Source organism: Bacillus sp. AFS037270 (assembly GCF_002585305.1).
Map to the genome: position 1 here is coordinate 57672 of NZ_NUNF01000058.1, position 57158 is coordinate 114829.

65 protein-coding genes and 1 pseudogene (2 of these 66 cut by a window edge) are annotated in these 57158 nt (G+C 37.7%); 20 read left to right on the forward strand and 46 right to left on the reverse strand.

Features of this window, described 5'->3' with window-relative positions; translation table 11 throughout:
• Nucleotides 1-233: the 5' end (the start) of a PhoH family protein gene (locus COD92_RS24755; protein ID WP_098526982.1), read on the reverse strand. Its footprint begins 1096 nt before the window's first position; only the first 233 of its 1329 coding nucleotides appear in the window; it begins with the start codon at nucleotides 231-233; its stop codon lies off the left edge, out of view.
• A gap of 210 nt (nucleotides 234-443) precedes the next feature.
• Here COD92_RS24755 and COD92_RS24760 point away from each other — a divergent pair, with 210 nt between their 5' ends.
• Entirely contained in the window at nucleotides 444-1031 is a 588-nt protein-coding gene (locus tag COD92_RS24760) for a YhcN/YlaJ family sporulation lipoprotein (RefSeq protein WP_098526981.1), read from the forward strand.
• A gap of 30 nt (nucleotides 1032-1061) precedes the next feature.
• Here the strand turns inward: COD92_RS24760 and COD92_RS24765 are convergent, their stop codons facing one another.
• Nucleotides 1062-1517, reverse strand: a complete 456-nt coding sequence (locus COD92_RS24765) for a pyridoxamine 5'-phosphate oxidase family protein (protein WP_098996600.1) — start codon at nucleotides 1515-1517, stop codon at nucleotides 1062-1064.
• A gap of 169 nt (nucleotides 1518-1686) precedes the next feature.
• On the opposite strand from COD92_RS24765, the gene COD92_RS24770 reads away from it, so the two are divergent.
• Nucleotides 1687-1887, forward strand: a complete 201-nt coding sequence (locus COD92_RS24770; RefSeq protein WP_098526979.1) for a YlaI family protein — start codon at nucleotides 1687-1689, stop codon at nucleotides 1885-1887.
• A gap of 106 nt (nucleotides 1888-1993) precedes the next feature.
• Here COD92_RS24770 and COD92_RS24775 read toward each other — a convergent pair whose 3' ends face one another.
• The 3 genes from COD92_RS24775 to typA are packed head-to-tail and all read right to left on the reverse strand — an operon-like array spanning nucleotide 1994 to nucleotide 4474.
• Complete coding sequence (locus tag COD92_RS24775) at nucleotides 1994-2284, reverse strand: hypothetical protein (RefSeq protein ID WP_098526978.1); 291 nt, start codon at nucleotides 2282-2284, stop codon at nucleotides 1994-1996.
• 1 nt (nucleotide 2285) lies between these two features.
• Nucleotides 2286-2615, reverse strand: a complete 330-nt coding sequence (locus COD92_RS24780; RefSeq protein WP_176541004.1) for a YlaH-like family protein — start codon at nucleotides 2613-2615, stop codon at nucleotides 2286-2288.
• Nucleotides 2616-2635: 20 nt separating this feature from the next.
• Nucleotides 2636-4474, reverse strand: coding sequence for a translational GTPase TypA (gene typA, locus COD92_RS24785; RefSeq protein WP_098526977.1), 1839 nt, complete (start codon nucleotides 4472-4474; stop codon nucleotides 2636-2638).
• A gap of 167 nt (nucleotides 4475-4641) precedes the next feature.
• On the opposite strand from typA, the gene COD92_RS24790 reads away from it, so the two are divergent.
• A complete protein-coding gene (locus tag COD92_RS24790) occupies nucleotides 4642-4827 on the forward strand; it encodes a YlaF family protein (protein WP_098526976.1) in 186 nt (61 codons plus the stop codon).
• Between the two features lie 230 nt (nucleotides 4828-5057).
• On the opposite strand, the gene COD92_RS24795 is transcribed toward COD92_RS24790, so the two are convergent.
• Both COD92_RS24795 and COD92_RS24800 read right to left on the reverse strand, forming a co-directional pair.
• The gene (locus COD92_RS24795; RefSeq protein ID WP_098526975.1) at nucleotides 5058-5855 is read right to left on the reverse strand and encodes an inositol monophosphatase family protein; all 798 of its coding nucleotides are present in this window, start codon (nucleotides 5853-5855) and stop codon (nucleotides 5058-5060) included.
• Between the two features lie 249 nt (nucleotides 5856-6104).
• Nucleotides 6105-6299: a hypothetical protein gene (locus tag COD92_RS24800; protein WP_098526974.1), complete on the reverse strand. Its 195-nt coding sequence runs from the start codon at nucleotides 6297-6299 to the stop codon at nucleotides 6105-6107.
• A gap of 178 nt (nucleotides 6300-6477) precedes the next feature.
• Here COD92_RS24800 and COD92_RS24805 point away from each other — a divergent pair, with 178 nt between their 5' ends.
• Nucleotides 6478-7110: a YktB family protein gene (locus COD92_RS24805; protein WP_098996601.1), complete on the forward strand. Its 633-nt coding sequence runs from the start codon at nucleotides 6478-6480 to the stop codon at nucleotides 7108-7110.
• A gap of 41 nt (nucleotides 7111-7151) precedes the next feature.
• Here COD92_RS24805 and COD92_RS24810 read toward each other — a convergent pair whose 3' ends face one another.
• Together COD92_RS24810 and COD92_RS24815 are read right to left on the reverse strand one after the other, a co-directional pair.
• Nucleotides 7152-7424 (reverse strand): UPF0223 family protein, encoded by a 273-nt coding sequence (locus tag COD92_RS24810; protein WP_098526972.1) that lies wholly within the window; start codon nucleotides 7422-7424, stop codon nucleotides 7152-7154.
• Between the two features lie 39 nt (nucleotides 7425-7463).
• Nucleotides 7464-8423, reverse strand: coding sequence for an NAD(P)H-dependent flavin oxidoreductase (locus COD92_RS24815; RefSeq protein ID WP_098996602.1), 960 nt, complete (start codon nucleotides 8421-8423; stop codon nucleotides 7464-7466).
• A 207-nt stretch (nucleotides 8424-8630) separates the two neighbouring features.
• Between COD92_RS24815 and COD92_RS24820 the strand changes: the two genes are divergently transcribed.
• A complete protein-coding gene (locus COD92_RS24820) occupies nucleotides 8631-10103 on the forward strand; it encodes an aminotransferase class I/II-fold pyridoxal phosphate-dependent enzyme (RefSeq protein ID WP_098526970.1) in 1473 nt (490 codons plus the stop codon).
• Between the two features lie 51 nt (nucleotides 10104-10154).
• On the opposite strand, the gene COD92_RS24825 is transcribed toward COD92_RS24820, so the two are convergent.
• Nucleotides 10155-10277 (reverse strand): GapA-binding peptide SR1P, encoded by a 123-nt coding sequence (locus COD92_RS24825; protein WP_098526969.1) that lies wholly within the window; start codon nucleotides 10275-10277, stop codon nucleotides 10155-10157.
• 276 nt (nucleotides 10278-10553) lie between these two features.
• On the opposite strand from COD92_RS24825, the gene COD92_RS24830 reads away from it, so the two are divergent.
• Nucleotides 10554-10988: a DUF1885 family protein gene (locus COD92_RS24830; protein ID WP_176541003.1), complete on the forward strand. Its 435-nt coding sequence runs from the start codon at nucleotides 10554-10556 to the stop codon at nucleotides 10986-10988.
• A gap of 560 nt (nucleotides 10989-11548) precedes the next feature.
• Here the strand turns inward: COD92_RS24830 and lpdA are convergent.
• The 5 genes from lpdA to COD92_RS24860 form a co-directional block, all read right to left on the reverse strand.
• Nucleotides 11549-12964, reverse strand: a complete 1416-nt coding sequence (gene lpdA, locus COD92_RS24840) for a dihydrolipoyl dehydrogenase (protein WP_098526966.1) — start codon at nucleotides 12962-12964, stop codon at nucleotides 11549-11551.
• A 4-nt stretch (nucleotides 12965-12968) separates the two neighbouring features.
• Nucleotides 12969-14267: a dihydrolipoamide acetyltransferase family protein gene (locus COD92_RS24845; protein ID WP_098996603.1), complete on the reverse strand. Its 1299-nt coding sequence runs from the start codon at nucleotides 14265-14267 to the stop codon at nucleotides 12969-12971.
• Nucleotides 14268-14381: 114 nt separating this feature from the next.
• A complete protein-coding gene (locus COD92_RS24850) occupies nucleotides 14382-15359 on the reverse strand; it encodes an alpha-ketoacid dehydrogenase subunit beta (protein ID WP_098996604.1) in 978 nt (325 codons plus the stop codon).
• A 3-nt stretch (nucleotides 15360-15362) separates the two neighbouring features.
• Nucleotides 15363-16478 carry a pyruvate dehydrogenase (acetyl-transferring) E1 component subunit alpha gene (gene pdhA / locus COD92_RS24855; protein WP_098526963.1) on the reverse strand — a complete coding sequence of 372 codons (1116 nt, stop codon included), beginning with the start codon at nucleotides 16476-16478 and terminating at the stop codon, nucleotides 15363-15365.
• Between the two features lie 483 nt (nucleotides 16479-16961).
• Nucleotides 16962-17621 carry a YkyA family protein gene (locus tag COD92_RS24860; RefSeq protein ID WP_098996605.1) on the reverse strand — a complete coding sequence of 220 codons (660 nt, stop codon included), beginning with the start codon at nucleotides 17619-17621 and terminating at the stop codon, nucleotides 16962-16964.
• 176 nt (nucleotides 17622-17797) lie between these two features.
• On the opposite strand from COD92_RS24860, the gene def reads away from it, so the two are divergent.
• From def to rnjA, 3 genes are all read left to right on the forward strand, one after another.
• On the forward strand, nucleotides 17798-18352 hold the full coding sequence (gene def / locus COD92_RS24865; protein ID WP_098526961.1) for a peptide deformylase: 555 nt from the start codon (nucleotides 17798-17800) through the stop codon (nucleotides 18350-18352).
• Nucleotides 18353-18797: 445 nt separating this feature from the next.
• Nucleotides 18798-19010, forward strand: a complete 213-nt coding sequence (locus COD92_RS24870; protein ID WP_098526960.1) for a DNA-dependent RNA polymerase subunit epsilon — start codon at nucleotides 18798-18800, stop codon at nucleotides 19008-19010.
• 3 nt (nucleotides 19011-19013) lie between these two features.
• Nucleotides 19014-20681 (forward strand): ribonuclease J1, encoded by a 1668-nt coding sequence (gene rnjA, locus COD92_RS24875; protein ID WP_098526959.1) that lies wholly within the window; start codon nucleotides 19014-19016, stop codon nucleotides 20679-20681.
• An 80-nt stretch (nucleotides 20682-20761) separates the two neighbouring features.
• Here rnjA and COD92_RS24880 read toward each other — a convergent pair whose 3' ends face one another.
• The 12 genes from COD92_RS24880 to COD92_RS24935 form a co-directional block, all read right to left on the reverse strand.
• A complete protein-coding gene (locus COD92_RS24880) occupies nucleotides 20762-21421 on the reverse strand; it encodes a potassium channel family protein (RefSeq protein ID WP_098526958.1) in 660 nt (219 codons plus the stop codon).
• A 59-nt stretch (nucleotides 21422-21480) separates the two neighbouring features.
• A complete protein-coding gene (locus COD92_RS24885; protein WP_098996606.1) occupies nucleotides 21481-22389 on the reverse strand; it encodes a DUF4349 domain-containing protein in 909 nt (302 codons plus the stop codon).
• Between the two features lie 118 nt (nucleotides 22390-22507).
• Nucleotides 22508-22963, reverse strand: coding sequence for a TlpA disulfide reductase family protein (locus tag COD92_RS24890; protein ID WP_098526956.1), 456 nt, complete (start codon nucleotides 22961-22963; stop codon nucleotides 22508-22510).
• A gap of 59 nt (nucleotides 22964-23022) precedes the next feature.
• Nucleotides 23023-23571: a peroxiredoxin gene (locus COD92_RS24895; protein WP_098526955.1), complete on the reverse strand. Its 549-nt coding sequence runs from the start codon at nucleotides 23569-23571 to the stop codon at nucleotides 23023-23025.
• A gap of 280 nt (nucleotides 23572-23851) precedes the next feature.
• Complete coding sequence (locus tag COD92_RS24900; RefSeq protein ID WP_098526954.1) at nucleotides 23852-24970, reverse strand: N-acetyldiaminopimelate deacetylase; 1119 nt, start codon at nucleotides 24968-24970, stop codon at nucleotides 23852-23854.
• An 88-nt stretch (nucleotides 24971-25058) separates the two neighbouring features.
• Nucleotides 25059-25784 (reverse strand): 2,3,4,5-tetrahydropyridine-2,6-dicarboxylate N-acetyltransferase, encoded by a 726-nt coding sequence (gene dapD / locus COD92_RS24905; protein WP_098526953.1) that lies wholly within the window; start codon nucleotides 25782-25784, stop codon nucleotides 25059-25061.
• A 53-nt stretch (nucleotides 25785-25837) separates the two neighbouring features.
• Complete coding sequence (locus COD92_RS24910; protein ID WP_098526952.1) at nucleotides 25838-26725, reverse strand: transcriptional regulator CcpC; 888 nt, start codon at nucleotides 26723-26725, stop codon at nucleotides 25838-25840.
• A 55-nt stretch (nucleotides 26726-26780) separates the two neighbouring features.
• Nucleotides 26781-28283, reverse strand: coding sequence for an MDR family MFS transporter (locus COD92_RS24915; protein ID WP_098526951.1), 1503 nt, complete (start codon nucleotides 28281-28283; stop codon nucleotides 26781-26783).
• A gap of 57 nt (nucleotides 28284-28340) precedes the next feature.
• Complete coding sequence (gene cbpB, locus COD92_RS24920) at nucleotides 28341-28784, reverse strand: cyclic-di-AMP-binding protein CbpB (RefSeq protein ID WP_098526950.1); 444 nt, start codon at nucleotides 28782-28784, stop codon at nucleotides 28341-28343.
• A 115-nt stretch (nucleotides 28785-28899) separates the two neighbouring features.
• On the reverse strand, nucleotides 28900-29136 hold the full coding sequence (locus COD92_RS24925) for a YkuJ family protein (protein ID WP_098526949.1): 237 nt from the start codon (nucleotides 29134-29136) through the stop codon (nucleotides 28900-28902).
• A 219-nt stretch (nucleotides 29137-29355) separates the two neighbouring features.
• Nucleotides 29356-29598 carry a hypothetical protein gene (locus COD92_RS24930; protein WP_098526948.1) on the reverse strand — a complete coding sequence of 81 codons (243 nt, stop codon included), beginning with the start codon at nucleotides 29596-29598 and terminating at the stop codon, nucleotides 29356-29358.
• Between the two features lie 73 nt (nucleotides 29599-29671).
• Nucleotides 29672-30883 (reverse strand): EAL domain-containing protein, encoded by a 1212-nt coding sequence (locus COD92_RS24935; RefSeq protein WP_098526947.1) that lies wholly within the window; start codon nucleotides 30881-30883, stop codon nucleotides 29672-29674.
• Nucleotides 30884-31022: 139 nt separating this feature from the next.
• Between COD92_RS24935 and COD92_RS24940 the strand changes: the two genes are divergently transcribed.
• From COD92_RS24940 to COD92_RS24960, 5 genes are all read left to right on the forward strand, one after another.
• Nucleotides 31023-31874: a C39 family peptidase gene (locus COD92_RS24940; RefSeq protein ID WP_255295297.1), complete on the forward strand. Its 852-nt coding sequence runs from the start codon at nucleotides 31023-31025 to the stop codon at nucleotides 31872-31874.
• Between the two features lie 127 nt (nucleotides 31875-32001).
• Nucleotides 32002-32880 (forward strand): metallophosphoesterase, encoded by an 879-nt coding sequence (locus tag COD92_RS24945; protein ID WP_098996607.1) that lies wholly within the window; start codon nucleotides 32002-32004, stop codon nucleotides 32878-32880.
• 123 nt (nucleotides 32881-33003) lie between these two features.
• Complete coding sequence (locus COD92_RS24950; protein WP_098526945.1) at nucleotides 33004-33483, forward strand: YkyB family protein; 480 nt, start codon at nucleotides 33004-33006, stop codon at nucleotides 33481-33483.
• 221 nt (nucleotides 33484-33704) lie between these two features.
• Nucleotides 33705-33905 carry a hypothetical protein gene (locus COD92_RS24955; RefSeq protein ID WP_098526944.1) on the forward strand — a complete coding sequence of 67 codons (201 nt, stop codon included), beginning with the start codon at nucleotides 33705-33707 and terminating at the stop codon, nucleotides 33903-33905.
• A gap of 154 nt (nucleotides 33906-34059) precedes the next feature.
• Nucleotides 34060-35214, forward strand: a complete 1155-nt coding sequence (locus tag COD92_RS24960) for an aminotransferase A (RefSeq protein ID WP_098996608.1) — start codon at nucleotides 34060-34062, stop codon at nucleotides 35212-35214.
• Between the two features lie 47 nt (nucleotides 35215-35261).
• Here the strand turns inward: COD92_RS24960 and COD92_RS32260 are convergent, their stop codons facing one another.
• From COD92_RS32260 to COD92_RS25000, 10 genes and pseudogenes are all read right to left on the reverse strand, one after another.
• Nucleotides 35262-35438: a hypothetical protein gene (locus COD92_RS32260; protein ID WP_176541002.1), complete on the reverse strand. Its 177-nt coding sequence runs from the start codon at nucleotides 35436-35438 to the stop codon at nucleotides 35262-35264.
• 79 nt (nucleotides 35439-35517) lie between these two features.
• Nucleotides 35518-36396, reverse strand: coding sequence for an NAD(P)-dependent oxidoreductase (locus COD92_RS24965; protein WP_098526942.1), 879 nt, complete (start codon nucleotides 36394-36396; stop codon nucleotides 35518-35520).
• A gap of 168 nt (nucleotides 36397-36564) precedes the next feature.
• Nucleotides 36565-37038, reverse strand: coding sequence for a hypothetical protein (locus COD92_RS24970; protein ID WP_098526941.1), 474 nt, complete (start codon nucleotides 37036-37038; stop codon nucleotides 36565-36567).
• Between the two features lie 266 nt (nucleotides 37039-37304).
• The gene (locus tag COD92_RS24975; RefSeq protein WP_098526940.1) at nucleotides 37305-37940 is read right to left on the reverse strand and encodes an FMN-dependent NADH-azoreductase; all 636 of its coding nucleotides are present in this window, start codon (nucleotides 37938-37940) and stop codon (nucleotides 37305-37307) included.
• A 113-nt stretch (nucleotides 37941-38053) separates the two neighbouring features.
• Complete coding sequence (locus tag COD92_RS32265; protein ID WP_176550469.1) at nucleotides 38054-38206, reverse strand: hypothetical protein; 153 nt, start codon at nucleotides 38204-38206, stop codon at nucleotides 38054-38056.
• A gap of 223 nt (nucleotides 38207-38429) precedes the next feature.
• Nucleotides 38430-40142, reverse strand: coding sequence for a phosphoenolpyruvate--protein phosphotransferase (gene ptsP, locus COD92_RS24980; protein WP_098526939.1), 1713 nt, complete (start codon nucleotides 40140-40142; stop codon nucleotides 38430-38432).
• Nucleotides 40142-40408 carry a phosphocarrier protein HPr gene (locus COD92_RS24985; protein WP_098526938.1) on the reverse strand — a complete coding sequence of 89 codons (267 nt, stop codon included), beginning with the start codon at nucleotides 40406-40408 and terminating at the stop codon, nucleotides 40142-40144. The genes ptsP and COD92_RS24985 overlap by 1 nt, the downstream gene beginning before the upstream one ends.
• A 368-nt stretch (nucleotides 40409-40776) precedes the next feature.
• Nucleotides 40777-42444, reverse strand: coding sequence for a glycerol-3-phosphate dehydrogenase/oxidase (locus COD92_RS24990; protein WP_098996609.1), 1668 nt, complete (start codon nucleotides 42442-42444; stop codon nucleotides 40777-40779).
• Nucleotides 42445-42614: 170 nt separating this feature from the next.
• A pseudogene (locus tag COD92_RS24995) lies at nucleotides 42615-43294 on the reverse strand (FGGY family carbohydrate kinase); the annotation flags it as partial.
• 47 nt (nucleotides 43295-43341) lie between these two features.
• A complete protein-coding gene (locus tag COD92_RS25000) occupies nucleotides 43342-43536 on the reverse strand; it encodes a hypothetical protein (protein WP_098526936.1) in 195 nt (64 codons plus the stop codon).
• 228 nt (nucleotides 43537-43764) lie between these two features.
• On the opposite strand from COD92_RS25000, the gene COD92_RS25005 reads away from it, so the two are divergent.
• Nucleotides 43765-43953 (forward strand): YkvS family protein, encoded by a 189-nt coding sequence (locus COD92_RS25005; protein WP_098526935.1) that lies wholly within the window; start codon nucleotides 43765-43767, stop codon nucleotides 43951-43953.
• Between the two features lie 87 nt (nucleotides 43954-44040).
• Here the strand turns inward: COD92_RS25005 and COD92_RS33020 are convergent, their stop codons facing one another.
• Nucleotides 44041-44160: a DUF6254 family protein gene (locus COD92_RS33020; protein WP_222429627.1), complete on the reverse strand. Its 120-nt coding sequence runs from the start codon at nucleotides 44158-44160 to the stop codon at nucleotides 44041-44043.
• 145 nt (nucleotides 44161-44305) lie between these two features.
• Between COD92_RS33020 and COD92_RS25010 the strand changes: the two genes are divergently transcribed.
• Entirely contained in the window at nucleotides 44306-44917 is a 612-nt protein-coding gene (locus tag COD92_RS25010) for a CPBP family intramembrane glutamic endopeptidase (RefSeq protein ID WP_098526934.1), read from the forward strand.
• 24 nt (nucleotides 44918-44941) lie between these two features.
• Here the strand turns inward: COD92_RS25010 and COD92_RS25015 are convergent, their stop codons facing one another.
• Nucleotides 44942-45991 carry a YkvI family membrane protein gene (locus tag COD92_RS25015; RefSeq protein WP_098996610.1) on the reverse strand — a complete coding sequence of 350 codons (1050 nt, stop codon included), beginning with the start codon at nucleotides 45989-45991 and terminating at the stop codon, nucleotides 44942-44944.
• Between the two features lie 194 nt (nucleotides 45992-46185).
• Between COD92_RS25015 and COD92_RS25020 the strand changes: the two genes are divergently transcribed.
• Nucleotides 46186-48342 (forward strand): ATP-dependent Clp protease ATP-binding subunit, encoded by a 2157-nt coding sequence (locus COD92_RS25020; protein WP_098996611.1) that lies wholly within the window; start codon nucleotides 46186-46188, stop codon nucleotides 48340-48342.
• Between the two features lie 38 nt (nucleotides 48343-48380).
• Here the strand turns inward: COD92_RS25020 and COD92_RS25025 are convergent, their stop codons facing one another.
• On the reverse strand, nucleotides 48381-50075 hold the full coding sequence (locus COD92_RS25025; protein ID WP_098996612.1) for a M3 family oligoendopeptidase: 1695 nt from the start codon (nucleotides 50073-50075) through the stop codon (nucleotides 48381-48383).
• 91 nt (nucleotides 50076-50166) lie between these two features.
• Complete coding sequence (locus COD92_RS25030; protein WP_098996613.1) at nucleotides 50167-50607, reverse strand: MarR family winged helix-turn-helix transcriptional regulator; 441 nt, start codon at nucleotides 50605-50607, stop codon at nucleotides 50167-50169.
• 231 nt (nucleotides 50608-50838) lie between these two features.
• Between COD92_RS25030 and COD92_RS25035 the strand changes: the two genes are divergently transcribed.
• Nucleotides 50839-52074 (forward strand): MFS transporter, encoded by a 1236-nt coding sequence (locus COD92_RS25035; RefSeq protein ID WP_098526929.1) that lies wholly within the window; start codon nucleotides 50839-50841, stop codon nucleotides 52072-52074.
• A gap of 57 nt (nucleotides 52075-52131) precedes the next feature.
• On the opposite strand, the gene COD92_RS25040 is transcribed toward COD92_RS25035, so the two are convergent.
• Entirely contained in the window at nucleotides 52132-52653 is a 522-nt protein-coding gene (locus COD92_RS25040) for a hemerythrin domain-containing protein (protein ID WP_255286468.1), read from the reverse strand.
• 223 nt (nucleotides 52654-52876) lie between these two features.
• Here COD92_RS25040 and COD92_RS25045 point away from each other — a divergent pair, with 223 nt between their 5' ends.
• Both COD92_RS25045 and COD92_RS25050 read left to right on the forward strand, forming a co-directional pair.
• Nucleotides 52877-53224: a hypothetical protein gene (locus COD92_RS25045; RefSeq protein WP_098526928.1), complete on the forward strand. Its 348-nt coding sequence runs from the start codon at nucleotides 52877-52879 to the stop codon at nucleotides 53222-53224.
• Between the two features lie 407 nt (nucleotides 53225-53631).
• On the forward strand, nucleotides 53632-53937 hold the full coding sequence (locus tag COD92_RS25050) for a hypothetical protein (protein WP_098526927.1): 306 nt from the start codon (nucleotides 53632-53634) through the stop codon (nucleotides 53935-53937).
• Nucleotides 53938-54243: 306 nt separating this feature from the next.
• Here the strand turns inward: COD92_RS25050 and COD92_RS25055 are convergent, their stop codons facing one another.
• The 4 genes in view from COD92_RS25055 to COD92_RS25070 are tightly spaced (at most 35 nt apart) and all read right to left on the reverse strand, a layout consistent with a single transcriptional unit that may run on beyond the window.
• Nucleotides 54244-54528 carry a ferredoxin family protein gene (locus COD92_RS25055; protein WP_098526926.1) on the reverse strand — a complete coding sequence of 95 codons (285 nt, stop codon included), beginning with the start codon at nucleotides 54526-54528 and terminating at the stop codon, nucleotides 54244-54246.
• Nucleotides 54528-55823 carry an FAD-dependent oxidoreductase gene (locus COD92_RS25060; RefSeq protein ID WP_098996614.1) on the reverse strand — a complete coding sequence of 432 codons (1296 nt, stop codon included), beginning with the start codon at nucleotides 55821-55823 and terminating at the stop codon, nucleotides 54528-54530. The genes COD92_RS25055 and COD92_RS25060 overlap by 1 nt, the downstream gene beginning before the upstream one ends.
• The gene (locus COD92_RS25065; protein WP_098526924.1) at nucleotides 55816-56847 is read right to left on the reverse strand and encodes an electron transfer flavoprotein subunit alpha/FixB family protein; all 1032 of its coding nucleotides are present in this window, start codon (nucleotides 56845-56847) and stop codon (nucleotides 55816-55818) included. Before COD92_RS25065 ends, COD92_RS25060 begins: the two co-directional genes overlap by 8 nt.
• A gap of 35 nt (nucleotides 56848-56882) precedes the next feature.
• Nucleotides 56883-57158 carry the end of an electron transfer flavoprotein subunit beta/FixA family protein gene (locus tag COD92_RS25070; protein ID WP_098526923.1) on the reverse strand. The gene runs 549 nt beyond the window's last position, so the window shows 276 of its 825 coding nt (coding positions 550-825); its start codon lies beyond the right edge, outside the window; the stop codon is at nucleotides 56883-56885.

Below are 57158 nucleotides of genomic sequence, written 5' to 3' on the forward strand. Positions count from 1 at the left end.
GTTCCCCCATTCTCAAGAGGAATTTTTTCATGAAGTTTCCCTGCTGCCCTTAGTCCATCGATTAAACGTGATACCTGTCTTGCATTCCTTCCAACTTCATCCATATATCTTTTCTTTGAGTCCACTTCTTCAAGGACCACTGCCGGAATCACGACTTCATTATCTTCAAACGAATAAATGGAATACGGGTCTTGGAGCAAGACATTTGTATCTAACACGTATATTTTACTCAAAGCAACGCCTCCTGGTTCACTGGTGTATGGCTTGTTAAATTAGTTTCAACAACCCTTTGCTAGATTGGACTTTGGTAAAATATATGTTTATTGGAATAAAGATAGAAGACGTTCCGCACAATAATTGTTATCAAGACAATAAAACTTCTATGAGAGTCTACTGTTCAAGCCCATTTAACCATTAATTTATTATCTTGGAGGTGGATTATAATGAAAATGATTCTTTTAACAACAGTCATTAGTTTACTATTAACAGGCTGTAATACCGCTGATCATAATGAGAATGCAAAAAACAGCAACCAGCTAGTAAACGTGAAAAACAGTTATATTAACAATGTAGACCAGAAGTCTGGGCAGGAAATTTCCAAACGTCTTGTTGAGCTCGCCACTAGTATTCCAAATGTGTCAGATGCAACTGCAGTAGTTTTGGGAAACTATGCCATTGTCGGAATTGATGTCAATGCGAAAATTGATCGGTCACAGGTTGGGTCCATTAAGTATTCTGTTGCAGAAAGTTTAAGAAAAGATCCATATGGGGCTAAAGCTATTGTTGTCGCAGATGCAGACACCAATCAGCGTTTACGGGAAATACAGGCGGATATTAAAAAAGGCAGGCCTATACAAGGAATTATGGAGGAACTCGCAGATGTCGCAGGACGGTTGATTCCGGAAGTACCGGGTGATTTAATTACTCCAAGCCCTAAAAATGCAACCGAAAAACCAGATCAAAAACTCAAGGGTAATGAAGAAAAGAAACTAAACAAAGAGCAGGAAGACCAGTCCAATCACTATAAGTAAGGAAAGAACAGAAAAAAAGCTTAGTTTTCACTAAGCTTTTTTCATTGCATCCATAACTTGATTATCGAGCCTCTCTGCCGCTTTCTTATCATATGTTTTATCATATTGGACTTCTGTAACGATTTTCGAACCGTAAAACATAACGTCTCTCACTTCATTAATTGTTACTTCTACCAAAGCTAGTTTTAGTGGAACTCCAGATAATCGTTCTTCTTTAACACTTGCTTCCCCTTGAATCGAGTATGTAGATTCATTTGCAATTAAATTAATCACAACGTTTTTATTGTTATTGATATTTTCTAAAATCCGGGAACGATTATCAACAGCAAAATAGATAATCCCTTCGTTTTTAGCCAACACCCAGGAAATCGCACTAACATTTGGTCCCCCTGTTTCATAATCAACAGTTGCCAAAGTTACGAATCGTTCTTTTTGCAGTTCATCAAATAATGGCTTGATAAGTTTTGGTTCTACTTGATTTGCCATTTATACACAACCCCTTTATTCATTCCTTTAAAAAACAGATAATCTCATATTACTACTATCCCTATTTTTCATCAACTCTAACCAATTGATTTACCAGTTGTTGTTTTATCATGGTATACTATATTACAAACATTCCGTTATTCGAAAGAAGAATTAAAGAGGTGCTTGAATGAGAGTAAAATGTGTGATTTGCGATAAGATTGAACCAATAGACGATGAATCCTTAATTGCAAAACGACTTCGGAATCGTCCCATTCATACATATATGTGTCATGACTGCAGTACTAGAATTACCGAAAAAACCAATGCGCGAATGGATTCAGGCAATTTCCACCTATACCGTCCAAAATCGGATAAGGATGAATGGTGATAGGAATAGTGAATCAAATGCAAAAACGCTTGTATACTTATCGTATACAAGCGTTTTTTCTGTTTGAAAAATGTATAGCTGCAGTGCATAGGGCTTCCGTTTTCTTTTAATCAATCGGGTAGTCCTTATACTTTTCAGGTTCCTGATTAATTTGATTGATCATGATTTCAATTAATTCGCGGGGATAACGTCTCTTTTTTATTTCTTCTCCCTGTTGGTATGAAATATAATACATCAAATCATCTTTTGTCGTTTCGATATTCGAGACAGAATGTTGTGCAGTGAGTATCTCTTCAAAGAAGTCCCGTGTCTCAACCGCTGCTTTGTCATCAGGACGGACATCACAAACCACTTTTATGGTCAGCCAATTATAAAGTGCATCCTGTAATGATTGCATTTTACTCTCCCCCTGTGACTCCGCTATTTGACTGTTTTTTAGTTTGGTGGAGGCGGATTTTATAAATAATCAATAATAACGCCGCGACACCTAACCCTTCTGCAATTGGTAATGCGTATGAGAAAAACAACATTAATACGCAGCCAACACAAAGGCTGAAATAAATCACAATATTTTTACCAAGGGGCAGCTTTTTTGCAAAACCTAGGCGATATACAATAACTGATAATACAACAATAAAAATATATTGTAAGAGGACACCAGTTTTTATATCGTTCGTAAGTTCAATAAAGAATCTTAAACTTGGGGAGAAAGATCTTAATTCTTCCACGGGTTTGCACCTCTCAATACTTAACTCAATTCAGCATATTTTTTCTTTTTAGCCATTCTTTCCCGTTCATTTTTATCAAGAATTTTCTTTCTTAAACGAATGGATTCAGGTGTGACTTCACAATATTCGTCGTCATTTAAGTACTCAAGAGATTCTTCTAACGTCATAATCCTAGGTTTTTTAATAACAGACGTCTGATCTTTGTTTGCAGAACGAACATTGGTCGCTTGTTTTACCTTCGTGATATTAACAGTAATGTCGTTTTCACGAGTATGCTCCCCAACGATCATTCCTTCATATATTTCTGTACCAGGTTCAACGAAGATAGTACCACGATCTTCAACCTGCATAATTCCATAAGTGGAGGCTTTTCCAGATTCCATTGAAACAAGAACCCCTTGACGTCTTCCGCCCACCTGTCCTTGAAGCATTGGCTGATAGCTGTCAAATGTATGATTAATAATTCCATAACCACGTGTCATCGTTAAAAATTCCGTAGTATAACCGATTAAACCGCGTGCTGGAACATTAAAGATTAAACGCACTTGACCTGAACCATTATTAATCATATCAATCATTTCGCCTTTGCGTGCTCCAATTGATTCCATTACTGACCCGGTATGTTCTTCTGGAACATCGATTTGAACACGTTCTACTGGCTCACAACGAACTCCATCAATTTCTTTTACAATTACTTCTGGTTTTGAAACTTGAAGCTCGTAGCCTTCGCGACGCATATTTTCGATTAAAATAGATAAATGGAGCTCACCACGGCCGGAAACAATCCATGCATCCGGTGAATCTGTATTTTCTACCCGTAAGCTTACATCTGTCTGCAATTGAGCACGTAGTCTTTCTTCAATCTTTCTTGAAGTCAAGTACTTACCTTCTCTACCTGCAAATGGGCTGTTGTTAACAACAAAGGTCATTTGTAATGTAGGTTCATCAATTCTTAAGATCGGTAATGCTTCTTGGTGCTCAACCGGACAAACGGTTTCACCAACATTAATGTCCTCCATACCAGAAACTGCAATTAGGTCACCTGCTTTTGCTTCTTCCACTTCTTGACGTTTTAATCCAAAGAAGCCGAAGATTTTGGTAACACGGAATTGCTTAACAGAACCATCCACCTTCATAAGTGCAACCTGCTGTCCAACTTTCATTGTTCCACGGAATACACGTCCGATTCCAATACGACCTACATAATCATTATAATCAAGCAATGCTACTTGGAACTGAAGCGGTTCATCACTATTATCGACTGGTGCCGGGATATGTTCCACAATCGCATCATATAATGACTTCATATTTTCATCTTGTTTCTCAGGATCAGCACTTGCCGTACCATTGATCGCAGAGGCATAAACAACTGGGAACTCAAGCTGGTCTTCATTCGCACCAAGCTCAATAAATAAATCTAGTACTTCATCAATTACTTCTAATGGACGGGCAAAATCACGGTCAATTTTATTGACAACAACAATTGGGGTTAAGTTTTGTTCTAAAGCCTTCTTTAAGACAAAACGTGTTTGCGGCATACAGCCTTCATAGGCATCAACAACAAGCAGTACCCCATCAACCATCTTCATGATCCGTTCTACTTCGCCGCCGAAGTCAGCATGTCCTGGTGTATCCAAGATGTTGATTCGGGTATCTTTATATTGGATCGCTGTATTTTTTGCAAGGATCGTGATTCCGCGTTCTCTTTCTAAATCATTAGAATCCATTGCACGTTCTTCCACATGCTCATTGGAACGAAATGTTCCCGATTGTTTTAGCAGTTGGTCTACCAACGTTGTTTTACCATGGTCAACGTGGGCAATAATCGCTATATTACGTATATCATTTCTTATATTCAAAAAATTCCACTCCTACCTTTATTCAAGAAATTGTTTTTATTTATAGTTTTTCATATACAACTAAAACATTATACCACAAATAAAGTGGAAACCTGAAATGATTTTATGTAAAATAAAAATAACATAGCAATTCTAATGTGTTTGAAAAGAAAAAGGGGTATGTACAGATGAACAATATAAAATGGCCTTTACTCATTTATGCGATCCTTGCAGCAGCCAGTATTGTGGGAATCGGAATTGCAATTAGTGAACAAAGCATAATCGGGGGCCTCGGCAGTATTGTGGCTGTGATTGTTATTATGGGAATGGGTTTTAAAACAAAAAGAAAAATGCGTGAAAACGGAGAATTGTAAGAAAAGCGGAAGTCCCCGTTTAGCGACGTATGGACTGGAGCACATCGACTGAGATAAAGGAAACACGAAGAGCGAAAGCGATTCGATGTTGACTTATCGTAGGGAGATGGGCGAAGTCCACTAGTCGCTGGGGACTGGAGCTGGACAATTCTCATAGTCAATTTTTATATTTTAGTATCAGCAATAAAAGCCTGGGCTGCCCCAGGCTTCTATTTTTATAAGATGTAGTGCTACCACTCGCCGCCTTTTAAATAATCATTTAAAATTGTCTGGTGAAGCCCTGGTTTGGCAGCGAATAATGAATTTTTCGAAAGAAAATCAAGTTTTTCCCCTCGTAAATTCGTTACTACTCCTCCAAGTTCTTCTAAAATAACTGCACCAGCTGCTACATCCCAAGGTGCAAGACGCATAGAGAAATAAGCATCTACCCTTCCAGTTGCTAAAAATACCAGTTCAAGGGCTGCAGTTCCATAAGACCGCGTCCCCCTGGCTTCTTTTACTAATGGAATCAACAGATTATGGTCAATTCTTTTATTTTCAACAACCCATGTAGCATTAAGGGCAAGAATGGATTCTTTAACTGTAGTTTCTTTAAGCACGGGTATTGGTTTTCCATTTATGTATGCACCTTTTCCACGTATTGCGTGGTATAACTCATCATGGACAACATCATAAATGAGCCCTATTTTACCTATGCCATTCTCATAAACCCCGATCGATATGGCAAAATTCCTTTGCTGGTGAATAAAATTCATCGTACCGTCAATCGGATCGATTAACCAAACGACTCCTTCAAGGCTGTGAAGTTCATCCCCAAAACCCTCTTCGCCAATAATTTTATGCTCCGGATAAACCTCTTTAATATGTTGGATAAAAAATTGCTCAATTTCTCTATCAATATTTGTCACTAAATCATTAGGATTTGATTTCGTTTCAATATTTAATTTTGTCTTAAAGGATAAACGGATTTTCTCTCCTGCTTCTTTAACCCACTGCTTTGCATGGGTATCAATAATTTCCCAATTCATATTCTTCCTCCATTCTTTCTATTATTCAATGTATGTAGTATGAAGCTTGATTATTAATTTGATGTACTTATAGCTTAATCAAATTAACCTGACACAGCAACTTTTTACCAAATGATCGTTCAACTAATCACACATCTGCACAATAATAAACGAACTCCCCTTATTCTCATTTGGAGTTCGTTCAAATCAAGCGATAAATTATTTCTCCATGGTTCATTCCAACTTTGTACTCCTTAGATTATAAATCGATCAAAAAGCCTTTAACCGTAATAATTCCAAGCGGATTTTTTCTAATTTTTGCTTGCACTCTTTCATTTTCTTTTCATTTTTATCTTCAATTGCCTCAAATAATGTAGCCAATTCATAATCCATTTCTAATCTTAATACAGCTGTTCTTTCTTTTTCAGTCGCTTTTTTTAGGGATGTATTCATTAATTGCTTCACCTAGCAGCGCCCCCTTTCCTTATTTTTACTAATTTTTCTGATTTTTTGTTTTACTGTATAATATGAACCACCTAGATATGTTGCAACAAATATGTGCACTAACCCAGTCGAGCAACAAACTTCTTCGATTTTCTGTCTTATGCTACAATAATTGACAAACAGTTGTGGAGGTAACTAAATGGATTTCGGCGGATTTACAAATGAGGATTTTAATGTTTTTTTAATAGATGGATTAGAAGCACGAATGGAAGCTTTAATAAATACGGTTCGACCGAAACTTGAACAACTTGGGGAATACTTTGCACCTACATTATCTGCCCTGACAGGAGATGAAATGTTCGTCCATGTTGCCAAACATGCTAGACGGACGATAAACCCTCCTAAGGATACATGGGTAGCTTTTGCTAGTAATCCCCGTGGCTATAAAATGCTCCCCCATTTCCAAATTGGATTATGGAATACACATTTATTTGTTTGGTTTGCAGTCATTTATGAAGCACCAGTAAAAGAAATTATCGGTGAACGCTATATCAAAAAAGCAGCAAAAATATACAAGGAAATTCCAAAAGAGTTTTCATGGTCTTTAGATCATACCAAGCCTGATACCATTAAACATCAACAGATAACAAAGGCTGATTTATTAGCTCAATTCGAACGATTAAAGACCGTTAAAAAGGCTGAATTATTATGCGGTTATACGATAGATAGAGATCAAGTAATCGGATTAAGTGCTGATGAATTATTAACGCAAATTGAGGATGTATTTAATAAAGTTGCACCTCTTTATAAAATTGCTTTAAATATAAAATAAATAAAGAAAACTCCCGCATGTTTAGATGGGAGTTTTCTTTGTTATTTCATGATAATTTTCTCTCCAGCGGAGGCCTCTTTTGCTTTTTTAATGGTTCGATACGAAGAATAACCGCTTATTTCTTCGAATTCACCACAAAGCGTTTTCTCCTCTGCTTTGCTTGGAACAATTTCTTTGAACCGACGATATGCTTTCATAACCTCATCTCGTTCAATCCCTTTTTCATATGCACTCTCAATTGCTTCAAAAAATTTTATTACATCGACGATTTCTTCCGTTGACCAATTATAATCAATGGGATATTGATATTCCATACACTCACCTGCTTCTCTATGTTAATGTGTATAATACCTCTATTTTCCCCATTTTGCACGAATTTGTTCCGCCTCTTTCTTCATCCGATTAAAGAGCTCAGCAACCGTGGGCACATCCTTAATCATCCCCATAACCTGACCTGCCCAAGCAAACCCTTCAGCGGTTTCACCGTCATATATGTACCGTTTATTGGCATCTCCACTAATAAAACTTTTGAGCTGCTCATAATCCCCATTCTTCCGTTCGATTTCAAGGATTTTTTCTGTCCAGCTATTGGCAATGGCTCTTCCTGGTGCTCCCAGTGTTCTTTTGATGACCACAGTATCACTTTCCGTTCCCTCAACTAAGCTTCGTTTATAAGCTTCATGCGCGTGAACACAGTCCTTGGTCGCGATAAACCGTGTTCCCATCTCAATTCCCTCAGCGCCTAAACTAAGGGCTGCCATTAGTCCCCTTCCATCCCCTATTCCTCCTGAAGCAATGACAGGGATGGACACAGAGTCCACTACTTGAGGGATTAAGACAAGTGTACCGATATCGTCTCTGCCAAGATGTCCGCCGCCTTCCTGGCCGACCACCATCACTGCATCGGCACCTAACTCTTCTGCTTTTATAGCCTGTCTTCTTGCTGCTACAAGTACGAGAGTTTTGATGTTTGTCCCCTTTAGTTGTTCAAAAATAGGAGCAGGATTTCCACCAGTCATAGATACAACAGGTACTTCCTCTTCAATTGCAACCTGTAAGAAATCTGCAAATGACCTTCCGTGCTGACCAATGGCAAAATTAACACCAAATGGTTTATTGGTTAATTGCTTTACTTTTCTAATCTCTTCCCTTAACAATTCAGGATTAGGCAGAGACATGGCCGTAATTTGTCCAAGCCCTCCTGCGTTTGAAACAGAAGCCGCTAAGTCTGAATAAGCTAAATAAGCTAACCCCCCTTGGATAACCGGAAACTCAATGTTTAACAAATCAGTAATTCGTGTATGCCAATTCAATTGAAACCCTCCTTCTAGTTAATAAATTGTTAATTCGTCTTAAAAGGTTAATTTTCCTTTCTTTATGAGAAACTAACTATAGTTAAAATAGGTAAAGTTAAATTTAAATCCTTTAAAATACTATGAAATAATGCTATAATTTCCTTTGTTTTATGTCGAATATAGACGAATAATCTGAGTATTTTTTATAAAGAGGTGTATTTACCATTGTCACAAGAACAAACACCGTTATTTAGCGGTTTAGTAGCACATGCGAAAAGAAACCCAATTCAATTCCACATTCCCGGCCATAAAAAAGGCGCTGGAATGGATACAGAATTCCGCCAATTTATTGGTGATAATGCCTTGTCCATAGACTTAATTAATATCGGTCCTCTTGATGATTTACATCAGCCAAAAGGAATCATTAAACAAGCTCAAGATTTAGCTGCAGAAGCTTTTGGAGCCGATCGAACTTTTTTTTCCGTGCAGGGAACCAGCGGCGCTATTATTGCCATGATTATGGCGGTATGCGGACCTGATGATAAAATTATTGTCCCTAGAAATGTTCATAAATCCATCATGTCTGCGATTGTTTTTTCTGGAGCAATTCCAGTTTTTATTCACCCGGAAATTGATAAAGAATTAGGAATCTCACACGGAATTACCACCGATTCAGTTGAAAGAGCCTTAAAACAGCACCCAGATGCGAAAGCCATTTTGGTCATTAACCCAACCTACTTCGGTATTTCTGCAGACCTAAAGAAAATTGTTGAAATTGCTCATTCCTATCATGTTCCCGTTTTGGTCGATGAAGCACATGGTGTCCATATACATTTCCATGATCAGCTGCCACTATCAGCTATGCAGGCAGGGGCAGATATGGCAGCGACAAGTGTTCATAAATTGGGTGGATCCATGACCCAGAGCTCCATTCTTAATGTAAGAGAAGGACTTGTTTCGGCAAAGCATGTGCAATCGATTTTAAGCATGCTTACAACTACATCTACATCCTATTTACTGCTAGCTTCACTAGATGTAGCACGTAAACAACTGGCAACAAAGGGCAAACAGTTAATTGATAAAACCATTAAGTTATCTCAATCGATTCGAAAGAGAATTAATGAAATCGACCACATCCATTGCGTTGGTGAAGAGATACTAGGATCTAAAGCTACTTTTGATTATGATCCGACGAAACTCATTATTTCAGTTAAAGATTTAGGCTTAACTGGTTATGAAGTAGAAAAATGGTTAAGAGAAAAACATAATATTGAGGTTGAATTATCAGACCTTTATAACATCCTTTGTATTGTTTCACTAGGAGATACAGAGACAGAAGCTGACATTTTAGTTAATGCCTTAAATGAGCTTGCAGTCGAATGTGAGCATCGTGTTGGGCAAATTGAACCTATCGAAGTTCTCCTTCCTGAAATTCCGGTCCTTGCGCTTACACCAAGAGATGCATTTTATTCAGAAACAGAGGTTGTTCCTTTTGAAGAATCAGAAGGCCGAATTATCGCAGAGTTTGTAATGGTATACCCGCCTGGTATTCCAATCTTCATTCCAGGTGAAATTATCACTAAGGAAAATCTGCACTATATACGTAAAAACCTTGAAGCCGGTTTACCTGTTCAAGGTCCTGAAGATGATGAAATTAAAACAATTCGTGTCATAAAAGAATATAAAGCTATCCAATAAAAAGTCAAAAAAATAGGATTCCCAAGTGGAATCCTTTTTTATTTTAGCGTATTATACTTCTTCGTCATGTTTGTGTTCATCGCAGCAATTGCATTTAGAATAGAGCACGGTTACTTTTTCATCTTCAAAATGATCAATAGTAGAATTACATGTTTGGCATACAAGAGTACCCATTTGTTCCATCCCCTTTTCTTTTGAATGATCATAAATTTGAAACGCTTTCTAATATCCTTAATTCAATAATAATATATCACATTAAACATTTCAAGCCTAAATTGTATGTCACATTAAAAAAAATTAGTTAAAAATAAACCTATTTTAGGTATTATTTAGATCTTAATAAAATATATAGAATAGTTCACTATTTATTTAATGTTTAATGTTGTCAGAGCTTTTTAATCAGTGCTAGAATAGAATTGCAAAAACTTGGACGAAAAAGGGGGAATGGTGATGGCTGTAAATGCATTTATTAAACTCGTGCCCTCATCTGGTAAACAATCAATCACAATCGAAGAAGTAAAAGAATTATTTCATTATTATAAAAATATAACAGCAAAAACAGGTGACCAATTAAACTGGCAGTACGGGGAATCAGCATTTCCATATGATATAAAAGAAACAGAATCCAGTAAGGGAAAGGCATTTTATTTGCATTCTGACCACGAACGCTACAATGCCATTTTAATTGGTGTTGATAAGGAAACTGTAAAAGAGGAAGATGGCACAGAAAGAGTGCAGCAATACATACAAGTAACATTACCGGAACAATCGACACATGGAGATAAAGGAAAGGCGAATGAATTCTGCAAATTCCTTGCCAAAAAACTACAAGGAGAACTTCACCTCTTTAATGACAGAGTCATGTACTATTATCCAAGAAAATAAGACTTAAAAAGACTCCAACTCTCGGGCGGGGTCTTTTTAGTGTACAAAAAGAGCCAGAGTATAATGGATAGATGTATATATCACCAGGCTTAGGGCTGTAATAAACAGTGTTTTTCTCACTGATTTGGTCACATAGTTTCCTAGCATTAATGCCAGGTAAAAAAACACAAAAAACATCATTACCTTATAAATGAGTTGATCGTGCTTTGAAAGCCATTCAATGAGTGTATAACCGCTCCAAATAATAAATTGTAATATAATCACGAGATAGACCTTCATTTTTATCACCACGCAAAAGACATTGATCTTTTAGTTAAGAACAAAGACATTGGCTAGTGTTTTAAATATATGTTTCATTTTAAGCAGTTAGAGATAATTATTGAATTCTTTTAGAGTCTCTCCTCCTAATTAAAGCATTTAATACTAGATAAATTCGCTACTAATGAATAAAGTCCTTTCCCATTTCGGGAAAGGACTTTACTAATATTATAATTTATATCAAGGTCATTCGGAATTGTCCAGGCCATATACCGCTGACCAGGCCGCTTGCGCTTTTCCTATTACTTAATAATATGAATTGGAGTTCCAAGAACCACTTCAGCAGCTTCCATGGTAATTTCTCCAAGAGTTGGGTGAGCATGGATAGTAAGTGCTAAATCTTCTGCTGTCATACCAGTTTCAATTGCTAATCCTAATTCAGCAATCATATCTGAAGCACTCGCCCCAGCTATTTGAGCACCAATAACTACTCCATCTTCTGCGCGAGTGATTAATTTCATAAATCCTTCGCTGCTATCAAGAGATAACGCACGGCCATTTGCAGCAAATGGGAATTTCGCCGCTTTGACCTTAATGCCTTCTTCTTTAGCTTGAGCCTCTGTATATCCAACAGAAGCTAATTCTGGGTCAGAGAATACAACTGCAGGAATGCCTAAGTAATCAATTTCTGATGGATGTCCAGCAATTGCTTCTGCCGCAATTTTCGCTTCATAAGAAGCTTTATGTGCTAATTGAGGACCTGCAACAACATCACCAATTGCATAAATATTGCTGATATTTGTACGACATTGCTTGTCAATTTCAATTAATCCACGTTCGCTTAAATTAATGCCAACCTGCTCTAAGCCCATTTCATCCGTGTTTGGACGGCGTCCAACCATGACGAATACATAGTCAGCTTCAATTTGCTTCGCTTCACCTTTTACTTCAAATTTTACTACTACACCATTTTCAGTTTCTTCTACACCCTTAGCAAATGCATTTGTATAGAATTCTGCGCCTCTTTTTTGCATAGTGCGCTTAACTAGTGAAGCCATCTGCTTATCAAATACACCAAGACCTAAAATCTCGTCAGCACCTTCTAAAATGGTCACTTGGCTGCCAAAGTTTGCATATGCACCGCCAAGTTCAATCCCAATAACACCGCCGCCAATAACAACGATTTTTTCAGGGATTTCATTTAAATTAAGGGCACCTGTTGAATTTAGAACGCGTTTAGAATATTTAAAAGCTGGCAATTCAATTGGACGAGAACCAGTTGCAATAATTGCATTTTTAAATGTATAAGTCTGAGCGGAATTTTCATCCATTACACGTAAAGTATTAGCATCAACAAAATATGCTTCCCCACGCGCAATGTTAACTTTATTTCCTTTTAAAAGTCCTTCAACACCGCCAGTTAATTTTTTAACGATTCCTGATTTGAATTCTTGAACCTTAGAAAAATCAACTTTTACGTTTTCAGCAGTAATACCGAATGATTCTGAATGTACCGCTGTTTCATAACGATGTCCTGCAGCAATCAATGCTTTAGATGGAATACAGCCCACATTTAAACATACGCCGCCTACATATTCCTTTTCAACAATCGTTACTTTTTGTCCTAACTGAGCGGCACGGATCGCTGCTACATATCCTCCAGGGCCCGCACCGATAACTATAGTATCTGTTTCAATTGGGAAATCTCCAACTACCATTTTCTTACGCCTCCATTAACAATAGTTCTGGATCGTTTAATAAACGTTTAATATGATTCATTGCATTTTGCGCAGTCGCACCATCGATCATACGGTGATCAAAACTTAAAGATAAAGCTAATACAGGTGCAGCTACAATTTCACCATTGCGAACGATTGGCTTTTCAGCAATACGACCTACACCCAAGATAGCTACTTCCGGATGGTTAATTACTGGAGTAAACCATTGGCCGCCTGCAGATCCAATGTTAGAAATTGTGCAAGATGCACCTTTCATTTCATTTGGAGCAAGTTTACCATCACGAGCTTTACCAGCTAATTCGTTAATTTCATTCGAAATAGTAAATACAGATTTACGGTCAGCATCTTTTACAACCGGAACTAAAAGACCTTTTTCTGTATCAGCAGCAATACCAATGTTGTAATAATGCTTATGAATAATTTCACTTGTCGCATCGTCAAGAGATGTATTTAGTACTGGGAACTCTCTTAATGCACTGGTTAATGCTTTTACGATATATGGTAAGAAGGTAAGCTTGATACCTTTTGCAGCTGCAACTTCTTTGAACTTTTTACGGTGTGCCACAAGCTTAGCTACATCGATCTCATCCATTAATGTAACGTGTGGAGCAGTGTGCTTAGAGTTAACCATTGCTTTTGCAATTGCCTTACGGATACCGCTCATTTTTTCACGTGTTTCAGGATATTCACCTTGTGGAATTGGAGCAGCAGCTTTTGGTGCTTCTGTCTTAGCTTCTTCTGCAGCAGTTGCTGTTACATCCGCAGCAGGAGCAGCTGCACCGCCGCTTAAGAACGCATCAATATCAGTCTTAAGAACACGGCCATTGTCTCCAGAACCTGTTACTAAACGAATTTCTACACCTTTTTCACGAGCATATTTACGGACAGAAGGCATTGCAATAACACGACGATTAGGGTCTGCCTCAGCTTGTGGAGCCTCCGCTGCTGGAGCTGCATTCTCTTGTGGTGCTGCAGCAGGAGCCTCAGCTTGCTTAGGAGCTTCCTCAGCATGCTCATCACCTTTAAATTGTAGGTTTTCGTATCCTGGCGCATCAAAAGTAACTAGAACTTGCCCAACTGTTGCGACAGTTCCTTCTCCAACAAGCACTTCTTGAACTGTACCCTCTACTGGGGATGGAATTTCAACTACCGCTTTATCATTTTGAATTTCACATAGGACATCATCTTCTTGGACTTTATCACCTGGTTTAACAAACCATTTGACGATTTCACCTTCGTGAATACCTTCACCGATATCAGGCATTTTAAATTGGAATGACACAGAGATTCATCTCCTATTTTTCATATATTTTTAGGAATCTTAAGTAAGCATTGGGAAAAGAATGTCTTTTCCCAAATACAATGATTTTCTACAATAATCTTACAAGAGCGTTTATTAGAAAGTTAATACTTTTTTAGCAGTCTCAATAACATCTTTATAGTTAGGAAGCCATACTGATTCAGCTTGTGGGAACGGGAATACAGTATCTGGAGCAGCAACGCGTAATACAGGAGCTTCCAAGCTTAAAATAGCACGATCGTTAATTTCAGCTACAACATGTGCTGCCACACCAGCTTGTTTTTGTGCTTCTTGAACAACAATTGCACGGCCAGTTTTTTCAACAGATGCAACAATTGTCTCAATATCAATTGGACTTACAGTACGTAAATCAATAACTTCTGCAGAATACCCTTCTTTTTCTAGCTCTTCCGCAGCTTTTAATGACTCATGGACCATTGCACCGTAAGTAATAATGGATACATCAGTACCTTCGCGTTTCACTTCAGCTTTTCCTAGTGGAATGGTATATTCCTCTTCAGGAACTTCTTGACGGAATGAACGGTATAATTTCATATGCTCAAGAAAAATAACAGGGTCATTGTCACGGATGGCTGAAATAAGCAGACCTTTTGCATCATAAGGAGTTGATGGAATAACAACCTTGACGCCAGGAGTTTGAGCCATAAGTCCTTCTAAGCTGTCCGCGTGCATATCAGGAGTATGTACGCCTCCGCCAAATGGTGAGCGAATTGTTACAGGAGCACTATATCTTCCTCCTGAACGATAGCGTTGACGAGCTAATTGACCTGCAATGGAGTCCATTACTTCAAATACAAAGCCGAAAAATTGGATTTCTGGAACTGGACGGAATCCTTGTAAGCTTAGACCTACTGCTAAACCACCGATTCCTGATTCAGCTAGGGGTGTGTCAAATACACGGTCTTCGCCAAATTCCTGGTGCAGCCCTTCAGTTGCACGGAATACACCACCGTTTACGCCTACGTCTTCACCGAAAACTAACACATTCGGATCATTTCGTAATTCCGTACGTAATGCATCTGTAATTGCTTGAATCATTGTCATTTGAGCCATGGCTTACTTCGACTCCTTTTCTTTATATATTTCATATTGTTCTTTTAAGGTTTCCGGCATTTCTTCATACATAATAGACATTAAATCTGTCACCTTTTGTTTTGGTGCTGCATCAGCTTGTTTAAGCGCTTCTTTGATCTCTTCTTTTGCTTGTTCAATCACTTCAGTTTCTTTTTCTTCACTCCATAGTCCTTTGTTTTCAAGGAACTTACGGAAACGTACAAGTGGATCTTTCTTTTCCCATTCATTATCAAGATCTGCTGTACGGTAACGAGTTGGGTCATCCCCAGCCATGGTATGTGGACCATAACGGTACGTTAATGTTTCAATAAGAGTAGGACCCTCGCCATTAATTGCACGCTCACGAGCTTCGCGAGTTGCAGCATAAACCGCTAACGGATCCATACCGTCTACGACGATTCCAGGAATACCTGCTGCAACAGCCTTTTGTGCTAATGTTTTAGCCGCAGTTTGCTTTTCACGTGGTGTTGAAATGGCAAACTGGTTATTTTGGATAACAAAGATAGCTGGTGCTTTATATGCACCTGCAAAGTTGATACCTTCATAGAAATCACCTTGAGATGTTCCACCGTCACCTGTATAAGTAATGGCAACAGCCTTAGTTCCACGTTTCTTGAATCCAAGTGCAACCCCAGCAGTTTGAACATACTGAGCCCCAATGATGATTTGTGGGTGAAGAACGTTAACACCTTCAGGAATATTCATACCTTGAAAATGTCCTCTAGACCATAAAAACGCTTGTGATAATGGTAATCCGTGCCAAACAATTTGCGGTACATCACGGTAACCAGGCAAGATAAAATCTTCAGTTTCAAGCGCGAATTGAGAGGCAAGCTGGGACGCTTCTTGTCCTGCTGTTGGCGCATAGAAACCTAATCTTCCTTGACGGTTTAAAGAAATTGAGCGCTGGTCAAGAATTCTCGTGTAAACCATCCGGCGCATTAATTCTTGAAGCTGTTCATCAGTCAAGTTAGGCATTGCTGCTTCGTTGACAACCTCACCTTGTTCATTAAGGATTTGAAGCGTTTGAAATTGTTCTTCTACAGCTTCGAGTGCTTTCTTGGCATCAAGCTGGGCGTTCTTAAGTTTAGAAGCCATTGTGTCATCTCTTCCTTTCTATTTAGGGCCTATTTTTTAAAAATAAAATCCACTATTTTAGATTACCCAAAAATTGCGATTAAACATTATTTTAAAGCAACTTGTCATTGGTTCATCTATTTTGATATTACATAAGTTTCGAGGCCTGGATATGGATGGATACATACTATGAACTAGTGTTTCACAGAAAAGATAAGATAAAACGAAAAGTTCCGCTCTAAAATATTATATTCTGTATCACTATTTTATGTAACATCATTAGTACAACTTTTATCACACTTATGAGTGTACAACTTTTACTTTATGTCGTCAAATACTAAGTTTTATTATTTTTCATTAAATAACCGTTTTTTTTTTACTATCCTGAAATAAAACTGTATTACTCGATAAGCCAAACTGTTATATACAATGTCACATTTTAGACACTTGTTATAATATAGAAAAAAATCGACTGTAGGTCAGCCGATTTTGGGATAATCTCCTTTACTTTGTCTTTATTCCTGCCTTTTTATAAAATGAAAGTTTTTTTTCATTATATTGTTCGGTATATTTATTAAACTGTTCATTTGCCGCGTATACTTTTTTATAAGAATCATTTAGCTTATTAATTTGAGCTTCTAGAACTTCTAGGGGCAGATTTTTATTTTTAAACATCTGATATAATTCTTTATCATATTGAAGAGACTCAGAGTACTTCGTATACAATTCTCTATGTGCTTCATATCTTTTCATCATAATATCATAAAGATCATTAGCAGTTTCCTTAAGTTCGGGATCATCTAATTGATTTTTAAGGTCAGCAACTTTAGCAAATTCCTGTTCTGATTCTTTAAGGCTTGTTGTTTCTTTCTCAAAAAGTTCTTTTCGTTTATCAGCTAAGTCAAGAGCTTCATCTGAAAGTTTAACAATCTGATCATATTCTTTCATTCCTTGTTTAATAATTTGATCATATAGTTCTTTTTCCTGTTTTTCTAATGTAACTAATGGTTCTTGCTGTTCTTCAAATACCTTTTCCTTATTAACAACATCTTCTAAGACATTATACATTTCATCGACGGGGGTCTTTTTTTCTGTACATCCTGATAAAATAAAAATAAAAACGGTAACAAATATTAGGATGCTGCTTTTTCCTTTGAATAACAATTTTTAACCTCCTTACTGTGCAATTCCTACTATATCTGTATAAAGTTTATTTGACAATATCTAACTGCTCAAAAGACAGATAGAAATCACAATGTAAACAATTATTAACATTTTGGCTTTTGTTTGATAGACTAATGCTGGTGACTAACTTTATGGAACTTTAGGAGTGAATGTTCATGCTAACAATGGAGAATATCATTCGGGACGGGCATCCTACCCTTCGAAAAGTGGCAGCAGAGGTATCCTTGCCGCCATCCGAAGAAGATAAACAAATTCTAGCCAGTCTTTTAGAATACGTAATAAACAGCCAAAACAGCGAAATTGCCGCAAAATATAGCCTGCGTCCTGGGATTGGATTAGCTGCTCCGCAAATAAATGTGTCAAAGAGAATGATTGCTGTTCATCTTATCGACGATAAAGGAACTTTATATAGCTATGCCTTATTTAACCCCAAAATTGTCAGTCATTCGGTCGAAAAAGCCTACCTTCAAACCGGTGAGGGCTGTTTATCAGTTGATGAGGCAATTCCTGGATATGTACCAAGGTATGCAAGGATTACTGTAAAAGGAGTGACACTTGAAGGAGAGGAAGTCAAACTTCGTCTGAAAGGTCTGCCAGCAATCTGCTTTCAGCATGAAATTGATCACTTAAATGGAATCATGTTTTATGACTATATCGATAAAAAGGATCCTTTCAAACCGGTTGAAGGAGCAGCCGTTATTGAAAGATAAGACACTGGCCTTTTCCTGAGGCCGTTTTTTTTGTTCATTTTTATTCCATCTTATACCATGAAAGATTACCTATTTTCCTCATATAATAATAGTAAAAAAATATCTACAGTAAAAAAATTTCAATTATCTGCCATTGCTTGCTTTACTTTGGACAAGGTTCGTATAAAATAAAGGTAAGGAGATGATCCACTATGTTAAAGAAGCTAAGGAAAAAGCTTTTAAAACAGTGGAACGATTTACTTAGAAAAAAATCCATTGCCTAATTTTTTAGAGGGCCCTTCAACCTTGCGAAGGGCTCCTTCATTATTGTACATTGTAGTAATATGATTTAAATTTACATACTTTTCATATATAGTCCACGGAGTCTCCAAAGAAAATAAATGAAAAAGATGAAAATATTTTATATAATAGAAAAAGTTATGATTCAGTAAGGAGCGAATTTGTCATGATATTTAAAGTTTATTATCAAGAGAGATTGACAGAAGTACCAGTTAGAGAGAACACTAAAACAATTTTTGTTGAAGGTGAATCCGTAAGAGATGTCCGAAAAAAAATCGCCGATCGCGGTTTTAATGTTGAACATGTACAAGAAGTTACAGGTGCTTATTTAGAATACGAACAACAAAATGAAGACTTTAAAGTATTGGAGATTGGATAATTTATGAAATTTGTAAAAAATGATCAAACTGCTGTTTTTGCCTTGGGCGGTTTAGGTGAAATAGGCAAAAATACGTATGCAGTTCAGTTCCAAGATGAGATTATATTAATCGATGCCGGTATAAAATTCCCGGAGGATGAATTATTAGGGATCGATTATGTTATCCCAGATTACACCTATCTGGTTAAAAACGAAGAAAAAATTAAAGGATTATTTGTAACCCACGGACACGAAGACCACATTGGCGGAATCCCATATTTACTTCGTGAAATAAATATTCCGATATATGGCGGCAAACTTGCCCTTGGGTTAATTAAAAATAAATTAGAAGAGCACGGATTATTACGAAATGCTAAGCTGATTGAGATTAAAGAAGATGATATCATTAAGTTCCGCAAAACATCCGTAACGTTTTTCCGTACCACCCACAGCATTCCTGATTCCTATGGTATTGTCGTAAAAACCCCTCCAGGACAAATCGTCCATACAGGTGATTTTAAATTTGATTTTACCCCGGTAGGTGAACCAGCTAATTTAACCAAAATGGCTGAAATAGGCAAAGAAGGGGTTCTATGCTTATTATCGGATAGTACCAATAGTGAAATCCCTGATTTTACAATGTCTGAACGCCGTGTGGGTGAAAGTATCGATGATATTTTCAGAAAAGTGGATGGCCGGATTATTTTTGCAACCTTCGCATCGAATATTCACAGACTACAACAAGTAGTAGAAGCTGCAGTTGTGAATGGAAGAAAGGTTGCTGTGTTTGGTCGGAGTATGGAAGCGGCCATTAATATTGGGTTAGATTTAGGCTATATAATTGCCCCTAAAGAGACATTTATTGAAGCAAATCAAATAAACAGATTGCCTGCAGATAAAGTAACAATTCTATGTACAGGCAGTCAGGGCGAACCAATGGCTGCCCTATCGAGGATTGCTAATGGCACCCACAGACAAATTCAAATTATTCCTGGTGACACAGTGGTCTTCTCATCCTCGCCTATTCCAGGGAATACCATTAGCGTAAGCAGGACCATTAATATGTTGTTCCGCGCTGGGGCAGAAGTAATCCATGGTAAGTTAAGCAATATCCATACTTCTGGACACGGTGGACAAGAAGAACAAAAATTAATGCTCCGCTTAATTAAACCAAAGTTCTTTATGCCAATTCACGGTGAATATCGGATGCAAAAAATGCATGCCAAACTCGCAGTTGATTGCGGGGTTGAGGAAGAGAATTGCTTCATTATGGATAATGGTGAAGTACTGGCGCTATCTGATAGCACTGCACAGGTTGCTGGAAAAATCCCATCCGGTTCCGTCTATATTGACGGCAGCGGTGTAGGAGACATCGGAAATATTGTTTTAAGAGATCGCCGTATTCTTTCTGAAGAAGGCTTAGTAGTTGTTGTAGTGAGTATTAATATGAAAGAATTTAAAATAGCATCGGGTCCGGACCTCATTTCCCGGGGATTTGTTTACATGAGGGAATCCGGTGATTTAATAAATGATGCTCAGAACCTAATCACTAAACACTTAAATAAAGTAATGGAACGTAAGACAAGCCAATGGTCTGAAATTAAGAATGAAATAACAGATACACTCGCACCTTTCCTTTACGAAAAAACAAAACGCAGACCGATGATTTTACCAATCATAATGGAAGTATAAGAAAAAGCGGAAGAGCCATGGCCCTTCCGCTTTTCGTTATTGTCTAGCTTCGGCCCTGTTCAAGGCGCCTCCGCTGTTCTTTATTCCAAGACTTTTTTCTCAAACCGATCAATATCAAGATCATTTCCAATCACTATTAATACATCATTAGTTTGTATAGTTTCTTTGGCTTGTGGGGAAACAATAATTTCTTCTCCTCTTTTTATCGCAACAATATTTAAACCGTATTTCTTACGGATATCTAAATCCATAATAGTGTTTCCCGAGAGCTTCCTATTTGCAGCAATCTCGACAATACTATGTTCTGCAGATAGTTCAAGATAATCAAGCACACTATTAGATGCTATGTTGTTCGCTATCCGCTTTCCCATATCTCTTTCAGGATGAACGACTTGATCCGCCCCAATTTTCCGTAGTACTTTTCCATGATAATCATTTTGTGCTTTAGCGGTAATCCGCGCTACCCCTAGTTCTTTTAAAATAAGGGTGGTTAAGATACTTGCCTGTATGTCATCACCAATGGCGACGATCACATGGTCGAAATTACGAATACCTAAACTTTTCAGGACATTTTCATCTGTTGTATCACCGACTACTGCATGTGAAGCAATCATGCTATATTGATTTACTCGTTCTTCATTGATGTCAATACCTAGTACTTCCATTCCTTCTTCACTTAATGTTTGGCATATGCTCCCGCCAAACCGACCAAGTCCAATTACTGCAAAACTCTTTTTCATGTAGCAAAACTCCCCTGTTTGTTCAAGTTAGTAAACTCTATAAAAACACGTTAAAACCCTTACTCCCGTTTGTTCTGCCTTTTTTTCTTATTATAATATAGATATACAAGAAAGCCTAATAGGACGAAAATGATCAAAATTGGCAGGTTCCCTAAAATAAAGACAACTACCCCAGAAAGTGCAGCCAATATTAGATTGGTACTGTACATAAATTGTTTTTTTGTTTTTTCCCATGTATTTAATTGATCCTTTTCAAGTTCAGGTACTACCACTTTAGTTTCATACAGGGTGATGCTCACTGTCGATAAGGACGTCTGATTTTCCAAATATTTCATTCTTCCTTCAATAACCTCTATTTCCTCTTGGACAGACGCTAAGTCGGCAGAAATCTTTAGTAAATCCTCTGTTTTAGCTGCATTTTTCATAAAGCTTAGGAGGCGCTCTTCAACAGCCCTTTTGGACTTCAACCGCGATTCGAGATCGACATATTCCTCAGTCACGTCTTGACCGTTAATATTCCTCTGCAGCACCTCGGCCGCCTGCCCCTCGGCATCATTTAAAAATTCCTGAAAATGAGCTTGTGGGATTCTCAATTTCATACTGCCGCTTACTTGTTCAGTCCCATCTTTAGTTACACTTGATTCTGCTATATATCCTCCGTATTTTTTAGCTTTTTCTTCTAGGTTTTGCACAGTATGCTCAAAATTTTTTACACGCAGCTCAAGTTCCGCCTGATAAATGACCATCTGGTTGTTAGCCTGAGCTTTTGCTGTATCTATAGATTTTTCCGCTTTAGGTAGCTCAGTTGAGGTCAATGACTTTTCACTTCTTCCAGACTGCGCTGAGTCCATTACTCCTTTATCCGAACTCATTTTTGCACTTTCATTTTCACCAGCCGAACTGCAGCCAGCCATTCCGAATAACATAACCATTAAAAAAAAAGATAATGCCTTTTTAGACAATCTCATTTTTTTGCCCCCTCTTATATCTATTTAAAAATACCGACGTTTATTTAAAGAGAAGGTTTCATGATTATGGTATATAAAAAAGAACTGTTCTTGATGTGAACAGCTCTTCTCATAAAATTTATTCTGTTTTTTCCATTTCATCCAGTACCCGATTAACACGCTTTTCAAGCATTTTCATTCCGCTTCCGCCTGCTTGGAAATGGCGGAGCTTGCCTTCACGATCAAAAACATAGTACGCTGGAACATATTGATTCTCAAACGCTTCTGTTAATTTATGTTCACTATCAACAAAAATCGGCTGAGTAATTCCATGCTCAGCAGCCACTTTTTTTATTTCTTCAAGGTTCAAATCGTCTTCTGAACGAGGCATATGAACCGCAACTACATTTAATTTCTCTTTATAATCATCACGGAATTGATTCACCTGAGGCATTGCTTCCTTACATAAATGGCAGCTAATAGACCAGAAATGAATTAAAGTTGGTTTTTCACCGACTAGCTCGTTTTTTGTAACTTGGCTGTTTAACCATTCTGTTGCCCCAGTTAATTCCGGCATTTCATCTCGTAACTTCATGACTAACCCCCCCGTTTAAAAAAGACCTAACGCATCAGGTTAGGTCTATCCTTATTTAATTAAACTTTCAATGTAGCTTGTCCCGGCTTCCAGTTGGCAGGACAAAGACCACCTGTTTGTAATGCTTGAAGGACACGTAATGTTTCATCTACATCGCGGCCGATGTTGTTGTGGTTCACAACTGAATATTTTAATTCACCTTCTGGATCGATGATGAATAGACCACGAAGAGCAACACCTTCTTCTTCAATTAACACACCATAATCACGTGCAACTACATGATTAGTGTCAGCAGCTAATGAATAATTTAATTGGCCAAGACCATTATTTTTACGATCTGTGTTAATCCATGCAAGATGTGTATGAATCGTGTCAGTAGAAGCCCCTACCACAACTGCATCTAGGTCTTCAAACTCTTCAAACCGGTCAGACATTGCAGTGATTTCAGTTGGACAAACAAAAGTAAAGTCCATCGGATAGAAGAACAATACTGTCCATTTATCGTTTTTCATGTTTTCTTCAAGGCTGACTTTTCCAAATTCTTTGTTTGGTAATACAGCCTCCATTTCAAAGCGTGGTGCTTGTTTACCCACCATACGTTCTGGCATTAGAATCCCTCCAAAAAGATTATTTAAATGAGTTTTCGAATAGCAAGACATTATTGCTAACCTTTTTCAATTCTCATTTTCGGACATCCCTGCATTTGGACCAATATTAAATTATAATTAATTAAAATATGTACTTACTATTAATTATAATCTAAAATTCCCTTTAGTCAGTTTTTCCTATTTCCACAAGAATAAACGACAATATGTATCATAATCCCTGATTAATTTTAACATAATTAACCATTTAAACAAAAGAATATGACTTTCCAGTCAGCCTTGATTAATTGCCTTTAAACGAAATATAGCTAGTTAAAACCCTTACAGCGACATCAATAGCCGTTTCATTTGGATTAAGTTTGGCATGATGAAGTCCAAACGGTGAATCTACACCCAGCCAAAACATTAATCCAGGTATTTCTTTGAGCATATATCCAAAATCCTCACCCGTCATAGCCTCCCGACATTCTACTACTGTTACATCGGTTTTGTTTCTAATATAATCAATAAATTCCCTTGTAACAGATTCAGTATTGTAGACTTGATGATACATGGCTCCGTAGTCTATTACAGTTTCACACTCATATCCCGTTTCAATCCCTTTAACAAGCGCTTCGATTCGATGCTTCACTTTTTTCATAGCTTCAGGTGATAATGTTCGGATGGTTCCCTCAAGTCTTGCCTTCTCGGCAATAATATTTTGTACGGTTCCACCAGTTATTTTTCCAATCGTTATTACGGCACTATCTAATGGATCAACATTTCTAGAAATAACCGTTTGCAGCTGGTTAACAAGAGAACAGGCAGCGATTACCATGTCATTGGTTTGATGCGGGTAGGCAGCGTGCCCGCCTTTCCCCTTTAGATCTATAAACAATTCAGATGTATTAGCAAATAATAAACCTTCTTTTAGAGCAATGGTTCCAACAGGATATTCAGGTGCAATATGAAGGGCAAATATTAAATCGGGCATCCATTCTTGCATCTCTTCCGATTTTAACATTGGTTCTGCTCCCCCAGGTCCTTCTTCGGCTGGTTGAAACACAAACAGAAGATTATCATTAATCGGATTATGGATGAAGTAAGATAGAACTCCTAAAGCAATCGTCATATGGAAATCATGGCCGCAGGCATGCATCCTTGCTTCGTGTGAAGAGGAAAAGGCTAAACCCGTTTCTTCGGTAATAGGCAGACCATCAATGTCTGTTCTATATCCTATTGTTTTTGAGGGATTTAGTCCATGAACCTTTATTAGTAATCCCGTTTTCCACTTTTTCATAGAAATTCGTTCTTGCGGGAATGAATCTATAATTGATAATAGATAGTTTTGAGTTTTAAATTCTTGAAAACCAAGTTCCGGAATTTGATGTAGATCCCTGCGTATTTCGATTAATGATTTCATTTAGATATCACCCTTTCTATCCCTATAAAAGAAGCGTGGATTAAAGTCCACGCTTTCACAATCAAAAACCATTCTTATGCTTGTCCGCCTATAATTGACGAAGCTCTTGCATGATTTCTGTTTTTGATTTTGTTTTTTCATCAATATCTTTAATTTTCTTTGCTGGTGTACCTGCAACAACTGTATAGGGCGGAACATCCTTCGTTACAACTGCACCTGCAGCAACAACAGAGCCTTTCCCAACTTTAACACCTTCAAGCACGACTGCATTGGCACCAATTAAAACATCATCTTCAATAATAACAGGTTGTGCTGAAGGCGGCTCAATTACTCCAGCTAATACCGTTCCTGCTCCGATATGACAGTTCTTACCAACAGTTGCTCTTCCGCCAAGAACTACACCCATATCAATCATTGTTTTTTCACCGATAACTGCACCAATATTGATGACTGCTCCCATCATAATGACAGCATTATCGCCAATTTCTACCTGGTCACGGATAGTGACACCTGGCTCGATTCTCGCATTAATGTGCTTTGTGTCTAACAATGGGATGGCTGAATTACGTCGGTCATTTTCGACCACGAAATCCTCGATTTTACCTTTGTTAGCTTCTAATGCTGCATTAATTTCAGCCCATTCACCAAAGACAACGCCTGTATTTCCATTAATAAAGGTTTTTGCGTCGTTTCCAAAATCAATACCCTCTAAGTCACCCTTCAAATAAACCTTCACAGGTGTAGATTTTTTACTATTAGCAATAAAAGCAATAATTTCATGTGCATCCATTTTTCTAACTTGCCCCCTAATCATGTACTAAAAAATACTTTAACAAACAAAAGAACTGAAAACAAGAAAAAACAACCTTATTCTTCAGAAGATTCGGCGATATATTCTTTAATCAGTTCCATAAATGCATCAACTTGTTTTAGTTGGAATGCAGATTCATACCCTAATAACCAAGTATCTCGTTTAAGTGGTACATTATTTTCATCAACTAAAGGTATTTTAAAAATATCCCGGTCCGCTTTCCTAAGTGTAATGGATGGCAATATGGCGTAACCAATACCATTGAAGGCCATCTGTTTGCATGTTTCTATTTGATCCACTACTACAGTTCTTTTTGGAGATGTTTTATAATTTCTCATCCACCAGTCTTGGATTTCTTGATAATAGTTAGAATCGCTTTTAAATTGGATAAATGGACGATCAGTCTTTAAAACTTGCTCCGGTTTGGTAATTTCCCGGTCGACAAGATAGAGCGGGTCATTAAAAAGGTGTACCTTTACCCCTTTCCAATCCGGAGTCCCGCGGATAATTCCAATATGTACCTGATCATCATACAAACATTTTAGAATTTCACTGCTCCAGCCTGTTACTAAGGATATTTTCACTTGTGGGTATTTATCAATGAATTTCTTTAAAACCTCTGGAAGCCAATTCTGGCCTACGATTGATGCAACGGCAATTTTTAATGTACCGGAAACACCTTCATGAAGAGAATCGATCGTTTCACGGACCTTCTCCTGTTTTGTTAAAATTTCGTTGACAAAGTCAATTACATGCTCACCGGCTGGCGTTAGGGATAACCCCTTTTGTGAGCGGATAAATAGCTTGGTTCCCCATTCCTTTTCAATCGTTTGTAATCGTTGCGAAAGAGCGGGCTGTGAGACAAACAGCCGCTCTGAAGCCTTTCTCATATTCATTTCCTGAGCTAAAACCGATAATAACTGAAATTCTGATATGGAAGACAAAGTCAAAACCTCTTTACTATTTTTGTTGAATTACTTAATTTGTGATTGTGAAAGACTATGATTCCATTTTCTTTTTAGGAATAAATAATATTAGCAGCATACTGATAATGGCAAAGGTTAATACAACATAATAAACAGAGTGTAAAGAGAAGGTCAGCCCTTCCTGCAAAATCCTTTTCACAGAGACAGTCAATTGATTTCGTTCAGCTACCTTTAAAAGCTTATCGGCATCATCAACGGTTAAAGACTTGTTATTCTCAGTAAAGAAATGGGCCATACGGTTATTCAGGATACCCCCTAGCAATGCTGCACCAATGGTATTCCCTAAATTTCGCATAAACATATTGGCCGCAGTCGCAATTCCTCTTTGCTGCCATTCTACGGTACTCTGAATGGAAACAATAAAGGCGGTGGAAGTAAAGCCCATTCCGGCACCTACAAGGAAAGAGCCGACAGCCGCCCAAACGGGTCCTGCCGAAGCCGACATAGTTACAAAGACCACACTGCCCAGTACTAAAAAGGCGCCCCCGATAATGGAAGTCTTTCGATAACCCATGCTAATTAACATCTTTCCAGAAAGAGTAGAGGCAATCGGCCAGCCGATTGACATGGTTGTTAATGTAAAACCTGCCACAATTGGTGTTTGTTCCATCACACCTTGAACAAAGGTTGGTAAAAAACTTGATATCCCAATTAAAATAATACCAGATGTCAAGGATGTCATATTTGCAACAAAAATGGATCGTTCCTTCCAGATGGAAAACGGCATAACTGGTTCAGTTGCTCTTCCTTCTTGAAAAACAAAAGCTATTAAAGCTAAGAATGTTATGCTCAGCAGCCCTATCAACTGCCATGACCCCCATGACCAGCGGCTCCCGCCTTCGATAAGAATAAACATGAGTGATGAGATAGTGATTGTTAAAAGAATCGCACCTAAATAATCTATTTCGTGCCTTTTCTTTACAACATCTTCATGCAGGAATAACCAAAGTCCAACCAATGATAGGAGTCCAAGAGGAATATTAATCCAAAACACATAATGCCAGCTTACATATTGAACAAGTAAGCCGCCGACAGCGGGCCCCGTAATGGCTGATATCCCCCATACGCTAGAGAGATAACCCTGAATTTTGGCCCGTTCCTCAGTAGTATAAATGTCCCCTACAATCGTAGTAGCGATTGGTGTAACAGCCCCTGCACCAAAACCCTGAATCAACCGAAAAATAATCAGGGTTTTCATGGAACCAGCAAGCCCACAAAGAATAGAACCAATTAAAAAGATTATTATTCCTATGGATAGAATTGGTTTTCGGCCAAATAAATCAGATAGTTTTCCATAAATGAGGACAGTAACCGAGTTCATTAAAAGGTATGCAGAGAAGACCCAGCTATAAAGGGTAAAACCACCCAAATCCGCAACAATTGCCGGCATTGCTGTCGAAACAATCGTTGCTTCAATTGCCCCCATAAACATGGCGAGCATTACCGAAGCAAGTACTAGTGACTTTTTGGTTTGCTTTTTTTTCGGAGTTCCAAACGCTTCAATATCAATACTCATTGCACACCTCTCATCCTAAAAAAATAGAGCCCCCAAATGGGAGCAGAGAACTATTGGTTATTTCTTAAACCTCTTGACCACTTTATTTAATTGATTTAATACGGTACTTCTTGGTAGAATTCCTTCAAAAAAACCTTCTTCATTTTCAACACAAAGAAATGGATGATTTACCAATAAATCTAAACACTGACTAATAGATGCTGAAATTCCCACTCGAGGAATAGAGCTTTTCATTACCTCTTCTACCCGCTTATTTTCAAGCTGCTCAAATTCTATCCGTTCAAGCCCCAAAATGGAATCCATGATAATGGGAGTACTAATGAGTCCATGCAGCTTGTAATGTGGATCTAGGACGGGTATGGCAGTATATCCACTTTTCGTTAAAACCAATAAGGCATGTTCAAGATTATTTCCAATTTGCACATGAGCAACTCGCTCAGAAGGTACCATTAATTGTTTAATTGTTAATTCTAAAAATTCCCCGCTAGGAAGACTAATCATAAGTCGAATACTCCTCAATAAATGTTTTTCTACAGACTTATTCTATCACAGTTTCCAGGAGTCCGCGTTAATTTTAAAACCGTTTTCCATAGAAAAAAGGAACCATGATAGGCTCCTACTGAATTAAATCAAAGATTTCAATTGTGATCATATCAATGTTATCAAATTGGTATCTTTTTGGCTTTTCCTTCTCGTTATATATTTCCAATTCAAATGTTTCAGTTTTTGGATGAAAGGTGACCTGACATTTTCTTTCACCATTTACTTCAAAATAACGTTGTGCAGGCTCACCACTTGTTGATTGTTCCTGAAGGTTTTTTAACCTTGTTAATATACCTTGTAGCTGTGACATACAATTATCCTCCTTTTAACACAAACAAACTGTCTACAGTTATGTTTCGCATTTGGCATCTTTCTATCCTTCTCGATTGATTTCAAAATTTGACAGCCAAATTTTTATGCCAATATTAACAGAATAAAATAATAGAGTCCATTTGTCCAAGTAAAAATGAAGAAATCATGATTTTTTTAACAAAACATGAAAAAATAGGCCTCTTTAACAGAAGACCTATCAATAAAATGTGATGGCATAAAAAAGGACGATAAACAATAATAAAGCAAAAAAGATTCCGTAGGCTATGAAAATTGGATTTCTTGTATAAATATTTTTTTGAACCGGTTTAGAGATTTGTTGATCATGACCTAAGTTACCAGAGGCTGCCTTATGCTGTCTCGCAACTGAAAATGAATAAAGGAGGGAAAAAGCAAGCACTCCAATAATCACGATGGCTAAGATATCGACAAAAAGATTCATAAACAAGACTCCTTCTAATGAGTGTTATTTATAAAATCCCACTCCATGAATCAATCTATACCTTCTCGGGAGCTTACAATAATTGGTCATGTTCAAATAAATATCGATAGGAAATATCAATAAATAGATAATCGTGTTCGTTCATTGGGAAAGAAAAGGTACGAATCGTTTCGCCTGTTTCAATATCACCATACAAATCGGATAATCTTCCTTTTTGTTCATGCCGCATCTTGATAATATTTTCCAAAAAATACGGTCTCCAGCTCCAATTTTTATTTAAGTATACGGATTGTGTCGTCCAGCCATTTTCCCCTTTAAAAATATTAGCAGATTTTTGAAATCCATCCTCATCACATACATACATCCGAAAAGCTATATCATCCATTTCCTTAATTAATGCTTGAAATAACGCTTCATAACTCGCCTTTTTATTTTTGTTCACAATGTCCTGAACCATAGTTTGAAAATACTCGGCCGTGGTATAGACAGCTTCTAATTTCCGCTTCTCATAAGCAATGAAATCATGAAATTTCTCCTTTAAGCGATACTTGAGGAGATCCCGATTAATAAATTCCTCAGTGGGAGGATGTAAGTAAAAACCTTGATAATAATGTCCGCCATTTTTCCATGCAAACTGAAGCTGATAACTCATTTCAATATTCTCAAAAAGAAGAGTGGCCCCTATTTTCCTTGCCAAGAGTGATAGGGAGAACAAGACGTCAGTAAAATTTACACCGATAGCTGTTGATTTTAAAGCTTGAAGATTTATTTTTAAAATATCAGGCTCAAGGTGTCCAATCCGCTCAAAGTAGTGACTTTCGTCGCCAATACTTGCCATCGCAATCTTTAACCCATATGTTCGATAATATTGGAGGAGATGATCGAATTGATCTAAATCCCCTTGATAATTTCGATCAGAAATTTCCAAAATTATCCGTTTTAAACTCAATCCCTTTTTTTCAAACTCTAAAAGTTCTTGTAAAAATGGTTCCCCATGTCCATACATTAATAACTCTGCATTTCGGTTTAAAAAGATTAGGACATCCTCGTCAAGATTCAACGCCTTTTCGAGTGCCTTTTTAACGACTATTAGGTCCACTTCGTATTTATATTCATCCGGAATTTGATCATCATGAAAAAAAGCTCCCAGACTGATGACATTTCCATTTGATTGATATCGCCCCAATACTTCGTAAGCTATAACGCTCTGCTCATCCGCATTAAATATCGGTTGAAAATAAGGAAAGACATTTTCAAGATCCGATAATATTTCCAATGCATCCATCCGATTTCCTCCATATAATTTTTCTCATTATACGATACGCTTCATTTCCGCTTCTCGTTCTTTTCCAAAAGGATACCATTATAGCATCGATGATACAATCATAACCTATATTCATGGCTTCCATAAAGGAGGTAGTTTTGTGAAAAGCCTATGTTTATTAGCATCTTTACTGACAATGTTTGGCTGCAGTCACTCGAATACCATTTCAAACCAGCAAGTTTCAGAGAAGGCAAAAATAACAAATTCTTCCAACATAACTAGAAATAGTAACCAGGAAACATTACGTAATAAGATAGACAGTAAATCTTACTCCATAAATGATATAAAGCAGCAGGTAACGAATGTTGAAGGTCAGCAAAAAGTTGATCATTCCGTTAGTACCACTCCAAGAAAGCAGTCTACATTGCTAAATGTCGTGTTAATTAAGCAAAATCCAGAATTAAGATATGGCTGTGAAGTGACCAGTTTGGCGATGGTTTTAAATTATGCTGGAGTTAAAACAGATAAAATGGATTTGTACCGAAGAATTCAAAAGGATCCGGACCCCCTTATTAAGTCGGCAAGTGGAAATATTTTACGCTGGGGGAACCCTGCTGATGGATTTGTCGGTGACATGACAGGAAGACGGGCAGGCTATGCCGTATTTGATAGACCTATGGTTGCTTTAATCAATCAAAAACTTCCGGGGAGAGCTGTAAATTTAACCAATCTGCCATTTGACCGGGTATTAGCGCATGTTTCTTCAGGGTATCCAGTGGTGGTTTGGACGACCGGAGATTACCGCCTTCCAGATCGCTGGGAAAGCTGGTATCATGGAAAGCAATTCATCAAAACACCGCTTGATTTGCACGCAGTGGTCCTAGTAGGATATGATCCAAATTATGTATTTCTGAATGATCCTTTGTCAGGACGAAAACAAGTACGGGTTAATAAAGAACAATTTATTAGATCATGGAAAGCATTGCAATCACGTGCGGTTAGTTACAAGTAGAAAGCAGTCTTTTTTGACTGCTTTTTTAGCATTTTTTCACCTTTTTTGAATAAACACTTACAAATAACCTTTTTATTGTAAAGAGATAACTATTGAGGCTAGTATAAAAGGCAGGATGGTTGAAATTATGGTTAGAAAGCAAACGAGAAGGACGTTTTTAAAAAAGGTAATGGGTTCTTTCCTGACGGTTCTCGGATTAAGTTCAGGGGGCTATTATTATGCCAATCGTATTGAGCCGTCCCTGTTAGAATTAAATGAATTGGAGATCAAGCATCCATTAATTCCAAAAGGTCTTGAAGGATTAAGGATTATTCAATTTAGTGATACTCATCTTGGCTTTCAATACGATTTATCGCAATTTAAAAAATTAGTGACCAAAATCAATCAATTAAAACCAGACATTATTTTATTTACTGGAGATTTAATGGACGAACCAAACAAATATACCAAATTAAATGATTTGGTCCCCATTTTAACCAAATTACATGCACCACTAGGGAAGTATTGTATTTTTGGCAACCATGATCACGGCGGCTATGGCTCAGAAATATACCGGAATATCATGGAATCTACCAACTTTAAGGTACTTTTGAACCAGTCTGTTAAAATTGAATTAAAAGATGGAAGCAGTTTTTATCTGGTAGGAATCGATGATGCTATGCTGGGTAACCCTGACTTGCCACTAGCCTTAAAAAATGTGCCTAACAATCACTTCAATTTATTGTTATCCCACGCTCCAGACCTTGCGGAAACTGCTGCACAATATCCAATTCATTGGCAGCTTAGTGGACACAGTCATGGTGGACAAGTTAAACTGCCAATACTAGGGGCACTAATTATGCCTCCTTTTGCACAAAGGTATCCAGAGGGCCTCTATAAGATTGAAGGTAAATATCCCTTGAACCTATATGTTAATAGAGGAATAGGAACAACCCGACTACCATTTCGGTTTATGGCTAAACCTGAGTTGACGATATTTATACTTAGATCGTCTTCGTTTACTTAAGAATCTGCCAATTCCATTTTCTTTAAAGTGAATCCGGACGAAAAACCGGAAAATATCTTCAACTTATTTCTATTTTCCTGAAAAAAAGATATAATATAGATGTAAAAGAAGAAAGGAGCCCATATGTTGAATCACGATCAGAGTTATCCTCGAACCAAATTAAATCTAACTATTGAAAACCTCTCCCAAGCTGTCTTTATCGTGAATCGCCATGCAAAAACAGCCGTTAACCCCAAATTTTTATACAAATTAAAACAGGAATCATTAAAAAAATTGATTGTTGAAGGAAAAGCTAGAAAGGTTGGCCTCCATTTTTCTGATCATCCACGAAATAGCCAGCAGCAATCCGATGTACTAGTTGAATGTGGAAAATATACATTTCATATTCCTCCCACAAAATCAGATTTTCAGGAACTTCCCCATCTCGGAAAACTAGATGGTAGTGTTAGAAATCCCAAGGCCCATATCTCCCTTAGCGCAGCTAAAGCCCTATTACAATCCTATACAGGAATTGCTGAACTGGAGAATAAGCCTTCTTACCCACGAAATAAACAACAAACCTACCAAAAACCTATTTTCAAAAAGTTAGGCGAACGCTACTAATCATCTGAAATCAAAGCCAGGAAGGTTCCTGGCTTTTTTGACTTTCTGGACTATTACAGGCGCTTCTGCTCTCTTAGTGTAAGCGATTTCTTATTTTTGCTACATCTTCTTGAGAATTTTGTGAACAACTCTTGCAACACATAGACATCAAAGTGATTCAGAACTACAATAATGTCGGGAAAAGAATTAAGCAGGATAAACTAATAAAGAGGTGCTTTACAATGAAGGGAACGGCTATCCTTTTTCAGGAACGGAATATTACGTTTATTGAAGATGTTGAACATTCCTTTTTCGAAAACATCAAAGAACAATGTGATTGTAAGAATTGCAACTGCCAAATAAATAACAAAGCAGTAGATTTTGGTTCAGTGTCGCCTGTTTTTTGGCACGAGGATGAAATCGACTGGGCATACGGATATTGATCCAAAAATATATCTAATATACATCAGAAACGGTATTGAAATACAATTCATGCCGTTTTTTTGTTGAGAGCATATAAAATAACTCAATTGTAGAACTTCCTCCTTAAATAGTCTATAATCATGATAATAATCGTTTGGCGGAAGGAAGTACATAATGGAACACTTAATCAATAAAAGAGTTAAGAACATTGAAATCTCCGGAATTAGAAAATTCTTTAATCTCGTCGCAGATTTGGATGACCTAATTTCCTTTACAATCGGGCAGCCCGATTTTCCTACTCCTAACCATGTAAAAGCAGCGGGAATTCAGGCCATTGAAGAGGATTTTACCTCTTATACACATAACGCTGGGACACTGGAATTAAGAAAAGCGGCAACTCAATTTGTACAAAAAAAATATGATTTACATTATCAACCTGAATCAGAGGTCATTGTCACGATGGGAGCTAGCGAAGCCATCGATATTGCCTTCCGCACGATTCTTGCAGAAGGATCCGAGGTTTTATTACCCGGCCCTATTTATCCGGGCTATGAACCGATTATACGGATGATGGGGTCCGTCCCTGTGCATGTCGATATACGGAACAATCAGTTCAGGTTTACATTAGAAATGATTAAACCTTATATTACGGACAAAACACGCTGTATTGTCCTGCCTTATCCATCTAATCCCACAGGCGTGAGTTTATCTAGCAATGAATTAAAAGAAATAGCAGAGTTTATAAAAGATAAGGACATCTTTATACTGGCAGATGAAATATATAGTGAACTTACCTTTGAGCATAAACATACTTCAATAGCCAGCTTCATAAAGGATAAAACGATTGTCATTAACGGATTATCGAAATCACACTCGATGACAGGCTGGAGAATTGGTTTTTTATTCGCACCTGAATACCTCACCAAACATATTTTAAAGGTTCACCAGTATAATGTGTCATGTGCCAATTCCATCGCCCAAAAAGCAGCGTATGAGGCCTTGACGGCTGGCATTAATGATGCCGAGGTCATGAAAGAGGAATATAGCAAGAGAAGAGAGTATGTTTATATGCGCTTAACAGGCATGGGACTTGATGTAGTAAAGCCTGATGGTGCTTTTTATTTCTTTGTAAAAATACCGGACGCAATTCCTTTAAATAGCTTTGACTTTGCCCTGAAGCTTGTTCATGAGACCAAGGTTGCAGTCGTTCCAGGCAGTGCATTCTCGGAATTTGGCGAAGGTTACTTCCGATTATCCTTCGCCTGCTCGATGGCAAATTTAGAACTAGGCCTCAACAAAATGGAATCTTTCTTTAGACAGTGGGTATAAAGAAAACCCTCACAGGACTAAACTGTGAGGGTTTATTTTGTGTATTCTTAGCCTTTATACTTACCGTTATTCTTAGGAGCTTTTTCTTTTCTCGCTTTATCTTTGTGAATTTTATTGGTATCAGCAGAACCCATTTCATGGGCAAATTCTTCATTTAATACCGCAGAGTCAAAGCCCTTTTTATTTTTTTGCTGCGGGTCATTCTTTTTTGTCCGTTTTGCCATCATAATCCCTCCTATCAAGAATTAGTTTCTTGAAGTCGGGGTTCATTTATTCGCACCAAATTTTGGCCAATTGGGAATGTTAGGACTTCCAATATTTATAAAGAGCATGGGTACCGCTGTTTTCTTCTCCCATTTCCGCTAATTGTTCATACAATGACTTAGCTAGCGACAAGCCAGGCACTGGCAGATCCATCCTCTCAGCCTCCGCTAAAGCAATTTTCATATCTTTAATGAAATGTTTTATGTAAAATCCAGGTTCAAAATTCCCTGTTAACATTCTCGGAGCAAGGTTGCTAAGAGACCAGCTTCCCGCAGCTCCAGTGGATATGCTTTTTAAGACCTTCTCAGGATTTAAACCTGCCTTCTCTGCATAAATGATGGCTTCACAAACGCCTATCATATTTGATGCGATTGCAATTTGGTTAGACATTTTTGTATGCTGACCAGCCCCGGCCTTTCCCTGGTAAACTATATTATTTCCAATAAGCTCAAATAAAGGTTTGACCGCTTCAAAAGCCTCTTCTTCGCCTCCGACCATGATCGACAGCGTTGCCTCCCTTGCACCCACATCTCCTCCAGAAACAGGGGCGTCAATGGCCTGAATCCCTTTCGTTTTAGCTGCTTCATAAATAGTGCCAGCTAGAGAAGGTGATGAAGTTGTCATGTCGATATAATAACTACCTTCCGTACCGTTTGGAATTAGCCCGTTCTCCCCTAAATAAATTTCCTCTACATCTGTCGGGTAACCGACGATGGTAAAAATCACATTGGCCTTTTCCGCCACTTCTTTAGGGGTTTCTGCCCACACTGCACCTTTTTCTAATAATTCATTAGCTTTTTCCTTTGTTCTAGAATACACGACTAAAGGATATCCAGCTTTTAATAGATGTCCTGCCATACTTTTCCCCATTACACCTGTTCCAATAAAACCTATTACTGTATTTTCTGGTACTAACAAAATAACTCATCCTCCCTTACTAATTCTCTCCATTTTAACATTTTTCAGTAGGTCCAAACATTTTTATGCATAAATAAGACCGGAACGTTGAACGTCCGGCCTTAGTGCTCCATCTCCAAATTTATGCACATACTAAGATTGTCCTATATGAATAATTATTAAACATGTTTATAACTCAGAAGAGAAATTTGTTAAATAAGCACGACCTAATACTTCTTTATCATTAAATACTTCAATCGAAACAGCCTGATCTCTCTCTATCATATTTCGAAGTTCCTGTATATGGAGGTCCTCTTTTAACGGAAGCGGGTCCATAAATATATATTTCTCAGGATTCCCTTTTGATTCAATATAATCACCGTTTCGGACTTGCTCCTCACCATAAATAATCTCCCTTTTACCAATAGCTCGAGCAAGTTTATCATCGTGGATGGTTACCTTTACCTTATATAATTGGTGGCCATCTAATATTTCATTGTTGATTCTGAAACGGAATTGCAGCTCATTATTTTTTGTCAATAATGCATCCGCATAGCGGTTAACAATTAATTCATTTGAATAAAGTAAGCCGCATCCACTTAAGTATCCAATACAAACGATTCCTATGATTAAGGTACCTATTATTCGGAATTTTTTGTTCATCCATAACACTCCCTTATATTCTTACCTTGGCCATAATACATTGGTAATAAACGTTAAGAAAGGTTAATTTTTGAAAAATAGAGCGATTAAATTCCTTTTACCATACCGCTAACAAGTGCCGTTTTCCCAGTTAATCGTAAATCCATAATCAATCGTCCTCCTTTTTAGTCTCATCTATTTTTTATTATACAAGATAATAAGAGGGAACTCTTGGAAAAGCAATTAAAAAAATGAGACAGTTTTTCTGTCTCATTTCAAAAATTAGATTAAAATGTTTGGGCTAAATCCTTGGCTCTTGCAATCGCATTCTCTTTTATTTCCTGTGCCTTTTCCGGCATGGCGTTGTGCCCCTCGACAAATACCCCTTCTAGACTTGGTACACCAAAGAAACCCATCATAACGCCAATGTAGCGATGACCCATTTCCAGTTGTGCTGCTGGCCCTTCTGAATAGAAACCGCCTCGTGCCTGGATGTGTAATGCCTTTTTATCCGGTAATAGTCCCACAGGTCCCTTTTCAGTATATTTAAATGTTTTTCCTGCAACCGCAACAGAATCGAGGTAAGCCTTCATAATAGGTGGAAAAGAGAAATTCCAAAGCGGGGTAACAAATACATATTTGTCGGCTGATACAAACTGATCACTAAGTTCATTCAACCTTCCAACCTTTGCTTTTTCATCAGCAGAAAGAGTCTCAAATCCTTGTCCGGAACGAAGCTTACCCCAGCCGCTAAAGACATCAGCATCGATATGCGGAATATTTTCTTTATAAAGATCCATATGGACAATTTCATCATTCTGGTTGACCTGTCTATATTCGTCGATAAATGCTTTCCCTACTGCCATACTATAGGACTGTGTTTCGTCATGCGGGTGTGCTGTAATATACAAAACTTTAGCCATTTTCATTCACCTTTCATGTTGATTTTCATGTCATTTTAGTATGAATCAAAATAGCAAATAATAATCAAAAAAGGAATTTGCCAATTTCGGCAAATTCCTTGTTAATCTTTACTTTATTCGTTTGTATCAAGCGAGTAAGGATTGCGACCAATATTAAGCCTCATTTCATCAGTCATTTGAAATGTTTCATTAACCAACGCCTCAGTTGCTGCCTGACCTAGTGGTGAACTTCCATCAAAAGTAGCGGTTTTTGTTCCATCTAACATTCACCTCCATAAACTCTTACAATTATCATATGTATTTTTAGACCCATTTACTTATATACTCTTCTATTTCATTATACCCATTTCTGCCGGTTAAAAATAAAAGAATTAAGGTCTTAATGACCATATTATAACCTATTTTACCCATTTGAAAAATAAAAATTTATAACAGTTTCGAGTACAAAAAAGACCAACTAAACACTAGTTGGTCTTTTCATAAATTTATTTACTTTATCGCATTATTAACGGCTTCAATTACTTGATCCGTTGTTTGCATGTTTAATACTTCTTGTGCCAGACTTTCCATATCGGATTTTTTCAAGTTCCGAATGAGAGAACGAGCCTTCAGGATAGAAGTTGCACTCATCGAAAATTCATCAAGGCCTAAACCAAGAAGGACTGGAATAGCAGTTTCATCACCAGCCATTTCACCGCACATGCCTGTCCATTTTCCTTCAGCGTGTGCTGCATCAATAACCATTTTAACTAATCTTAGGATTGATGGGCTGTATGGCTGATATAGGTAGGATACACGCTGATTCATACGGTCAGCTGCCATAGTGTACTGAATTAAATCATTTGTTCCAATACTGAAGAAATCTACTTCTTTAGCGAATTGGTCCGCTAGGATGGCAGTAGAAGGAATTTCTACCATGATTCCAAGTTCAATTTTTTCAGCTACAGTTTGACCTTCTGAAATAAGCTTTGCTTTTTCTTCTTCAAGGATAGCTTTCGCTGAACGGAACTCATCTAACGTTGCAATCATAGGGAACATAATCTTTAAGTTACCGTAACTGCTAGCACGTAATAGTGCGCGAAGCTGTGTACGGAAAAGATCTTGTTCTTCCAAGCATAAACGAATTGCCCGGAAACCTAAGAATGGGTTCATCTCTTTTGGCAGGTCTAAATAAGGTAATTCTTTATCCCCACCGATATCCAATGTACGAACTACTACTGGCTTACCAGCCATTCCCTCTAGTACAGCTTTATAGGACTCGAACTGTTCTTCTTCAGTTGGAAGCTGGTCACGACCCATATAAAGGAATTCTGTTCGATACAAGCCAACACCTTCGCCGCCATTTTCAATAACACCTTTTAAATCGTTAGGTGTACCAATATTAGCAGCCAATTCAGCATGGTGACCATCTGCAGAGATTGTTGGTTCATTCACAAGCTTTGCCCATTCAGCTTTTTGAGCTTCATATTCTTCATGGATTTTACGATATTGCTCTACTAATTCAGGGGTTGGATTAATATGTACTTCCCCTTTTAGACCATCAACAATAACAAGGTCACCATTGTTAATTTCCTCTGTTGCAGTTTTTGTACCTACTACAGCTGGAATTTCCATAGAACGAGCCATTATAGCTGAATGTGATGTACGTCCGCCAATATTCGTCGTAAATCCTTTAACAAAATTACGGTTTAATTGGGCTGTGTCAGAAGGAGTTAAATCCTCTGCAACAATAATAACTTCTTCAGCAATCATACTTGGGTTAACAAGCTGAACGCCTAACAAATGGGCTAATACACGCTTTGTAACATCACGAATATCTGCTGCCCGTTCTTTCATATATTCATTATCCATTTGTTCGAACATCATAACGAACATATCGGCAGTTTCTTTCAAAGCAAACTCTGCATTTACTTTGTCTGATTGGATTTTATCTTCAATTGGTGCATTTAACTCTGGATCGCCAAGAACAAGAAGGTGTGCTTCAAAAATCGCTGCTTTATCTGCGCCAAGGTCTACTTGTGCTTTGTCACGAATTGCTTCCAGTTCAGATTTTGATACTTCCATTGCCTTTCGGAATCGTTCAACCTCAAGCTTAACATCTTCAACTGAATTTTTTTCAAACGATAAATCCGGTTCAACAAGACGGTATGCCTTCGCGATTGCAATACCGTTTGATGCAGCAATACCCTTTAAAAAAGTCATTATTCTGCCAATCCTTCTTTTTTCATTGTATCTTCTAATGCTTGTAATGCATCATTTGCATCGTTGCCTTCAGCAGAAATTTTGATATCTGCGCCTTGGCCTACACCTAAAGACATAACACCCATAATAGATTTTAGATTAACGGTTTTACCTTTATATTCTAAATTAATTTCTGAATCAAATCTGCTAGCTGTTTGTACTAATAAAGTCGCTGGTCGCGCGTGGATACCTGTTTCTGCAACTACTTTAAATTGTTTTTCTGCCATGCTAATCAAACTCCTTTAAATAAATAGTAAGAATAAAACTTGCCTAATTAAAAATAAACATTTCTAATCATTTAGTCAACTAGGAAACTAAACGACCAGTAAATATAATTAGTTCATTTCGCTTATTTTTCCAAATATAAAAACAATCATACAGTATTTTTACTTTGGCTAAGCAGTTATTTTATACATGCTAGAATAACATTTTCGACATTATCAGACAACTACTAATGTTTAGGATTTTGAAATGTTCACAAAACTGTCAAAAACAGTTGAATTCTGTCAAAAACTTCCGTCAAATTTCAAAAAATAACCTTTAAAAAGAAAAAGCTGTCTGAGCACGGACAGCTGAGATTATCGACCTGTTATTTCTAACTATTATCACCATCTACAGGAAATTCTGCCTCTTTTAATGCCTCTTCAAGTGCTAAGGAATAGCTGTTTTTATCCTGTTCTGTCCAATTAAACCTCATTTCCATATAATCGATAACTTGGTTTTTCCACTTCTTTACCGAATCAATATTAAATAAAATGGCCCCGGTCCGCCGATAAAAAAAATCAACTGGGGTAACAGCCATTTCCTCCTCTATTCCATAAATCAGCGTAGCAAATAAAGAACGAGGCAATCCATATAGGTTAACATCCTCTTGATTTTCCTCTAACAAATTAAAAATAGTTTCAACGTTCGATCCATACAATCTTGTTAATTTTTCCGCTTCTTCGATTGTAAGTCCGGCTTTTAATCCTTTTGACCTATTTTCGCCTACATAGGCTTCAAAGTTCTTCGATCCGCCAACATTTCCCCCTGAAATCGGCAATACTTTAGTCTGGCAGCCTGGATATTTTATTCCCTCTTCAGAGTTGAATTGTTCAGCTAATAAATCGACAACTGTTTCGGCCATTTTTCGGTAACCTGTTAGTTTTCCCCCGGCAATAGTGATTAAGCCCGAATCGGACTTCCATATTTCATCTTTCCTTGAAATATCGGAGGTATTTTTCCCTTCCTCATGAATCAGCGGGCGGACCCCAGCCCAGCTTGACTCGATATCATGATCGTTAATTTGCACATCAGGGAACATGTAATGGATCGCGTTTATAATATAGCGGCGGTCATTAACTGTTATTTTGGGATGAACAATATCTTGATCATAAAAGGTATCAGTAGTTCCCACATACGTTTTACCATCGCGTGGAATTGCAAACATCATCCGGCCGTCAGGTGTGTCAAAATAAACTGCCTGTTTTAAAAGGAATCGGGATTGGTCAAAAACCAGATGAACCCCCTTAGAGAGCTGCAGTGATTTTCCATCTTTTGATTGGTCCAAAAGCCGCAAAGCATCCACCCATGGACCAGCAGCGTTCACCACTTTTTTGGCATTAATGTTGAAAATTTCACCACTTATTTGATCCTCTGCCACAACCCCGGCAATTTTATTATTTTTATATACAAGCTCAATTATTTTAGTATAGTTACAAGCTATCGTCCCCATTTCATATGCCGCTTTTAGTACTTCTATTGTTAAGCGGGCGTCATCCGTGCGATATTCAACATAATAACCACCGCCTTTTAAGCCAGACTTTTTAATAAGCGGTTCCTTTAAAATGGTTTCTGCAGATGTTAACATAATCCGCCGCTCTGTTTTTCTAACCTTTGCTAAGAAATCATATATACGTAAGCCAAGCGAAGTTGTAAACATCCCATAGGTTCCACCTTTATAAATTGGAAGAAGCATCCATTCTGGCGTTGTAACATGGGGTCCATTTTCATAAACAATCGCTCGTTCCTTTCCTACTTCGGCAACCATTTTGACTTCCAATTGTTTTAAATAACGCAAACCGCCATGAACTAACTTCGTTGATCTGCTCGAAGTTCCGGCAGCAAAATCCTGCATCTCTACAAGCGCTGTCTTCATGCCCCTTGAGGAAGCATCCAATGCAATCCCCGCACCTGTTATTCCCCCTCCGATAACTAAAACATCATACTGTTTGCTTCGAAGTTTTTGTTGTATTTCCCTACGATTTAACCGAGAAAATTTCATGATCCCTCACTCCCGCTGTTATCCTATTAAGATTTCTTGCCAATTATTAATGAAAATAAGAAAAGACCACAAAACATTCCCCCTTACTAAAAGATGCTTTTGTGGTCTTCCTTGATATTCTATTTAAAAGTCATGGCTGCGTTTACCGCCTTTTTCCAGCCATTATATAAGGTATTCATTAACATAAAACAGCCTGTGCCATACGTATTTTTCACCATTCCCTTTTCGAAACATGCCTGGCCAAAAAGGGCCGCCTGAGGGTCTCCTGCCACCCCTGCAATCGGCACCTCTTTACTACTATCTACGGTAGTGGCATAAATTTCAGACGACGGCCGTACTTCAGGGAGCATCGATTTAGGTATATCTAAAATCTTTAATAATTCATCATCCCACTTCAGTTCAAAAATATTAAACATCAGCGTATGTGCATTTGAATAATCGGTTACATGTGCCCTTCCGCCGGAAAGCTTCCAGATTAGCCATGTATCAATCGTTCCAAATAACAATTTTCCCTGTTTCGCCTTCTCACGTGCCCCCTGAACATGATCTAGAATCATTTAACCTTTGTGCCGGAAAAGTAGGCATTAATGAGTAAACCTGTTCCCGCTGATTCTTGATCCCAATTCCTGCGATTTGTTCTGGCTTTACTCCTGATTCTGATAAAACAACAGCAATAACGGACAAAATTGATCCCCATATTTCGTTAGCATTGTGCTCAACCCAGCCAGGTTTAGGAAAAAGTTGTGTGAATTCCTTTTGAGCTATATGTACAATCTCTCCACGTTGATTAAATAAAATAGCCCGTGAACTTGTTATTCCCCTGATCTAATGACAAGATATATTTTTCCACTGGCATTCTCCTCTCTTTTTTAATTAATTGTCTCTTTTTAGAAATTATTAACTTCTTGGTTCTTTAAGATATTGATAAAGGACATCCCCGCCCCGCTGGCCAATTCCACGGAAATGTTTAAAATCCTTTCTCTTCACTATTACTTTTCTAAAATCCATAAAATCTTCATTGTTCACAAAATACTCAGAAAGTTCTCCTGTCATAAGTTTATCTAATATTTCTGTAACCAATTCTTCTTTCATTAAAACGCACCACCTTTACATCTATATTTTAATGGAAATAAGTCCTAATCTCCACTTAGATTTTGTAAGCGTTTGCTATTCTTTTTCTGAAATCCCCTTCATATACTATAATATTCCAAAAGAATTAACATAATTGTCAAATAAAAGCCTTTACGAATTGTAAAAGATAGTGCAAACTGTTATATAAACACTTTATTAATAGTTTTTGAGGGTAAAGGAGAGAGACTAATGAGAAAAGCAGAAGTAGGAAATATCATTGAATTTCGCGGTGGCCTCCAAGGGATAGTTGAAAAGGTAAATGAAAACTCTGTTATAGTCGACCTAACAATTATGGATAATTACCGTGATCTTGAATTGGATCAGCGGACAGTTGTAAATCATAAAAACTATAAAGTGGTAAAAGAAAGCGCTTATTAAGTAATAGATTGGTAGAAATGGCAGTGATTTACTGCCATTTCTATTTTTAATTAGAGATATCTCGCCAAACGGCGAGATTTTTTATGTTTATCTTCCTTGGTCAGTTTCTTTAGAAATCTGCTTTAAAGACTTGACTTTACCATGAGGATTCTGATCCTGTTTACGAACTGTCCATTCCCGTTCTTGCTGACTTTGAGATTTACTCATCCTGCTCACTCCTTTCCTCCTTATTTTTTTCATTTGAGTAAGTTCTTATCACCAGAAATGGATAAAATGTTTAAAGAAATCATTTCCTTTTGAAAAACATATTTGTTAAAATAAATTTTATTGATTAAAAAAGGAGCTACTTAGGATGGGAAAATGCTTCCTAGATCTACGACTTATTCTTGGTTTCATCATTGCACACGCACTTATATATTTTTCATTCCATGATAAAACAATATTTTGGTATATTTTTTCCGGTTCAATCCTTATTCTCATTGCTTATGCCATGTTCCAAGGAGAAGTGGATGACGAGGCTTCATTTGCCAAATATATATTTTATGGAGCTTTATCAGGTTTCTTGTTATATTTTATTTTTTGGTTTGGATTTAAGGGCATTCAACTATTAGACCTTCCTTTTGAAAAATCCATTAACAAATTGTACCGCTGGTATGCCCCCCACGCTTTTTGGCATTATATTGCCCTTATATTGGTTGCAGCACCAGGGGAAGAACTTTTCTGGCGCGGATTTATTCAAAAGAGCCTTTTAAAATATTTCAAACCAATTTGGAGCATCCTACTCGGTGCCGTTCTTTACGCATCTGTTCATATTTATTCAGGTTCTTTCTTGTTAGTTTTTGCTGCCTTTGTCTCAGGGTTTGCTTGGGGAGGATTATATTATTGGAAAAGAAGCATGCCGCTTGTTATTGTTTCACATCTCATTTTTGATATTATGATTTTTATGATTGTGCCATTTACGTAAGAACAGCTGTCAGTTGACAGCTGTTTATTTTTTTAAATCAGAATTAAGAGGCTTCATCCACAACAATATAAAAAAGGTCATGCAGATATACCCGAACAAGGGGTATAAATAGGATAATAGCGTACCATAGTTCACAAGACTTACCAGATAGGACACCAGAAAAATAGCTGTTACCGAAATAATTGTAGGAATCGATAAATATTGCTTCATTTGACGGTCAAGCCCGAAGACATTGCCAATCACCGAAGTGAAAATTTCACCATATATGACAAGAACAAAAATCCAATACAGGAACGGTGCAAGTTTTTTCATAACAATCGCCATTGGAATATTGTACTGTTCTAAATTGGGCAGCATGATTAAGGTGAAATGACTCGCTGTTAATATTAATGTTAATGCAGCACCTCCGAGAATCCCACCCCATTTAATCGTCCAATCATCTTTTACCTCTGTCGCAATCGGTACTAAAACCGCCTGGGCTAAACCAAGATTCAATGCAACATAAGAAAAAGGCGCTACTACACTTTTCCAGCCATCCTCTGCATGGGGTATAAATAATAATTGATCCATAAAATTCGGCATCTGTACCGAGAAAATCATAAGGATTACACTAAAACTAATCATTAATGGCACTACAAATGTATTCACAGCAAAAAGCCCTTTTGTCCCCACTAACATCACAAGAATCGAAAGAATGATGGTTAGAAAAACACCGATGTTCTTCGATAGACCGAGTTGTTCTTCAAATACTGCCCCAGCTCCAGAAAGCATCACAGCGCTAACGCCAAGAAGCATAAATAGCATAAATATATTGATAATTCGGCTTGGCCATTTACCGAATAAATAAACATTAAACTCTTGGTACGATTTTGCATCTATATAGGCGGCCATCCTCATAAGTTTTGAACCCAATATGATAAAGAGATAACCGCTCATTATTATACTGATTAGACCGAAGAAACCAAATCGTGAGAAAAACTCAACAATTTCTTTTCCTGTTGCAAATCCGGCCCCTACTACAGTTCCCACATAAACTGCAGCAATTTGAAAAGCTTGAGTCCAACTCTTCTTCACCTCATCTCCCCCTTATCATCAATATATGTGAGAAGGGACAAACAAAGACGAGCTTTTTTTCCTAATGGAAATGATTTCTTTAAACAAACTACTTGAAAGTCAGAAAAGGTCAGAGTATACTATGGTCATAAGGTCAAAGATAGTCAAAGTCAAATTAATGATAAATTTTATAGATAGTAGGAGGTTATTTGCTTATGCTTTGTCAACAATGCCATCAAAATCAGGCCAATGTACAATTAAGTTTGAATATTAATGGACAACGTAAGGAAATGAAACTCTGCCACGAATGCTACGCAAAAGAAAAGCAATCTCTAGGTGCAGGATTTGGTTCAAACATGAATTCATTTCCTAACTTCCCATTTGATAACTTTTTTATCGCAAAAGGATTCCCACAAGCTGAAGAGACGATGGATCACTCAATAACTGCTGGGAATAGGCACAATGCCCATAACGGTTTTATTGATCAGTTTGGACGAAACCTTAACACAATGGCAAAGGCAGGTTTAATTGACCCTGTCATTGGTCGTGATGAAGAAATTAAACGTGTAATTGAAATTTTAAATAGAAGAAATAAAAATAATCCAGTCTTAATTGGTGAGCCTGGTGTCGGAAAAACGGCCATTGCTGAAGGTCTTGCGTTGAAAATTGCCAGCGGAGATGTTCCTGGCAAATTACGCAATAAAGAGGTTTACTTATTAGATGTTGCCTCACTTGTCGCAAATACCGGTATCCGTGGTCAATTTGAAGAAAGAATGAAACAGTTAATTTCAGAATTACAGGAACGAAAAAATATTATTCTCTTTATTGATGAGATTCACTTACTTGTTGGAGCCGGATCGGCTGAAGGTTCAATGGATGCAGGGAATATTTTAAAACCAGCCCTTGCCAGAGGCGAGTTACAGGTTGTCGGTGCTACAACTTTAAAAGAGTACCGACAAATTGAAAAGGACTCTGCCCTAGAACGCCGGTTCCAGCCAGTTCATGTTCTTGAGCCGACTCCAGAAGCAGCAATTGAAATTTTAAAAGGTATACAAAAGAAATATGAAGACTATCACGAGGTCACTTATTCTGAAGAAGCTCTTCACGCTTGTGTACAGTTATCACAACGCTATATACAAGACCGCTTCTTACCTGATAAGGCCATTGATCTGCTTGACGAAGCTGGTTCTAAATTAAATCTAACTTCGGATTACAAAAACACTGAACAAGTTGAAAAACGATTAAAAGAGATTGCTCTTGAAAAAGAAGAAGCACTTAAAAATGAACATTATGAAAAGGCAGCCCTACTCCGAGATGAGGAAGCAAAACTAGAAAAAGCAGTAAATGCCGACTCAACTGGAACTAGACCGGTTGTTACAGTTTCTGATATTCAAAAAATCATTGAAGAAAAAACAAAAATTCCAGTCGGTAAACTCCAGCAAGACGAACAGCTGAAGATGCGTGAATTAGAAGCTAACCTTAATAAAAAGGTAATCGGTCAAGATAAAGCCGTGAAAAAAGTAGCTAAGGCAATTAGACGCAGCCGTGCGGGCTTAAAATCAAAACATCGTCCGATTGGTTCCTTCCTATTCGTAGGTCCTACTGGGGTAGGTAAAACCGAGCTGACAAAAACGCTGGCCGAAGAATTATTTGGCAGCAAGGATTCGATGATCCGTCTCGATATGAGCGAGTATATCGAAAAACACAGTGTCTCTAAATTAATTGGTTCTCCTCCAGGCTATGTCGGCCACGATGAGGCAGGACAATTAACGGAGAAAGTCCGCAGGAATCCATATAGCATCATTTTATTAGATGAAATTGAAAAAGCACATCCAGATGTTCAGCATATGTTCCTGCAAATTCTTGAAGACGGCCGTCTAACCGACAGCCAAGGTAGAGTGGTAAGCTTTAAAGACACCGTTATTATTATGACAAGTAACGCGGGCGTAGGTCATAAAACTATCCACGTAGGTTTTGGAGCCAGCGATGCAATTGAAGAGGCAGGCATCCTTGACTCACTTGGCAGCTTCTTTAAGCCGGAATTCCTAAACCGTTTCGACAGCATTATCGAGTTTAACTCCCTTGATAAGGAACATATCTTGTCAATTGTCGATTTAATGGTCCACGAATTACAGGAAACATTAAAGGAAAAAAACATTGAATTCAGCATTAAAAAAGAGGCTAAAGATAAATTAGCTGAACTCGGATATCATCCAGCGTTTGGTGCACGTCCGCTCCGCAGGGTCATCCAAGAACAGCTCGAAGATAAAATTGCTGACTTTATCTTAGAAGATCCTGATACTAAAAAATTAGTCTCTGTTCTAGATAATGGTGAACTAAGGGTTGTTTCTGAAGCTGTTTCAGTTAACTAATACTAAAAAGCGAAGCCACTCCCGGCTTCGCTTTTTATTTATAATTTTTGATCCTCTACTGAAGTTAACCATTCATCGATGACGCCAACAACGGACTCAACACATCCATCTTCAAATGGCGAGATTAGGTTGGCTGCTTCAACAAGTTTTGTGAAAGATAGACTGCCGCCAAGATTACAAAGCTTTACATAATCTGCCCATGCCTCTTCCCTGTTTTCTATTGAACGCTTCCAGAATTGGAAGGCACAAATTTGTGCAAGCGTATAGTCAATATAATAGAATGGTGAATTATAAATATGACCTTGTCGCTGCCAAAAGCCGCCGTTTTCAAGGTAGACATTTCCATCATAATCTTTATGTGGTAAATATTTCTTCTCAATTTCCCGCCATTGACGTTTCCGTTCCGCAGGTGTTGCAGCAGGATTTTCATAGACCCAGTGTTGGAACTCATCTACAGAAACCCCATAAGGAAGGAATAACAAGGCCCCGCTTAGGTGAGTAAACTTATATTTGTCGGTATCTTCATTAAAGAATAATTCCATCCATGGCCATGTAAAAAATTCCATACTCATTGAATGAATTTCAGCTGATTCATAGGTTGGCCAGTAGTATTCTGGTATCTCAAAATGACGGCTTGAATATACCTGGAATGCGTGGCCTGCTTCATGTGTTAGGACATCAATATCACCGGATGTACCGTTAAAATTTGAAAATATAAAGGGAGCCTTATAATTCTCAATAAATGTACAATAGCCTCCGCCGGCTTTTCCTTTCTTGGCAACTAGATCCATTAAATTATTTTCTTGCAAATAGCTAAAGAAAACCCCAGTTTCTTTAGAAAGGTCTTCGTACATTTTTTGTCCATTTCCAATAATCCATTTCGGATCACCTTTTGGAACAGCATTTCCTGATTGAAAATTAAAACCCTCGTCATAATATTTTAATTGGTCGACACCTATTCTTGCTTGTTGCCGTTCTTTTAATTTAGTAGCTATCGGTACAATAAAATCTTTCACCTGATCACGGAAGTTTGCCACCATTTCTGCATCATAATCGGTTCTCATCATTCGATAATAAGCAAGTTCTACAAAGTTTTTAAACCCTAATCTTTGGGCAATCTCTGTTCTTACTTTGACCAAATCATCATAAATTCGGTCTAGCTGCTCTTCATGTTCCGCAAAAAATCCAAATTTCGCTTCACTTGCTTTTTTTCGCATGTCACGATCCTTAGATTCAGTGAATGGGTCTAGTTGGGCAAGTGCTCTTTCCTCACCTTCAAAATGAATCTTAGCTGAGGCGAGCAATTTTGTATATTCAGTAGACAAACGGTTTTCCTTTTGTAGTAATGAAACAATTTCAGGTTTAAACGTTTTTAATTGTCCTTCAGCTAGGGCAAAAAGTTGGGCTCCCCACTTTTTTTCTAACTCCAGGCGAAACTTCGAGTCAACCAATGCTTGGTAGTACTTTGTCACTAAGCCTTCCACTTCAGGCTGTATTTCGTCCATATAATCTTGTTCTTCCTTATAAAATTCATCATTGGTGTCAATAGAGTGGCGGATATAACAAAGATTAAACATTGTGCCTAAATCATTTCTCAATTGATTAATTTCTTCCATAAACCGGCTTTGTGCCTCGACTGTATCTGCATGTTTAAAGCCTTCCAATACCTTATCAAACTTGGCCGTAACTTCGTCTAAATTTGGTCTTACATATGTATAATTTTCAAAGCTCATTTCATAAACCCCTTTCCAGTTGTTTCAATTCTTTCCATTCGACACTATTAATAATATTCCTCCAATAAAAAAAATACGACCAATGGCCGTATTAAAACTTACCTGCGGGAATTCCTACTTTTTTCAGTAGCTCTATAGCAGTTGTTTTCTCAGATTCAGAAAGTCTTGAAATAAGTGTATCAATTTGTTTTGCATGTTCAGGAAAAATCTCTTCAATAAATGATTTTCCTTGCTCTGTGATTTGAGCATATGTTACCCTACGGTCATTCGGACAGGCAATTCTTCTTAGAAGTTCTTTTTGTTCGAGTTTGTCGACTACATAGGTTATACTGCCACTAGCAAGAAGTATTTTTCCGCCAATTTGTTGCATTGGCTGATCACCTTTATGATAAAGAAGCTCTAACACCGCAAATTCGGTTGGATTCAAGCCGTTTGCCTGAATAGCTTTATTTACACGTTCATTAATCGCTTTATATGCTCTAGAGAGGACTATAAATAATTTTAATGACTTTTCAACTGATTCGTTTTCCATAAGAAACTCATCCTTTTAATTTTTGATAAGATTGGGTAAGAGTGCATCCAATAAATTATCTTGATTTCAAAATTAATTATAAAAAATTTTTTAGCCTATGTCAAACTCTCCCCTGTATCATCTTTTCTAAAATATTATTAATTTTTAATTTCGAAAATAGAAATAATTGTTTTTTATTTTAGTAAATAAGTAGTAAGATAGGGAAAACAATACAAATAAAGAAGGGATTATATGAGTCAACCAGTTGCTTTATCTGCAAAGGCTTCAAAAGCCTCGGAATCAACCATGTTTAAAATTCTGTTTATTATCGGCCTCTGCCACCTATTAAATGATGCCATTCAAGCAGTTGTACCTGCAATGTTCCCCATATTAGAAAAGTCAATGGGATTAAGTTTTACCCAGTTAGGTATTATAGCCTTTTCTTTAAATATGGTTTCGTCAGTTATGCAGCCAGTCGTCGGTTTTTATACAGACAAAAAGCCCATGCCCTTTGCTCTGCCAATCGGTCTAACTTTTACTTTATTCGGTATCCTTGGATTAGGATTTGCGGGGAATTTTGGACTTATTGTCCTGTCCGTCATTTTCATAGGACTTGGCTCAGCCGTGTTCCATCCTGAAGGTTCCCGGGTCGCTTATATGGCTGCAGGAAGCAGACGAGGGCTCGCACAATCTATTTATCAAGTTGGGGGTAATACTGGTCAGGCATTGGCACCGGTGATTACAGCACTAGTATTGGTTCCCCTCGGGCAAATTGGCGCATCTTGGTTTACCATAGTGGCTGCAATTGCGGTGATCTTACTCATTTATATCGCAAACTGGTATCAACAAAGATTGCTAGATGCTCCGAGAGTAAAGAAAAAGGATTTAAATAAAGAAAAAAGCCAGGGCTTGTCACGAGAAGTTAAAAACACATTGGCATTAATTTTGTTGTTAATCTTTGCAAGAACTTGGTATACTTCCGGAATTACGAACTTCTATACCTTCTATGCTATCAAAGAATATGCTTTATCCATTAAGGAATCTCAAGTATTTTTATTTGCATTCTTAGTAGCAGGTGCGATTGGGACTTTTTTTGGCGGCCCGCTATCAGATCGTTTCGGAAAGAAAAACATCATTTCCTTTTCCATGTTAGCGACTGTTCCTTTTTCGATTTTGATTCCGCATGTACCGCCAACATTAGCATTTTTCTTCCTTATTCTTACAGGATTTATCCTAATGACAAGTTTTTCGGTTACGGTTGTGTATGCCCAGGAGTTAGTTCCAGGCAAGATTGGTACGATGTCCGGTTTAACTGTGGGTCTTGCGTTTGGAATGGGAGCCATAGGCTCCGTAGGACTTGGATCGATTGCCGACTGGGTTGGCTTGCAGTCCATGATAACTTGGTTGGGCGTCCTTCCATTATTGGGGTTAATCTCCTTCCTGCTCCCAAGTGATCAAAAGGTTTGGGAATGGAATCAACGAGGATGATGTGATGGGGTTCCAATCCCCAAAAATAGAAAAGGATGGGCACTGCCCATCCTTTTATTAAATCTCTTTGATCTTCTGTAATAATTCAGCCTTTTCCACATCGGAAAGCATTCTTTCAGCCATTGGAAATAATACATTTTCTTCCTTGTTAAAGTGATCAGTTAAGATAAAATATGCATTTTGAACTAATTCAGCTAGTTTCTTCTTTTCATCAGTTGTCGATTCCCCAACTTCTGCTTGATCAAGAAAGGCACCAATATTTGATTTTGCCTGATCATGTTCATACTCCATTACAGCTATTGGCCCAGAAGTAGTACCAATATAAGCTCCCATCATGGGAAATAGAACACCCTCTTCTCTTTCAGAATGTGGATCTAATTCACCCTTAAACTCTTTGACCTTTATGATTAATTCATGAAAATTTTCTTCCATATCAATTCCTTGATCAATTTTTTGTGTTAAACTATACAATCCATCCATTTTCTCTCTCAATGGAGGATGTTCACTTTTTAAACGGGCAAGACCTTCGCTTAACTCTCCCTGAACCGTACCGCCAAAACCACTCATGCAGCTGCTCATTTCCATTCACCCTTATTTTTTCTGTGAGTTCAGTATATTAACAACTGATTGAGAATGTAGTGATACAGGTCACTTTTTACAAAACATTTATTTACAGTAATGTGTAATTGTGATAATTTAGTGAAAACGTTATAATTTTTTGAAAAGTTTTAACAAATATCACACAAATATGGGGGTAATGTTTCATATAATATAGATATACCTATAAGGGAGGGTAATATAGATGAAAACTCCAAATTATCATGATTTTTATGAAAAGGCATTAATTCCAATCGGTATAAATGACCTGCTATCTTTACAAAAGTCCGATGCCTATTGTCCCGCTAAACCCTTTACCCATTGGCTGATTGCTGTTGAAGGAGTACAGCTGCCACAATCCAAAATTTATTATCATTGGAAAGTAAGTATCTATCCAGCTACAAACGAGGGTGATTTTAATTGGAAGGCTCCCTACTATTGTTCACCCAATATGGAATTAATTGATTATGCAAATACATTGGCCTCCTCATTAGTTCAATCAAGTAAAAAGGATGAACTCTCCTCCGCTGCTTTATTAGAGAAAATAAGCTAAATCCACTTCATAGTAACCCCCTGCTTTACCTTCTTTTTGCTCCCATTTGTGAAAAAACTTACATATCGTTTCAAACGTGTAAACTCCCTTAACTTGAATGGCAATCAGTATATAATTTCTTACTACTCAATAGTAAACGGTTTTTTATTCGTTCTTTGGGATTTTATATAATACTAACGTCCCTTAATACCCTAATACATCCTTATTGTGTACATTAAATATATGTTACAAGTATTCCCCCTCTTATTTTATCCGGTACTCAGCCGGATATTTTTTTATGTATGTTTTACTGTCTTACCTTTCATTACGTTTGTTAATTCCTTGTAAAGGGTTCTACCAAAGCATTCTATACTCACCTTCTAATGAATAACTTGAAATGTAAATAACTCTTTAGGAGGTATTAACCTATGGCAAGTCTAAAGGATAAGTTCACTATTAATGACACTAAAGAACTCAACGCGAGGATAAATCGTGTTCTGTACCAAGTTACACATGCAAATACAACAACAACAGTCGGTGTTACTGAACTACAATTAATTGGCGTTATTGACCACTTGTGCAAAGTTTCAGGTATGCTTTGTGACATGCTCGAGCAACAGTTGGATGGTCATATAGAAACCTTTGATCCTTATAGTTTTATAGACGGAAGATTAAGGACTGTTGAAAACGGGGTAAGCAATTTCATAAAGATTAAAAAAATTGATGTGAATTAATCTACCTAGGGAGCTTAAAAAGAATCTTCTTATTTCACAAACAAATATTAAAGTACTTGAGGAATGATGAGGACAGATTGGTCAGGAACTGAGTCAAAGTTGACCGCATGAGCTTTCATAAGGACAGATAAACCTAGATCCGTGTCAAATTTGTCTGCATGAAAGTAGATACAGCCGAACCGAGCAACATCGAATATCATATTGAGACGTAATTAATTATTTGGAACAAAAAAAACGATGCTAAATTTAGCACCGTTTTTTTTCATATACCAGTAATGAGTGGTCACAAATGTGACCCATTAGAATTTATGCTAACCGAAAAACAATTCCATGTCCGCCTTTAGGATACTCCCATTTAATATTTTGATATGGACAGCCTATCCGGCAGCTTCCGCACTCATGGCAGCCTTCATAACCTACTTGCATCCTTGTTCCTTCCCACTTATACACTTCAGCAGGGCAAAATACTGTACAAATTTTATCGGGACATTTAGTCATACAGATGTCGTGATCGAGCACCGTCAAATGGGACTTGGTATCACACTTAAACCTTAACAGGTACTGTTTTTCCTCGATATTCTTCGTTGACATTATTTCACCGCCTTCCAGGCACGATAAATATCCTGAATTACTCGTATAGTTCCCTTTTCCGCTGTAACACTCTTCATGATTTGTTTTTGTTTTTCCCGTTTTGGTGTTCCATCGACTGTAAAGAATTTGCTCATTGCCTTGTTCATCATCGGCACATAATCATTGAAATATTGTGGGTATTTTTCAAAAGTATGTGCTGCATCTTTATACTTTTCTAAATCTTTGATAATAAAACTATCATAAAGCTTTTCACGATAAAGATTTAAGCTGGACTCAGAAAAGTCACCTCTCGTCTTAGCTTCAATAACAGTTTCAGCAGCTAATAAACCTGAATGCATTGCCATATTGGAGCCCTCACGATGGATGGCATTGACTAACTGAGCGGCATCGCCAACAACAATGACTCCATTACCAGCAACCTTCGGAACAGAACGGTAGCCTCCTTCAGGAATAAGATGGGCTAAATATTCTGCAGATTCCCCGCCCGCAATCAACGGTTTTACCATCGGATGATTTTTCAAATAATCTAATAGATCGTATGGCTTCAATTTCGCTTTAATCATACTAGATAGGGTTGTTCCTACCCCAATATTTAGACTGTCCTTATTCGTATAAAGAAAAGCAGTTCCAAGGTTTCCTTTTGTTGAATCTCCAAAAATCTCAATCGTACAGCCTTGGTTATCCTCTAAATTAAAGCGGTCATTAATTTTTTCTTTTGGAAGATTAATAACCTCCATAACCGTTAAGGCAACTTCATCTGGGCGAAATTCTTTATGGAACCCCAATTGTTTCGAAAGCAGTGAATTTACTCCGTCAGCAAGGACCACAACATCTGCATAAACATCGCCATTAGGGCGATCTGTACGGACACCGACAACCTTGCCATTTTCAACAATACATTCTGTTACTACTGTTTCGTTGATAAGAAGGGCTCCTGCTTCCACAGCCTTCCCGGCAAACCATTGGTCAAATTGCGCACGCAGCACGGTGAAATTATTATATGGTTCGACGGCCCATTCAAGACCTTTGTAACCGAAAGACACAACCGATTCCTTATCCATCATCCAAAACCGCTGCTCTATGACGGGTCTTTCAAGAGGAGCTTCCTTCCAAAACTCAGGAATTAATTCTTCCATCTGTTTGCGGTACAAGACACCGCCCATTACATTTTTTGATCCTGGATATTCACCTCTTTCTAACAATAAAACATTCAGCCCACTTCGTGCACAAGTGAGGGCACATGCTGTACCTGAAGGTCCTGCTCCAACCACAATTACATCAAATTTCTCAGGCATAACTAATTTCACCGCCCTTTTCCGTCTTAACCTGCTTAAATTGATCGATTAGTTTAGGTACAATTTCCATCGCGTCACCTACAATCCCGTACGTTGCAACATCGAAAATAGGCGCATTTGGATCTTTGTTGATAGCGATAATAAACTCTGAATTTTTCATCCCAACTATATGCTGGATCGCACCCGATATTCCAATAGCAAAATAAATTTTCGGTGTTACTGTTTCCCCTGTTTGCCCAACCTGCTGTTCATGTGGCAGCCAGCCTGCTTCAACTACATCGCGCGTACCACCTACACTTGCACCAATCGTTTCGGCCAACTCATGAATAAGCTGAAAGTTTTGCAGGTCTCCCATTCCCTTGCCGCCGCAAACAATCACATGTGCTTCCGCTAAGCTAGCCTTTTTTGTTACATCATTCACAATTTGCAGCACTTTTGTCCGCATATCTTCTTCTATTAAATCAATCTTCTCTTCAATTATCCTACCAAGTCTGCCTGTATCCGGATCTAATGCCTTCATAACCTTTGGCCGAACAGTTGCCATTTGCGGCCTATGCTTCTTACATAAAATGGTTGCCATAATATTACCGCCAAACGCGGGCCTGCTGGCTTCTAGTAATCGATTCGATACATCTACGTCCAGCATGGTCGTATCGGCAGTTAACCCTGTCGATAAATCCGTTGCAACAGCACTCGCTAAATCCTTCCCATTTGGTGTGGCTCCGTATAGAATAATTTCAGGTTTATATTTTCTTGCCAATAACATAACACACTGCATATATGATTCCGTTCTGTAATCCTTTAAGATCGGCTGATCAATAACATAAACTTCATCAGCACCGTAGGAAATTACATGGCTGGCTAATGGTTTAACCTCATGTCCCAGTAAAAATCCTGCTAATGGAACCTGTAATTTATCAGCTAATTTTCTACCTTCACCAAGCAGTTCTAGTGAAACTCCTTCAATTTTACAATCGTTTTGTTCGATAAATACCCAGACTCCCCGATAATCGTCCAGATTCATATAAACGCCTCCCCAAAGCAGAAAAATAACTGTTATTATTTAGATGACTGAATCGTAAATAGGTCCTCTTTCTCCAATAAGACTTCCATGAGCTGTTTTACTTGCTCATCAGCAGAACCATCTAGTTTTTTCCCGCCTTCAGGCCGTGGTGGAGTGAACATCTTCCCTACTATAGTTGGTGATCCTTTTAATCCAAGCTGAGTCCGGTCCACATTTTCAAGATCGCTGACTGCCCAGATAATTGGTTCGTATTTTGCTGCTTTAATCATGTTAGGCATTGGTGAATATTCAATCTGGTTAATTTCCTTTTC

Coding starts and splice junctions, on each gene's coding strand:
- COD92_RS24885 (WP_098996606.1), bottom strand. CDS start 22,389: ATGAGATTGTCTAAAAAGGCATTATCTTTTTTTTTAATGGTTATGTTA.
- COD92_RS25000 (WP_098526936.1), bottom strand. CDS start 43,536: ATGAAAGAAGAATTGGTTACAGAAATATTAGATAAACTTATGACAGGA.
- COD92_RS25065 (WP_098526924.1), bottom strand. CDS start 56,847: ATGAATCTGGACGATTATCGGGGAGTCTGGGTATTTATCGAACAAAAC.
- COD92_RS24830 (WP_176541003.1), top strand. CDS start 10,554: ATGGCTGTAAATGCATTTATTAAACTCGTGCCCTCATCTGGTAAACAA.
- COD92_RS32265 (WP_176550469.1), bottom strand. CDS start 38,206: ATGTTAGATGGAACAAAAACCGCTACTTTTGATGGAAGTTCACCACTA.
- COD92_RS24890 (WP_098526956.1), bottom strand. CDS start 22,963: ATGAAGTTACGAGATGAAATGCCGGAATTAACTGGGGCAACAGAATGG.
- COD92_RS24880 (WP_098526958.1), bottom strand. CDS start 21,421: ATGAAAAAGAGTTTTGCAGTAATTGGACTTGGTCGGTTTGGCGGGAGC.
- COD92_RS24945 (WP_098996607.1), top strand. CDS start 32,002: ATGGTTAGAAAGCAAACGAGAAGGACGTTTTTAAAAAAGGTAATGGGT.
- COD92_RS24985 (WP_098526938.1), bottom strand. CDS start 40,408: ATGGCAGAAAAACAATTTAAAGTAGTTGCAGAAACAGGTATCCACGCG.
- COD92_RS24765 (WP_098996600.1), bottom strand. CDS start 1,517: ATGGCAAATCAAGTAGAACCAAAACTTATCAAGCCATTATTTGATGAA.
- COD92_RS25055 (WP_098526926.1), bottom strand. CDS start 54,528: ATGTCAACGAAGAATATCGAGGAAAAACAGTACCTGTTAAGGTTTAAG.
- def (WP_098526961.1), top strand. CDS start 17,798: ATGCTAACAATGGAGAATATCATTCGGGACGGGCATCCTACCCTTCGA.
- COD92_RS25035 (WP_098526929.1), top strand. CDS start 50,839: ATGAGTCAACCAGTTGCTTTATCTGCAAAGGCTTCAAAAGCCTCGGAA.
- COD92_RS24760 (WP_098526981.1), top strand. CDS start 444: ATGAAAATGATTCTTTTAACAACAGTCATTAGTTTACTATTAACAGGC.
- COD92_RS25040 (WP_255286468.1), bottom strand. CDS start 52,653: ATGAGCAGCTGCATGAGTGGTTTTGGCGGTACGGTTCAGGGAGAGTTA.
- COD92_RS24975 (WP_098526940.1), bottom strand. CDS start 37,940: ATGGCTAAAGTTTTGTATATTACAGCACACCCGCATGACGAAACACAG.
- COD92_RS24960 (WP_098996608.1), top strand. CDS start 34,060: ATGGAACACTTAATCAATAAAAGAGTTAAGAACATTGAAATCTCCGGA.
- COD92_RS24935 (WP_098526947.1), bottom strand. CDS start 30,883: ATGGATGCATTGGAAATATTATCGGATCTTGAAAATGTCTTTCCTTAT.
- rnjA (WP_098526959.1), top strand. CDS start 19,014: ATGAAATTTGTAAAAAATGATCAAACTGCTGTTTTTGCCTTGGGCGGT.
- COD92_RS24825 (WP_098526969.1), bottom strand. CDS start 10,277: ATGGGTACTCTTGTATGCCAAACATGTAATTCTACTATTGATCATTTT.
- COD92_RS25005 (WP_098526935.1), top strand. CDS start 43,765: ATGAGAAAAGCAGAAGTAGGAAATATCATTGAATTTCGCGGTGGCCTC.
- COD92_RS24925 (WP_098526949.1), bottom strand. CDS start 29,136: ATGTCACAGCTACAAGGTATATTAACAAGGTTAAAAAACCTTCAGGAA.
- COD92_RS24955 (WP_098526944.1), top strand. CDS start 33,705: ATGAAGGGAACGGCTATCCTTTTTCAGGAACGGAATATTACGTTTATT.
- COD92_RS24810 (WP_098526972.1), bottom strand. CDS start 7,424: ATGGAATATCAATATCCCATTGATTATAATTGGTCAACGGAAGAAATC.
- COD92_RS24870 (WP_098526960.1), top strand. CDS start 18,798: ATGATATTTAAAGTTTATTATCAAGAGAGATTGACAGAAGTACCAGTT.
- COD92_RS24790 (WP_098526976.1), top strand. CDS start 4,642: ATGAACAATATAAAATGGCCTTTACTCATTTATGCGATCCTTGCAGCA.
- COD92_RS24950 (WP_098526945.1), top strand. CDS start 33,004: ATGTTGAATCACGATCAGAGTTATCCTCGAACCAAATTAAATCTAACT.
- COD92_RS25025 (WP_098996612.1), bottom strand. CDS start 50,075: ATGAGCTTTGAAAATTATACATATGTAAGACCAAATTTAGACGAAGTT.
- COD92_RS24900 (WP_098526954.1), bottom strand. CDS start 24,970: ATGAAATCATTAATCGAAATACGCAGGGATCTACATCAAATTCCGGAA.
- COD92_RS24850 (WP_098996604.1), bottom strand. CDS start 15,359: ATGGCTCAAATGACAATGATTCAAGCAATTACAGATGCATTACGTACG.
- COD92_RS24895 (WP_098526955.1), bottom strand. CDS start 23,571: ATGCCAGAACGTATGGTGGGTAAACAAGCACCACGCTTTGAAATGGAG.
- COD92_RS24775 (WP_098526978.1), bottom strand. CDS start 2,284: ATGCAATCATTACAGGATGCACTTTATAATTGGCTGACCATAAAAGTG.
- COD92_RS24770 (WP_098526979.1), top strand. CDS start 1,687: ATGAGAGTAAAATGTGTGATTTGCGATAAGATTGAACCAATAGACGAT.
- COD92_RS24795 (WP_098526975.1), bottom strand. CDS start 5,855: ATGAATTGGGAAATTATTGATACCCATGCAAAGCAGTGGGTTAAAGAA.
- COD92_RS24805 (WP_098996601.1), top strand. CDS start 6,478: ATGGATTTCGGCGGATTTACAAATGAGGATTTTAATGTTTTTTTAATA.
- COD92_RS24930 (WP_098526948.1), bottom strand. CDS start 29,598: ATGAATCTTTTTGTCGATATCTTAGCCATCGTGATTATTGGAGTGCTT.
- COD92_RS25030 (WP_098996613.1), bottom strand. CDS start 50,607: ATGGAAAACGAATCAGTTGAAAAGTCATTAAAATTATTTATAGTCCTC.
- COD92_RS24915 (WP_098526951.1), bottom strand. CDS start 28,283: ATGAGTATTGATATTGAAGCGTTTGGAACTCCGAAAAAAAAGCAAACC.
- dapD (WP_098526953.1), bottom strand. CDS start 25,784: ATGATTAGGGGGCAAGTTAGAAAAATGGATGCACATGAAATTATTGCT.
- COD92_RS25050 (WP_098526927.1), top strand. CDS start 53,632: ATGGCAAGTCTAAAGGATAAGTTCACTATTAATGACACTAAAGAACTC.
- COD92_RS33020 (WP_222429627.1), bottom strand. CDS start 44,160: ATGAGTAAATCTCAAAGTCAGCAAGAACGGGAATGGACAGTTCGTAAA.
- ptsP (WP_098526939.1), bottom strand. CDS start 40,142: ATGACTTTTTTAAAGGGTATTGCTGCATCAAACGGTATTGCAATCGCG.
- COD92_RS25020 (WP_098996611.1), top strand. CDS start 46,186: ATGCTTTGTCAACAATGCCATCAAAATCAGGCCAATGTACAATTAAGT.
- COD92_RS24970 (WP_098526941.1), bottom strand. CDS start 37,038: ATGAACAAAAAATTCCGAATAATAGGTACCTTAATCATAGGAATCGTT.
- COD92_RS25045 (WP_098526928.1), top strand. CDS start 52,877: ATGAAAACTCCAAATTATCATGATTTTTATGAAAAGGCATTAATTCCA.
- COD92_RS24990 (WP_098996609.1), bottom strand. CDS start 42,444: ATGAAATTTTCTCGGTTAAATCGTAGGGAAATACAACAAAAACTTCGA.
- lpdA (WP_098526966.1), bottom strand. CDS start 12,964: ATGGTAGTTGGAGATTTCCCAATTGAAACAGATACTATAGTTATCGGT.
- COD92_RS25010 (WP_098526934.1), top strand. CDS start 44,306: ATGGGAAAATGCTTCCTAGATCTACGACTTATTCTTGGTTTCATCATT.
- pdhA (WP_098526963.1), bottom strand. CDS start 16,478: ATGGCTTCTAAACTTAAGAACGCCCAGCTTGATGCCAAGAAAGCACTC.
- cbpB (WP_098526950.1), bottom strand. CDS start 28,784: ATGATTAGTCTTCCTAGCGGGGAATTTTTAGAATTAACAATTAAACAA.
- COD92_RS25060 (WP_098996614.1), bottom strand. CDS start 55,823: ATGCCTGAGAAATTTGATGTAATTGTGGTTGGAGCAGGACCTTCAGGT.
- COD92_RS32260 (WP_176541002.1), bottom strand. CDS start 35,438: ATGGCAAAACGGACAAAAAAGAATGACCCGCAGCAAAAAAATAAAAAG.